Origin of the sequence: Streptomyces sp. NPDC050743 (assembly GCF_044456925.1) — a bacterium.
Classification (GTDB): Bacteria; Actinomycetota; Actinomycetes; order Streptomycetales; family Streptomycetaceae; genus Streptomyces.
The window spans coordinates 1-55,076 of the sequence record NZ_JBITGJ010000054.1 but is presented as its reverse complement, the minus strand read 5'-3'; the positions used below and the strand labels follow the sequence as shown (position 1 = coordinate 55,076).

At 71.6% G+C, this 55,076-nt stretch carries 56 protein-coding genes, 2 pseudogenes and 1 riboswitch (1 of these 59 running past the window's edge); of the genes and pseudogenes, 40 read left to right on the top strand and 18 right to left on the bottom strand.

What is annotated here, in order from left to right; genetic code table 11:
* The 8 genes from ACIBJF_RS35410 to ACIBJF_RS35375 form a co-directional block, all read left to right on the top strand.
* A protein-coding gene (locus ACIBJF_RS35410; protein WP_399180021.1) for an NAD(P)/FAD-dependent oxidoreductase crosses the window boundary here: on the top strand, nucleotides 1-115 show its final stretch. It extends 827 nt beyond the left edge of the window; 115 of the gene's 942 nt are visible here — the last part of the coding sequence; the start codon falls outside the window, past its left edge; its stop codon occupies nucleotides 113-115.
* Between the two features lie 29 nt (nucleotides 116-144).
* On the top strand, nucleotides 145-1,683 hold the full coding sequence (locus ACIBJF_RS35405) for an ATP-dependent DNA ligase (protein ID WP_399180019.1): 1,539 nt from the start codon (nucleotides 145-147) through the stop codon (nucleotides 1,681-1,683).
* Nucleotides 1,680-2,153 carry an NUDIX domain-containing protein gene (locus tag ACIBJF_RS35400; protein WP_399180017.1) on the top strand — a complete coding sequence of 158 codons (474 nt, stop codon included), beginning with the start codon at nucleotides 1,680-1,682 and terminating at the stop codon, nucleotides 2,151-2,153. Before ACIBJF_RS35405 ends, ACIBJF_RS35400 begins: the two co-directional genes overlap by 4 nt.
* Before the next feature lie 74 nt (nucleotides 2,154-2,227).
* Nucleotides 2,228-3,613: an NADP-dependent succinic semialdehyde dehydrogenase gene (locus tag ACIBJF_RS35395; protein ID WP_399180015.1), complete on the top strand. Its 1,386-nt coding sequence runs from the start codon at nucleotides 2,228-2,230 to the stop codon at nucleotides 3,611-3,613.
* A gap of 26 nt (nucleotides 3,614-3,639) precedes the next feature.
* Nucleotides 3,640-3,873: a DUF6213 family protein gene (locus ACIBJF_RS35390; protein ID WP_351811608.1), complete on the top strand. Its 234-nt coding sequence runs from the start codon at nucleotides 3,640-3,642 to the stop codon at nucleotides 3,871-3,873.
* 482 nt (nucleotides 3,874-4,355) lie between these two features.
* Complete coding sequence (locus ACIBJF_RS35385) at nucleotides 4,356-5,417, top strand: type III polyketide synthase (RefSeq protein ID WP_399180013.1); 1,062 nt, start codon at nucleotides 4,356-4,358, stop codon at nucleotides 5,415-5,417.
* Nucleotides 5,418-5,424: 7 nt separating this feature from the next.
* Complete coding sequence (locus ACIBJF_RS35380; protein ID WP_399180012.1) at nucleotides 5,425-6,639, top strand: cytochrome P450; 1,215 nt, start codon at nucleotides 5,425-5,427, stop codon at nucleotides 6,637-6,639.
* Between the two features lie 7 nt (nucleotides 6,640-6,646).
* The gene (locus ACIBJF_RS35375) at nucleotides 6,647-7,168 is read left to right on the top strand and encodes a cupin domain-containing protein (protein ID WP_399180010.1); all 522 of its coding nucleotides are present in this window, start codon (nucleotides 6,647-6,649) and stop codon (nucleotides 7,166-7,168) included.
* On the opposite strand, the gene ACIBJF_RS35370 is transcribed toward ACIBJF_RS35375, so the two are convergent.
* Entirely contained in the window at nucleotides 7,165-8,391 is a 1,227-nt protein-coding gene (locus tag ACIBJF_RS35370; protein WP_399180008.1) for an acyl-CoA dehydrogenase family protein, read from the bottom strand. The two genes, ACIBJF_RS35375 and ACIBJF_RS35370, sit on opposite strands and share 4 nt — an antisense overlap.
* 169 nt (nucleotides 8,392-8,560) lie before the next feature.
* Between ACIBJF_RS35370 and ACIBJF_RS35365 the strand changes: the two genes are divergently transcribed.
* Nucleotides 8,561-9,205, top strand: coding sequence for a TetR family transcriptional regulator (locus tag ACIBJF_RS35365; protein WP_351811593.1), 645 nt, complete (start codon nucleotides 8,561-8,563; stop codon nucleotides 9,203-9,205).
* A 50-nt stretch (nucleotides 9,206-9,255) separates the two neighbouring features.
* Here ACIBJF_RS35365 and def read toward each other — a convergent pair whose 3' ends face one another.
* A complete protein-coding gene (gene def / locus ACIBJF_RS35360) occupies nucleotides 9,256-9,795 on the bottom strand; it encodes a peptide deformylase (protein WP_399180006.1) in 540 nt (179 codons plus the stop codon).
* Between the two features lie 151 nt (nucleotides 9,796-9,946).
* Here def and ACIBJF_RS35355 point away from each other — a divergent pair, with 151 nt between their 5' ends.
* From ACIBJF_RS35355 to ACIBJF_RS35310, 10 genes and pseudogenes are all read left to right on the top strand, one after another.
* Nucleotides 9,947-11,185 (top strand): MurT ligase domain-containing protein, encoded by a 1,239-nt coding sequence (locus tag ACIBJF_RS35355; RefSeq protein WP_362122277.1) that lies wholly within the window; start codon nucleotides 9,947-9,949, stop codon nucleotides 11,183-11,185.
* Between the two features lie 29 nt (nucleotides 11,186-11,214).
* On the top strand, nucleotides 11,215-11,943 hold the full coding sequence (locus ACIBJF_RS35350) for a type 1 glutamine amidotransferase (protein WP_399180004.1): 729 nt from the start codon (nucleotides 11,215-11,217) through the stop codon (nucleotides 11,941-11,943).
* Nucleotides 11,944-12,155: 212 nt separating this feature from the next.
* A complete protein-coding gene (locus ACIBJF_RS35345; RefSeq protein WP_351811582.1) occupies nucleotides 12,156-13,181 on the top strand; it encodes a 6-phosphofructokinase in 1,026 nt (341 codons plus the stop codon).
* A gap of 102 nt (nucleotides 13,182-13,283) precedes the next feature.
* A complete protein-coding gene (locus ACIBJF_RS35340; RefSeq protein WP_399180002.1) occupies nucleotides 13,284-14,234 on the top strand; it encodes a cytochrome c oxidase assembly protein in 951 nt (316 codons plus the stop codon).
* A gap of 70 nt (nucleotides 14,235-14,304) precedes the next feature.
* Nucleotides 14,305-14,472 (top strand): hypothetical protein, encoded by a 168-nt coding sequence (locus tag ACIBJF_RS35335; protein ID WP_107093214.1) that lies wholly within the window; start codon nucleotides 14,305-14,307, stop codon nucleotides 14,470-14,472.
* Between the two features lie 36 nt (nucleotides 14,473-14,508).
* Nucleotides 14,509-14,994, top strand: coding sequence for an Lrp/AsnC family transcriptional regulator (locus ACIBJF_RS35330; RefSeq protein ID WP_399180000.1), 486 nt, complete (start codon nucleotides 14,509-14,511; stop codon nucleotides 14,992-14,994).
* A gap of 153 nt (nucleotides 14,995-15,147) precedes the next feature.
* Nucleotides 15,148-15,957, top strand: coding sequence for a dimethylargininase (ddaH, locus tag ACIBJF_RS35325; protein WP_399179998.1), 810 nt, complete (start codon nucleotides 15,148-15,150; stop codon nucleotides 15,955-15,957).
* Complete coding sequence (gene rocD, locus ACIBJF_RS35320) at nucleotides 15,957-17,177, top strand: ornithine--oxo-acid transaminase (RefSeq protein WP_399179996.1); 1,221 nt, start codon at nucleotides 15,957-15,959, stop codon at nucleotides 17,175-17,177. The genes ddaH and rocD overlap by 1 nt, the downstream gene beginning before the upstream one ends.
* Nucleotides 17,178-17,286: 109 nt before the next feature.
* Nucleotides 17,287-19,755 (top strand): SpoIIE family protein phosphatase, encoded by a 2,469-nt coding sequence (locus tag ACIBJF_RS35315; protein WP_399179995.1) that lies wholly within the window; start codon nucleotides 17,287-17,289, stop codon nucleotides 19,753-19,755.
* A 69-nt stretch (nucleotides 19,756-19,824) separates the two neighbouring features.
* A pseudogene (locus ACIBJF_RS35310) lies at nucleotides 19,825-20,298 on the top strand (PAS domain-containing protein); the annotation flags it as partial.
* Nucleotides 20,299-20,380: 82 nt separating this feature from the next.
* On the opposite strand, the gene ACIBJF_RS35305 reads toward ACIBJF_RS35310, so the two are convergent.
* Nucleotides 20,381-21,607, bottom strand: coding sequence for an RNA-guided endonuclease InsQ/TnpB family protein (locus tag ACIBJF_RS35305; RefSeq protein WP_399179993.1), 1,227 nt, complete (start codon nucleotides 21,605-21,607; stop codon nucleotides 20,381-20,383).
* 178 nt (nucleotides 21,608-21,785) lie between these two features.
* Here ACIBJF_RS35305 and ACIBJF_RS35300 point away from each other — a divergent pair.
* A pseudogene (locus tag ACIBJF_RS35300) lies at nucleotides 21,786-22,529 on the top strand (PP2C family protein-serine/threonine phosphatase); the annotation flags it as partial.
* A gap of 21 nt (nucleotides 22,530-22,550) precedes the next feature.
* On the opposite strand, the gene ACIBJF_RS35295 reads toward ACIBJF_RS35300, so the two are convergent.
* Entirely contained in the window at nucleotides 22,551-23,333 is a 783-nt protein-coding gene (locus ACIBJF_RS35295; protein WP_399179991.1) for a methyltransferase domain-containing protein, read from the bottom strand.
* 28 nt (nucleotides 23,334-23,361) lie between these two features.
* Here ACIBJF_RS35295 and ACIBJF_RS35290 point away from each other — a divergent pair, with 28 nt between their 5' ends.
* From ACIBJF_RS35290 to ACIBJF_RS35280, 3 genes are all read left to right on the top strand, one after another.
* Nucleotides 23,362-23,850, top strand: a complete 489-nt coding sequence (locus ACIBJF_RS35290) for a MerR family transcriptional regulator (protein ID WP_399179989.1) — start codon at nucleotides 23,362-23,364, stop codon at nucleotides 23,848-23,850.
* Between the two features lie 10 nt (nucleotides 23,851-23,860).
* Nucleotides 23,861-24,586, top strand: a complete 726-nt coding sequence (locus ACIBJF_RS35285) for a lysophospholipid acyltransferase family protein (RefSeq protein WP_399179987.1) — start codon at nucleotides 23,861-23,863, stop codon at nucleotides 24,584-24,586.
* 61 nt (nucleotides 24,587-24,647) lie between these two features.
* Nucleotides 24,648-25,670 (top strand): NAD-dependent epimerase/dehydratase family protein, encoded by a 1,023-nt coding sequence (locus ACIBJF_RS35280; protein WP_399179985.1) that lies wholly within the window; start codon nucleotides 24,648-24,650, stop codon nucleotides 25,668-25,670.
* A gap of 74 nt (nucleotides 25,671-25,744) precedes the next feature.
* On the opposite strand, the gene ACIBJF_RS35275 is transcribed toward ACIBJF_RS35280, so the two are convergent.
* The gene (locus ACIBJF_RS35275; RefSeq protein ID WP_399179983.1) at nucleotides 25,745-27,343 is read right to left on the bottom strand and encodes an alpha/beta hydrolase; all 1,599 of its coding nucleotides are present in this window, start codon (nucleotides 27,341-27,343) and stop codon (nucleotides 25,745-25,747) included.
* Nucleotides 27,344-27,874: 531 nt separating this feature from the next.
* Between ACIBJF_RS35275 and ACIBJF_RS35270 the strand changes: the two genes are divergently transcribed.
* Nucleotides 27,875-28,405: a hypothetical protein gene (locus ACIBJF_RS35270; protein ID WP_399179981.1), complete on the top strand. Its 531-nt coding sequence runs from the start codon at nucleotides 27,875-27,877 to the stop codon at nucleotides 28,403-28,405.
* A 308-nt stretch (nucleotides 28,406-28,713) separates the two neighbouring features.
* Here ACIBJF_RS35270 and ACIBJF_RS35265 read toward each other — a convergent pair whose 3' ends face one another.
* From ACIBJF_RS35265 to ACIBJF_RS35230, 8 genes are all read right to left on the bottom strand, one after another.
* Entirely contained in the window at nucleotides 28,714-29,475 is a 762-nt protein-coding gene (locus tag ACIBJF_RS35265; RefSeq protein ID WP_399179979.1) for a hypothetical protein, read from the bottom strand.
* Nucleotides 29,476-29,728: 253 nt separating this feature from the next.
* Complete coding sequence (locus ACIBJF_RS35260) at nucleotides 29,729-30,487, bottom strand: urease accessory protein UreD (protein WP_399180030.1); 759 nt, start codon at nucleotides 30,485-30,487, stop codon at nucleotides 29,729-29,731.
* Nucleotides 30,484-31,161, bottom strand: coding sequence for an urease accessory protein UreG (ureG, locus tag ACIBJF_RS35255; RefSeq protein ID WP_399179977.1), 678 nt, complete (start codon nucleotides 31,159-31,161; stop codon nucleotides 30,484-30,486). Before ureG ends, ACIBJF_RS35260 begins: the two co-directional genes overlap by 4 nt.
* 46 nt (nucleotides 31,162-31,207) lie before the next feature.
* Nucleotides 31,208-31,882: an urease accessory protein UreF gene (locus ACIBJF_RS35250; RefSeq protein WP_399179976.1), complete on the bottom strand. Its 675-nt coding sequence runs from the start codon at nucleotides 31,880-31,882 to the stop codon at nucleotides 31,208-31,210.
* Nucleotides 31,882-33,603: an urease subunit alpha gene (locus ACIBJF_RS35245; protein WP_399179975.1), complete on the bottom strand. Its 1,722-nt coding sequence runs from the start codon at nucleotides 33,601-33,603 to the stop codon at nucleotides 31,882-31,884. Before ACIBJF_RS35245 ends, ACIBJF_RS35250 begins: the two co-directional genes overlap by 1 nt.
* Nucleotides 33,596-33,907, bottom strand: coding sequence for an urease subunit beta (locus ACIBJF_RS35240; protein ID WP_399179973.1), 312 nt, complete (start codon nucleotides 33,905-33,907; stop codon nucleotides 33,596-33,598). Before ACIBJF_RS35240 ends, ACIBJF_RS35245 begins: the two co-directional genes overlap by 8 nt.
* Before the next feature lie 10 nt (nucleotides 33,908-33,917).
* Nucleotides 33,918-34,220, bottom strand: coding sequence for an urease subunit gamma (locus ACIBJF_RS35235; protein ID WP_055709742.1), 303 nt, complete (start codon nucleotides 34,218-34,220; stop codon nucleotides 33,918-33,920).
* Between the two features lie 226 nt (nucleotides 34,221-34,446).
* Complete coding sequence (locus tag ACIBJF_RS35230; protein ID WP_399179970.1) at nucleotides 34,447-34,725, bottom strand: type II toxin-antitoxin system Phd/YefM family antitoxin; 279 nt, start codon at nucleotides 34,723-34,725, stop codon at nucleotides 34,447-34,449.
* Between the two features lie 85 nt (nucleotides 34,726-34,810).
* On the opposite strand from ACIBJF_RS35230, the gene ACIBJF_RS35225 reads away from it, so the two are divergent.
* The 3 genes from ACIBJF_RS35225 to ACIBJF_RS35215 all read left to right on the top strand — a co-directional run bounded on the left by ACIBJF_RS35225 (nucleotide 34,811) and on the right by ACIBJF_RS35215 (nucleotide 36,808).
* Nucleotides 34,811-35,446 (top strand): ATP-dependent Clp protease proteolytic subunit, encoded by a 636-nt coding sequence (locus ACIBJF_RS35225; RefSeq protein WP_399179969.1) that lies wholly within the window; start codon nucleotides 34,811-34,813, stop codon nucleotides 35,444-35,446.
* A gap of 7 nt (nucleotides 35,447-35,453) precedes the next feature.
* Nucleotides 35,454-35,759 carry a hypothetical protein gene (locus tag ACIBJF_RS35220; RefSeq protein WP_399179967.1) on the top strand — a complete coding sequence of 102 codons (306 nt, stop codon included), beginning with the start codon at nucleotides 35,454-35,456 and terminating at the stop codon, nucleotides 35,757-35,759.
* 350 nt (nucleotides 35,760-36,109) lie between these two features.
* A riboswitch (cyclic di-AMP (ydaO/yuaA leader) is annotated at nucleotides 36,110-36,331 on the top strand.
* A gap of 3 nt (nucleotides 36,332-36,334) precedes the next feature.
* Nucleotides 36,335-36,808, top strand: a complete 474-nt coding sequence (locus ACIBJF_RS35215) for a C40 family peptidase (protein ID WP_399179965.1) — start codon at nucleotides 36,335-36,337, stop codon at nucleotides 36,806-36,808.
* 786 nt (nucleotides 36,809-37,594) lie between these two features.
* On the opposite strand, the gene ACIBJF_RS35210 is transcribed toward ACIBJF_RS35215, so the two are convergent.
* Nucleotides 37,595-38,053 (bottom strand): ATP-binding protein, encoded by a 459-nt coding sequence (locus ACIBJF_RS35210; protein ID WP_399179963.1) that lies wholly within the window; start codon nucleotides 38,051-38,053, stop codon nucleotides 37,595-37,597.
* 214 nt (nucleotides 38,054-38,267) lie between these two features.
* Between ACIBJF_RS35210 and ACIBJF_RS35205 the strand changes: the two genes are divergently transcribed.
* Both ACIBJF_RS35205 and ACIBJF_RS35200 read left to right on the top strand, forming a co-directional pair.
* Nucleotides 38,268-39,128: a helix-turn-helix domain-containing protein gene (locus ACIBJF_RS35205; RefSeq protein WP_399179961.1), complete on the top strand. Its 861-nt coding sequence runs from the start codon at nucleotides 38,268-38,270 to the stop codon at nucleotides 39,126-39,128.
* Between the two features lie 9 nt (nucleotides 39,129-39,137).
* The gene (locus tag ACIBJF_RS35200) at nucleotides 39,138-39,359 is read left to right on the top strand and encodes a DUF397 domain-containing protein (RefSeq protein WP_399179959.1); all 222 of its coding nucleotides are present in this window, start codon (nucleotides 39,138-39,140) and stop codon (nucleotides 39,357-39,359) included.
* A 60-nt stretch (nucleotides 39,360-39,419) separates the two neighbouring features.
* On the opposite strand, the gene ACIBJF_RS35195 is transcribed toward ACIBJF_RS35200, so the two are convergent.
* Entirely contained in the window at nucleotides 39,420-40,547 is a 1,128-nt protein-coding gene (locus ACIBJF_RS35195; protein ID WP_399179957.1) for an 8-amino-7-oxononanoate synthase, read from the bottom strand.
* Nucleotides 40,548-40,694: 147 nt separating this feature from the next.
* Between ACIBJF_RS35195 and bioB the strand changes: the two genes are divergently transcribed.
* From bioB to ACIBJF_RS35175, 4 genes are all read left to right on the top strand, one after another.
* Entirely contained in the window at nucleotides 40,695-41,894 is a 1,200-nt protein-coding gene (gene bioB, locus ACIBJF_RS35190) for a biotin synthase BioB (RefSeq protein ID WP_399179955.1), read from the top strand.
* Nucleotides 41,887-43,176 (top strand): adenosylmethionine--8-amino-7-oxononanoate transaminase, encoded by a 1,290-nt coding sequence (locus ACIBJF_RS35185; RefSeq protein WP_399179953.1) that lies wholly within the window; start codon nucleotides 41,887-41,889, stop codon nucleotides 43,174-43,176. Before bioB ends, ACIBJF_RS35185 begins: the two co-directional genes overlap by 8 nt.
* 1 nt (nucleotide 43,177) lies before the next feature.
* Nucleotides 43,178-43,894 carry a dethiobiotin synthase gene (gene bioD / locus ACIBJF_RS35180; RefSeq protein ID WP_399179951.1) on the top strand — a complete coding sequence of 239 codons (717 nt, stop codon included), beginning with the start codon at nucleotides 43,178-43,180 and terminating at the stop codon, nucleotides 43,892-43,894.
* A gap of 151 nt (nucleotides 43,895-44,045) precedes the next feature.
* Complete coding sequence (locus tag ACIBJF_RS35175) at nucleotides 44,046-44,735, top strand: class I SAM-dependent methyltransferase (RefSeq protein ID WP_399179949.1); 690 nt, start codon at nucleotides 44,046-44,048, stop codon at nucleotides 44,733-44,735.
* Between the two features lie 53 nt (nucleotides 44,736-44,788).
* Here the strand turns inward: ACIBJF_RS35175 and ACIBJF_RS35170 are convergent, their stop codons facing one another.
* A complete protein-coding gene (locus tag ACIBJF_RS35170) occupies nucleotides 44,789-45,163 on the bottom strand; it encodes a fic family toxin-antitoxin system, toxin component (RefSeq protein WP_351807867.1) in 375 nt (124 codons plus the stop codon).
* 4 nt (nucleotides 45,164-45,167) lie between these two features.
* A complete protein-coding gene (locus tag ACIBJF_RS35165; protein WP_351807868.1) occupies nucleotides 45,168-45,413 on the bottom strand; it encodes a toxin-antitoxin system HicB family antitoxin in 246 nt (81 codons plus the stop codon).
* A gap of 116 nt (nucleotides 45,414-45,529) precedes the next feature.
* Here ACIBJF_RS35165 and ACIBJF_RS35160 point away from each other — a divergent pair, with 116 nt between their 5' ends.
* From ACIBJF_RS35160 to ACIBJF_RS35130, 7 genes are all read left to right on the top strand, one after another.
* On the top strand, nucleotides 45,530-46,330 hold the full coding sequence (locus ACIBJF_RS35160) for an ABC transporter ATP-binding protein (RefSeq protein WP_399179947.1): 801 nt from the start codon (nucleotides 45,530-45,532) through the stop codon (nucleotides 46,328-46,330).
* A 4-nt stretch (nucleotides 46,331-46,334) separates the two neighbouring features.
* Complete coding sequence (locus ACIBJF_RS35155; RefSeq protein ID WP_399179945.1) at nucleotides 46,335-48,905, top strand: ABC transporter permease; 2,571 nt, start codon at nucleotides 46,335-46,337, stop codon at nucleotides 48,903-48,905.
* Between the two features lie 46 nt (nucleotides 48,906-48,951).
* Entirely contained in the window at nucleotides 48,952-49,827 is an 876-nt protein-coding gene (locus ACIBJF_RS35150; RefSeq protein WP_399179943.1) for an LLM class F420-dependent oxidoreductase, read from the top strand.
* A gap of 45 nt (nucleotides 49,828-49,872) precedes the next feature.
* Entirely contained in the window at nucleotides 49,873-50,298 is a 426-nt protein-coding gene (locus tag ACIBJF_RS35145; protein WP_399179942.1) for a GNAT family N-acetyltransferase, read from the top strand.
* Nucleotides 50,299-50,450: 152 nt separating this feature from the next.
* Complete coding sequence (locus tag ACIBJF_RS35140; RefSeq protein ID WP_399179940.1) at nucleotides 50,451-51,794, top strand: hemolysin family protein; 1,344 nt, start codon at nucleotides 50,451-50,453, stop codon at nucleotides 51,792-51,794.
* A complete protein-coding gene (locus ACIBJF_RS35135) occupies nucleotides 51,791-52,804 on the top strand; it encodes a hemolysin family protein (protein ID WP_399179938.1) in 1,014 nt (337 codons plus the stop codon). Before ACIBJF_RS35140 ends, ACIBJF_RS35135 begins: the two co-directional genes overlap by 4 nt.
* 742 nt (nucleotides 52,805-53,546) lie before the next feature.
* Nucleotides 53,547-54,395 (top strand): SGNH/GDSL hydrolase family protein, encoded by an 849-nt coding sequence (locus tag ACIBJF_RS35130; protein WP_399179936.1) that lies wholly within the window; start codon nucleotides 53,547-53,549, stop codon nucleotides 54,393-54,395.
* Here the strand turns inward: ACIBJF_RS35130 and ACIBJF_RS35125 are convergent.
* Complete coding sequence (locus ACIBJF_RS35125; protein ID WP_399179934.1) at nucleotides 54,392-54,886, bottom strand: hypothetical protein; 495 nt, start codon at nucleotides 54,884-54,886, stop codon at nucleotides 54,392-54,394. The genes ACIBJF_RS35130 and ACIBJF_RS35125 overlap by 4 nt on opposite strands.
* Nucleotides 54,887-55,076: the final 190 nt, after the last annotated feature.

Genomic DNA, 55,076 nt, shown 5'->3' with positions numbered 1-55,076 from the left:
CAACGCGAGCGGCTTCGCCGAGCAGGTGATCAACGCGGCGAGCCGGGGGTACCGGGCCGGGGCGGCGATCAACGGGGAGCTGCTGATGGCCGACCTCGACTCCGTCCGGGTGTAACCGCCGCTCCTCCGGTGCACGATGACTGCATGCTGCTGACCCGGCTGGCCCAGGTGTCCCGGGAGGTCGCCGCGACGGCGGCCCGGTCCCGCAAGACGGCGCTGCTCGCCGAGCTGTTCCGGGAGGCGGAGGCGGACGACGTGCCGATCGTCATCCCGTATCTGGCCGGGCGGCTGCCGCGGGGTCGGCTCGGCGTCGGCTGGAAGGTGCTGAGCCGCCCGGTGCCCCCGGCCGGCGAGCCCACGCTCACGGTCCGGGAGGTCGACGCCCTGCTCGGCGAGCTGGGCAAGGTGTCGGGGCCGGGCTCGCAGGCGGAGCGGGTCCGGCTCGTCGGCGAGCTGATGGGCGCGGCCACCGAGGAGGAGCAGCGTTTCCTGCTCGGTCTGCTCACCGGCGAGGTGCGGCAGGGCGCGCTGGACGCGGTCGCCGTGGAGGGGCTCGCGCAGGCGACCGGCGCCGACCCGGCCGCGGTACGCCGGGCGGTGATGCTCGCCGGGTCGCTGCAGACGGTCGCCCAGGCCCTGCTCGGCGAGGGAACCGGCGCGCTCGAGAGGTTCCGGCTCACCGTGGGCCGCCCGGTGCTGCCGATGCTGGCGCACAGCGCGTCCTCGGTGGCGGAGGCGGTGGAGAAGCTGGGCGCCTGCGCGGTGGAGGAGAAGCTGGACGGCATCCGGGTGCAGGTCCACCGGGACGGCGACACGGTCCGGGTGCACACCCGCACCCTGGACGACATCACCGACCGGCTGCCGGAAGTGACCGCCGCCGCACGGGAGTTGCGGGGCGAGCGGTTCATCCTGGACGGCGAGGTGATCTCCTTCGACGAGGCCGGGCGGCCCCGGTCCTTCCAGGAGACCTCCGGCCGGGTCGGCTCGCGGACGGACGTGGCGAAGGCCGCCGAGGAGACCCCCGTCTCCCCCGTCTTCTTCGACGTCCTGTCGGTCGGAGGCACCGAGCTGCTGGACCTGCCGTTCGCCGAGCGGCACGCTCAGCTGGCCCGGCTGGTGCCCGAGCCGATGCGGGTGCGCCGGACGGTCGCCTCCGGGCCGGGGGACATCGCGGAGGCGGAACGCTTCCTCGCCCAGACCCTGGCCCGCGGCCACGAGGGCGTGGTGGTCAAGGCGCTGGACGCGCCGTACAGCGCGGGCCGGCGCGGCGCCGCCTGGCTGAAGGTCAAGCCCGTGCACACCCTGGACCTGGTGGTGCTGGCCGCCGAGTGGGGCCACGGCCGCCGCACGGGCAAGCTGTCCAACCTCCACCTGGGCGCCCGCAACCCCGACGGCGGCTTCGCCATGCTGGGCAAGACCTTCAAGGGCATGACCGACGCGATGCTCGCCTGGCAGACCGAGCGGCTGCGGGAGCTGGCGGTCGAGGACGACGGCTGGGTGGTCCGGGTCCGCCCCGAACTCGTCGTGGAGATCGCCTACGACGGCCTCCAGCGCTCCTCCCGCTACCCGGCCGGCGTCACCCTCCGCTTCGCCCGCGTGGTCCGCTACCGCGAGGACAAACGCCCCGAGGAGGCCGATACCGTGGAGGCCCTGCTGGCGGCCCACCCGGAGGTCAAGCCGTGACGGTGCGTGCGACGAAGCGCAGCGCGGGACTGCTGTTGTTCCGGCATACCGACGAGGGACTTCAGGTATTGCTCGGCCATATGGGTGGTCCGCTGTGGGCGAAGAAGGACGCCGGAGCCTGGACCGTCCCCAAGGGCGAGTACGACCCCGACGAGCCCGCCTGGGAGGCCGCCCGGCGCGAGTTCCGGGAGGAACTGGGACTGGCGCCGCCCGACGGGGAGGCCGTACCGCTGGGCGAGGTGGCGCAGAAGAACGGCAAGGTCGTCACGGCCTGGGCCGTCGAGGCGGACCCGGACCTGAGCGGCTTCAGCCCCGGCACCTTCACCCTGGAGTGGCCGCCGCGGTCCGGGCGGATGCAGGAGTTCCCGGAGCTGGACCGTGTGAAGTGGCTCGGCCTGGACCGGGCCCGTGAGCTGGTCATCGCGGCGCAGACCGCGTTTCTCGACCGGCTGGCGGAGCACTCGGCCTGAAGGGAGCCTACGCGTTGCGGACGGCCGTACCGCGCGCGAAGGTCTAAACAAGCCCGCTCCCAGGGAGGTCAGCCATGCCCATCGCGACGGTGAACCCGGCGAACGGCGAGACGCTCAAGACGTACGAGCCGATGGGTGAGGAAGAGCTGGAACGCCGGCTCCAGCTCGCCGAGGCCACGTTCCGCACCTACCGGACGATGTCGTTCGTCGACCGGGGCCGGCTGCTGCTGAGGGCTGCCGATCTGCTGGACGAGGATCAGCAGGAGGTCGCCAGGGTCATGACCACCGAGATGGGCAAGCCGATCAAGCAGGCCCGCGCGGAGGCCGCGAAGTGCGCCAAGGCGATGCGCTGGTACGCCGAACGCGCCGAGGGGCTGCTGGCCGACGAGGAGCCCGCCGAGTCCGATGTGAAGGACTCCGGCGCCTCCCGGGTCCGGGTGCGGTACCGGCCGCTGGGGCCCGTCCTCGCGGTGATGCCCTGGAACTTCCCGCTCTGGCAGGTGATCCGGTTCGCCGCGCCCGCGCTGATGGCGGGCAACGTGGGCCTGCTCAAGCACGCCTCCAACGTCCCCCAGACGGCCCTGTACCTGGAGGACCTCTTCCACCGGGCGGGCTACACGGAGGGCTGTTTCCAGACCCTGCTGGTCGGCTCGGGCGCGGTGGACGACATCCTGCGGGACGAGCGGGTGAAGGCCGCGACGCTCACCGGCAGCGAGCCCGCGGGCCGGGCGGTGGCCTCCACCTGCGGGGAGATGATCAAGAAGACGGTGCTGGAGCTGGGCGGCAGCGACCCGTACGTCGTGCTGCCCTCCGCCGACCTGGACCGGGCCGCCGCGGTGGCGGTCACCGCGCGCGTGCAGAACAACGGGCAGTCCTGCATCGCCGCCAAGCGGTTCATCGTGCACACCGACGTCTACGACGCCTTCGCCGAGAAGTTCGTCGCGGGCATGAAGGCACTCAAGGTCGGCGACCCGCTGGAGGAGGACACCGAGGTCGGGCCGCTCTCCAGCGAGCAGGGGCGGAAGGATCTGGAGGAGCTGGTCGACGACGCCCGGCGCGGCGGCGCCGAGGTGCTGTGCGGCGGCGAACGGCCGGACGGGCCCGGCTGGTACTACCCGCCGACCGTGCTGGCCGGGATCACCCGGGAGATGCGCATCCACCGGGAGGAGGCGTTCGGGCCGGTCGCCACGCTGTACCGGGCCGGCGACCTGGACGAGGCGCTGCTCATCGCCAACGACTCGCTGTTCGGACTGAGTTCCAATGTGTGGACGCGGGACGAGAGGGAGGTGGAGCGGTTCGCGCGCGACCTGGAGGCCGGATCCGTCTTCGTCAACGGGATGACCGCCTCCCATCCGGCGTTCCCGTTCGGCGGGGTCAAGCGGTCCGGATACGGGCGTGAGCTGTCCGGGCACGGAATCCGCGAGTTCTGCAACATCACCACGGTTTGGCAGGGTGCGTGAGCGCTGCGCGGCTACCATCCACTTTTGTGAACCGCGAAGTGACCCTGCCTCTGATCGTCGACGACCGCGGTACCTTGCAGGTGGCAGCGGCCGACGTGAGTAAGTTGCTGCGGACCGTTGGCGGGCGGTGGCTGCGGCTGGTCGAGGCCGGGGAGCCGGGGTTGGACGAGGACACGGTCGCCGCGTTGACCATCGAACTGGCCAAGCTCGCGGATCGCATCGACGTCGCGTGCATCGCGCACAGCAGTGGGGCGCCGTAGCCCGACGAAGTCCACGACACTGCCTCGGATGCCTGAAGAAGGCTTCCGTAGGTGTGTGCGCTGTCTGTGTTCGGCGGGCCGGTGTCCGGGGCCGTCGGTACCGCTGCCGTCGCCTGGTCGTCCGGGGACGACGTCCGCCGGGGAGGCGTTGAGGTCCGAAGACAGGGCCGGACGGCCGAGCGCCCGAGGACGTGCCTCGCCGCGTTCCACAGGGGGGACGAAGGGGTTGGCGACCGGGGCCGGGACGAGTGTGCCCTGGTGGTCGTTTCCAGCAGATTCCCGGGCCGATCGGGCCATGGTGTTCTGCCTCCCGCGGACGTGCGGTTTCCTGTCCGGCCCCGAGTCCGGTGTCCCCGGTCTGGAGTAGTCCGGCGCGAGATCGTCGCCAGGTCGAGTGATCGTGGGTGAACCACCTCCTGAGGTGAACGATCCTCTGACCGGCGGGCGCAGGCCTTCCGGAAGGCTGAAAGCAGGCACGGTTCATGGCGACTTTGTGCAGACCCACGGTGTCGGTGCCGGAGCACGTGATCACGATGGAGGAGACGCTGGAACTCGCACGGTCCCGGCACGCCGACCACCCCCAACTGCCGCTCGCACTGCGGCTGATCGAGAACACGGGTGTCAAGACCCGGCACATAGTGCAGCCCATCGAGGAGACCCTCAAGCATCCCGGCTTCGAGGAGCGCAACAAGCTCTACGAAGCCGAGGCCAAGGCCCGGGTCCCCGCGGTGATCCAGCGGGCGCTCGACGACGCCGAGCTCCTCACCTCCGACATCGACGTGATCGTCTACGTCTCGTGCACGGGCTTCATGATGCCCTCGCTCACGGCGTGGCTGATCAACGAGATGGACTTCGACCCCACCACCCGACAGCTTCCCATCGCCCAGCTGGGCTGTGCGGCAGGCGGCGCCGCGATCAACCGCGCGCACGACTTCTGCACGGCCTACCCCGACGCCAATGCGCTGATAGTGGCCTGCGAGTTCTGCTCGCTGTGCTACCAGCCCACCGACCTGGGCGTCGGCTCGCTGCTCTCCAACGGCCTGTTCGGTGACGGCATAGCCGCCGCCGTGGTCCGCGGCAAGGGCGGCACCGGCATCGAGCTGGAGCGCAACGGCTCGTACCTGATCCCCAAGACGGAGGAGTGGATCATGTACGACGTCCGGGCGACCGGATTCCACTTCCTGCTCGACAAGCGGGTGCCGACCACCATGGAGCCGCTGGCCCCGGCGCTGCAGGACCTCGCCGGGATGCATGGCTGGGACGCGTCCGACCTGGACTTCTACATCGTCCACGCCGGCGGGCCCCGCATCCTCGACGACCTCAGCAAGTTCCTCCAGGTCGACCCGCACGCGTTCCGGTTCAGCCGGGCCACCCTCACCGAGTACGGCAACATCGCCTCCGGCGTCGTGCTGGACGCGCTGCGCCGGATGTTCGACGAGGGCGGCGCCGAGCCCCGGGCGCGCGGGCTCCTCGCCGGGTTCGGGCCCGGCATCACCGCGGAAATGGCGCTGGGCCGCTGGCGCACCGACCGAGAGACGGCATGAGTACGGCATGACCGAAGAGACGCTCACCGAGACCCTGCCCCCGATCCGGCACTGGCCGGCGCTCGACCTGACCGGGACGGACTTCGACCCGGTGCTGGAAGAGCTCATGCGCGAAGGTCCGGTCACCCGCATCCAGCTGCCCAACGGCGAGGGCTGGGCCTGGCTGGTGACCCGGATGGACGACGTGCGCATGGTGACCAACGACCCCCGCTTCAGCCGCGAGGAGGTCATGAAGAAGCCGGTGACCCGGCTGGCCCCGCACTTCATCCCCGACCCGGGCGCGGTCGGCTTCCTCGACCCGCCCGACCACACCCGGCTGCGCCGCTCGGTGGCGGCCGCGTTCACCGCGAAGGGCGTGGAGCGGGTACGGGAGAAGGCGCGCGCCATGCTGGAGGAACTGGTCGACGAACTCCTCCAGGACGGCCCGCCCGCCGATCTCACGGCGACGATCCTCAGCCCGTTCCCGATCGCGGTGATCTGCGAAATGATGGGCGTCCCGGCCGCTGACCGGCACACCATGCACACCTGGACCCAGCTCATCCTGTCCTCCTCCAACGGCAAGGAGGTCAGCGAGAAGGCCAAGCGGGAGATGGCCGCCTACTTCTCCGACCTGATCGGGCTGCGCGAGAACAGCACGGGCGAGGACGTCACCTCACTGCTCGGCGCCGCGGTGGGCCGGGGCGAGGTGACGCTCGAGGAGGCCGTCGGGCTCGCCGGCCTGCTGCAGATCGGCGGCGAGGCAGTCACCAACAACAGCGGGCAGATGTTCTACCTGCTGCTGACCCGCCCCGACCTGATGGAGCGGCTGCGTGCGGAACCGGCGATCCGTCCCCGGGCGATCGACGAGCTCCTGCGCTGGATCCCGCACCGCAACGCGGTCGGCCTGTCCCGGATCGCCCTGGAGGACGTGGAGATCCGGGGTGTGCGGATCCGCGCGGGCGACGCGGTGTACAACTCCTACCTGGCCGCCAACCGCGATCCGGAGGTCTTCCCCGATCCGGAGACCATCGACTTCTCCCGCAGCCCGAACCCGCACGTCTCGTTCGGCTTCGGCCCGCACTTCTGCCCCGGCAACATGCTGGCCCGGCTGGAGGAGGAACTCATGGTGGACGCCCTGCTGGACCGGATTCCGGGCCTGCGACTGGCTGTGGCCCCGGAGAAGGTGCCCTTCAAGAAGGGCGCGCTGATCCGGGGTCCCGAGGCCCTTCCGGTGACCTGGTGAGTGACCGATGACGGAGACCGAGGGACTGTACGTACCGCCGGGCCACGGCCGTGTCGTCGAGACACCGGCCCAGCGGGTGACGTTCAAGGTCACCGGCACCCACTCGCGGATGGCCTCCACCTTCGAGGTGGAGGTCCCGCCGGGCTTCGACGTGGGCGCGCATGTGCACACGCGCAGCGAGGAGCTGTTCTACGTCCTGGAAGGTGAACTGGACGTCCTCGCCTTCGAGCCGCGCATCCGCACTCCCGACAACTGGCAGAGGTGGGAGTCGGGTTCGGGCAGCCGGGTGGTGCGGGCGACGCCGGGCACGGTCATCGTCGTACCCCCGGGGTGCCCGCACGCGTTCGCCAATCCGACGGACACGCCCGCGAAGATGTTCTTCCAGGCGAGTCCGCCACCGGATCACGAACGCTACTTCGAGGAACTGCTGGAGATCCTGGGGAGCGGGGGCCCGCCGGACCAGGAGGCGATCGAGGCCTTGCGGGCCAAGTACGACATCGAGCAGCTGACGCCGCTCAGGCATCGTTAACGGATGGGCATGCCCGAGAGGGTGCGGGCGATCACCAGGCGCTGGATCTCGCTCGTGCCCTCGAAGATCGTGTAGATGGCGCTGTCCCGGTGCATCCGCTCCACCGGGTACTCACGGGTGTAGCCGTTGCCGCCGAGGATCTGGACGGCCTGGGCGGTCACCTTCTTCGCGGTCTCACTCGCGAACAGCTTGGACATCGACCCCTCGGCCGCGGTGAACGGCTTGCCGTTGACCGCCATCCAGGACGCACGCCAGACCAGCAGCCGCGCCGCGTCGATCTGCGTCCGCATGTCCGCGAGCTGGAAGGCCACGCCCTGGTTGTCGATGATCGGCCGGCCGAACTGCTCCCGGGTCTTCGCGTAGTCGAGGGCGACCTCGTACGCGGCCCGGGCGGTGCCGACCGCCATGGCGCCGACGGCCGGGCGGGACGCCTCGAACGTGGCCATCGCCGCGTTCTTCACACGCTCACCGCCCTTGGCGGCCCTCTCGCGGGCCCGGGCCAGCCGCTCGTCGAGCTTCTCCTTGCCGCCGAGCAGGCAGGCGCCGGGGACGCGGACGTTGTCGAGGACGACCTCGGCGGTGTGCGAGGCGCGGATGCCGTGCTTCTTGAACTTCTGGCCCTGGGTCAGGCCCGGCGTGCCCGGCGGGACGATGAAGGAGGCGTGGCCCTTGGAGCCCAGCTCCGGGTCGACGCTGGCGACGACGACGTGGACGTTGGCTATGCCGCCGTTGGTCGCCCAGGTCTTCGTGCCGTTGATCACCCACTCGTCCTTGGCCTCGTCGTACACGGCGCGCGTGCGCATGGAGGCGACGTCGGAGCCGGCGTCGGGCTCGGAGGAGCAGAACGCGGCGACCTTGACGTCATGGACGTCGCCGTACATCTGCGGGATCCAGGTGCCGATCTGTTCCTCGGTTCCGTTCGCGAGAACGCCCACGGCGGCGAGGCCGGTGCCCACAATGGACAGGGCGATGCCCGCATCGCCCCAGAACAGCTCCTCCATGGCCATCGGGATGCCGAGGCCGGTGGGGTCGAAGTACTGCTGCGCGTAGAAGTCGAGGGAGTAGATGCCGACCTTCGCGGCCTCCTGGATGACCGGCCAGGGAGTCTCCTCGCGTTCGTCCCACTCGGCGGCCGCGGGGCGGATCACGTCGGCGGCGAAGCCATGGAGCCAGTCCCGGACTTCCTTCTGTTCGTCGTTCAGCTCCATGGTGAACTCGGCCATGTCCCCTCCAGCGGCGGTGGTGCGATGTTACTAGCGGTAACCCGAGTCTGTTACCGACGGGTAGGAAAAGTCAACCGGTGATGACGCCCGGCATCCCGTTCGATGTCAGGGGCACGGTCAGTGTTAGTTTGCGCAGGCGTCACCGAATCACCACGGGTGGGGAGAGCACATGGACACCACACAGCGGACCGATCAGCAGCGATCCGCCGACCGCCGACGGCGCGAGCTGCTCGAGGCCGCGGACCGGGTGGTGCTGCGCGACGGCCCGCAGGCGTCGATGAACGCGATCGCCGCGGAAGCCGGCATCACGAAGCCGATCCTCTACCGGCACTTCGGCGACAAGGGTGGCCTTTACGCCGCTTTGGCCAAGCGGCACACGGACGCGCTGCTCGATTCGCTGCGGGCGGCGCTGGACGCTCCGGCCGATCGGCGGGAGCGGGTCGAGTCGACGCTGGACACGTATCTCGCCGCAATCGAGGCACGGCCTCAGGTGTACCGGTTCCTGATGCATCCGGCGGAGGCGAGCGCGGGGGGCGACCAGGGGTTCGACGTCGGCAAGCACTCCGCGCCGTTGCTCCGCAGGATGGGCGAGGAGTTGGCTCAGGTCATCGAGGAGCGGGTGGATCTCGGGCCGGAGAGCCAGCAGCTGGCTCGGGTGTGGGGGCATGGGATCGTCGGGATGATGCATGCCGCGGGTGACTGGTGGCTGGGTGAACGGCCTTGTTCCCGGGCGGAGTTGGTGCGGTCTTTGGCTGATCTGCTGTGGGGTCGTCTTGCGGCCGCCGGGGACAAAATGGGAGGTCCGGGGTTCTGACGGGCGGTTTCCCCGTGCGGGTGCGCGGGGGCTGCCCCCGCAGACCCCCCTCACCGGTGCCATGCGGCTCGCGTGATCTGCCTCGCCAGTCTGCGCTTGCGCCACCCCGTCAGGTGATCCGCGTACACCCGGCCCTCCAAGTGGTCGCACTCATGCTGCAGACACCGCGCGAAGAACCCCGTGCCGTGCACGGTGACCGGCTCCCCGGTCACCGTGAAGCCCTCGACCACCGCATGGTCGTAGCGCTCGGTCCCCGCCTCCAGACCCGGCAGGGACAGGCAGCCCTCCGGCCCCTGGATCACCACCCCGTCCGTCTCCACCAGACGCGGGTTCACCACATGTCCCAGATGCCGGACATCGTCGTCGTCCGGGCAGTCGTACACGAACACCCGCAGCGGCACCCCTACCTGATTCGCCGCCAGGCCGACCCCCTGGGCCGCGTACATCGTGGCGAACAGGTCCTCCACGAGGGCCGCCAGCTCGGGTCCGAATTCGGTGACTTCCCGGCATTGTTCGCGCAGCGGCGCGTCGCCGAGCAGGGTGAGGGGCCGGACGCGCCCGTGGGCGCCCGGAATGGAACCGTGTCGCATGGCGGCAAGGGTACGGTTCGTTCAGCCCATGCCCGCCGCTCAAGGCGTGGGCCGGGATTCGGGTGTGGATACGGATCTCGATAGGCTGAGGTCACACCACGCTGCCGGATGGCCCCAGGCGCGGCGCGTACGCAAGGAGGATCGAGAACTGATGGCAGGCAACTCGGACCCGCTCACGCCGCGGGCCAAGCTGGCCGTGACCGCGGGCAAGGCGGTCGCTGCGGCATCGCGCGCCGCGGGACGCGGGAGCGGGTCGGTGATCGGTGGCCGGGTCGCACTGAGACTCGACCCCGACCTGCTCGCCCGGCTCGCGCAGAACCTGGACGTCGTCCTGGTCTCGGCGACCAACGGCAAGACGACGACCACCCGGCTCATCGCCGAGGCGCTGCGCGCCGCGGGCCCGGTCGTGTCGAACGCGCTGGGCGCCAACATGCCGGCCGGCATCACCTCCGCGCTCGCGGGCGGCTCGGACGCGAAGTTCGGTGTCATAGAGGTCGACGAGAAGTACCTGGCCGGTGTGGCCCGGGACACCGACCCGAAGTGCATCGCCCTGCTCAACCTCTCCCGCGACCAGCTCGACCGTGCCGCCGAGACCCGGATGCTCGCCGAGAACTGGCGCGAGGGTCTGGCCGGGTCCAAGGCCGTGGTCGTCGCCAACTGCGACGATCCGCTGGTGGTGTGGGCCGCCTCCTCGTCCCCGAATGTGATCTGGGTCGCGGCCGGGCAGATGTGGAAGGACGACGCCTGGTCCTGCCCGTCCTGCGGTGGCGTGATGCAGCGCCCGGGTGACGACTGGTTCTGCGGTGAGTGCGGGTTCCGGCGGCCGACGCCGACCTGGGCCCTGTCGGGCGACCACGTGCTGGATCCGCACGGGTCCGCCTGGCCCATTCACCTGCAGCTTCCGGGCCGCGCCAACAAGGCGAACGCCGCCTCCTCCGCGGCCGTCGCCGCCGTCTTCGGGGTGCCGCCGCAGGTCGCCCTGGAGCGGATGTACCAGGTGCAGGCCGTCGCCGGACGCTATGACGTCGTGCAGTTCCAGAACCGCGATCTGCGGCTGCTGCTGGCCAAGAACCCGGCCGGCTGGCTGGAGACCTTCTCCCTGATCGACCCGCCGCCCGCCCCGGTGATCCTGTCCGTGAACGCCCGCGGCGCCGACGGCACCGACACCTCCTGGCTGTGGGACGTCGACTACACCCGGCTGACCGGCCACCCGATCTTCGTCATCGGCGACCGGAAGCTGGACCTCGCGGTCCGTCTGGAGGTCGCGAACCAGCACTTCCAGGTCTGCGAGAACCTCGACCAGGCCGTGCAGATGTGCCCGCCGGGCCGGATCGAGGTCATCGCGAACTACACCGCGTTCCAGGACCTGCGCCGCCGCGTCGGCAACTGATCTTCTGATCCTCGAAGGGCGATCACCTCATGAGCGACAACCAACTGCGGCTGGTGTGGATCTACCCGGACCTGCTGAGCACCTACGGCGACCAGGGCAACGCCCTCGTGGTGGAGCGCCGGGCCCGGCAGCGCGGCCTGGACGTGGCCCGGCTCGACGTGCGCAGCGACCAGCCGATCCCGACCTCCGGCGACATCTACCTGATCGGCGGCGGCGAGGACCGTCCGCAGCGGCTGGCGGCCGAGCGGCTGCGCCGTGACGGGCATCTGCAGCGGGCCGTGGAGAACGGCGCGATCGTCTTCTCCGTGTGCGCCGGCTACCAGATCCTCGGCCACGAGTTCATCAACGACCTCGGCCAGCGCGAGCCGGGCCTCGGCCTGCTCGACGTGGTGTCGGTGCGCGGCGAGGGCGAGCGGTGCGTCGGTGACGTGCTCGCCGACATCGACCCGCAGCTCGGCCTGCCGCAGCTGACCGGCTTCGAGAACCACCAGGGCGTCACCCACCTCGGCCCCACCGCCCGCCCCTTCGCACGGGTGAAGATCGGCAAGGGCAACGGCACCGGGGACGGCACGGAGGGCGCGTACAACGGGACCGTCTTCGGCACGTACATGCACGGCCCTGTCCTCGCCCGCAACCCGCAGATCGCCGACCTGCTGCTGAAGCTGGCGCTCGACGTCAACGCGCTGCCGCCGACCGACGACCGCTGGTACGAGGCGCTGCGCAACGAGCGCATCACGGCGGCGCAGCAGCCCGCGTAAGCGGCGCGACAGCACGGTCTCAGCACCGTCTCAGCGCGTTCCGGCAGCCTCGTGGCGGGCCCGCCTGACGGCCCGTCCGCTCACATGTGCGGGCCCGTCCAGCAGGCGGACGCCCGCTACGGCGCCACCCCCTCACGCCGGTAGGGTGGCCGGGAATCCGCCGGACAACGTGGTCCGGTTACCCGGCCCACGTTGAGAAGGTATTTCGGGCTATGCGCATTGGTGTCCTCACGTCCGGCGGCGACTGCCCCGGCCTGAACGCCGTCATCCGGTCCGTCGTGCACCGTGCCGTCGCCGACCACGGCGACGAGGTCATCGGTTTCCGGGACGGCTGGAAGGGCCTCCTGGAGTGCGACTATCTCAAGCTCGACCTCGATGCCGTGGGCGGCATCCTGGCGCGCGGCGGCACCATCCTCGGCTCCTCCCGGGTCCGTCCCGAGCATCTGCGGGACGGGGTCGAGCGGGCCCGGGGCCATGTCGCGGAACTCGGCCTGGACGCGATCATCCCGATCGGCGGTGAGGGCACGCTGAAGGCGGCCCGGCTGCTGTCGGACAACGGGCTGCCGATCGTGGGCGTGCCCAAGACCATCGACAACGACATCGCCGTCACGGACGTCACCTTCGGCTTCGACACCGCCGTCACCGTGGCGACGGAGGCGCTGGACCGGCTGAAGACCACCGCCGAGTCCCACCAGCGGGTGCTGATCGTGGAGGTCATGGGCCGGCACACCGGCTGGATCGCGCTGCACTCCGGTATGGCGGCCGGCGCCCACGCCATCGTCGTCCCGGAACGGCCCTTCGACATTGAGGAGTTGGCGGCGAGGGTCGGCGAGCGCTTCGACGCGGGCAAGCGGTTCGCCATCGTCGTCGCGGCGGAGGGCGCCAAGCCGAAGCCCGGCACCATGGACTTCGACGAGGGCGGCAAGGACGTCTACGGCCACGAGCGCTTCGCCGGCATCGCCCGGCAGCTGTCGGTCGAGCTGGAGCAGCGGCTCGGCAAGGAGGCGCGGCCGGTGATCCTGGGCCATGTGCAGCGGGGTGGCACGCCGACGGCGTACGACCGCGTGCTGGCGACCCGTTTCGGCTGGCACGCGGTGGAGGCGGTGCACCGGGGCGAGTTCGGGCGGATGACGGCTCTGCGCGGCACCGACATCGTGATGGTCTCGCTGGCGGAGGCCGTCGAGACCCTCAAGACCGTCCCGGTGGAGCGGTACGACGAGGCGGAGTGCGTCCTGTAGTGCGGCCGAGGACAAGCCGCCCCCGGTCACGACCGTGACCGGGGGCGGTTCTACTCTTGGGGCGGACAACTTGCACAACCCCCACGAATCAGGAGCCGCCGGATGGATCACAGCGGGCACGGCATGACGATGGATCTGCCGCCGTTCACGCTGGGACGGGGGCTGGAGTGGTCCGCCGACCCGTTCTTCCTCGTCGCCTGCCTGCTCGGTCTCGCCCTGTACGGCTGGGGTGTCCTGCGGCTGCGGCGGCGCGGGGACGCCTGGCCGGTCGGCCGTACCGTGTCGTACGCCGTCGGTGTGCTGACCGTCGCCCTGGTGATGTGCACCAGGCTGAACGACTACGGCATGGTGATGTTCAGCGTGCACATGGTGCAGCACATGGTGATCAGCATGCTGTCGCCGCTCCTGATCCTGCTCGGCGCCCCGGTCACGCTGGCGCTGCGCGCGCTGCCGACCGCAGGCCGGGGCCGCAAGGGCCCGCGCGAGCTGCTGCTGGCGCTGCTGCACAGCCGCTACATGCGGATCGTCACGCACCCGGCGTTCACGATCCCGATGTTCATCGCGAGCCTGTACGTCCTGTACTTCACCCCGCTGTTCGACTTCCTGATGGGGTCGAAGACCGGGCACATCGCGATGATGGTGCACTTCTTCGCCGTGGGCATGGTGTTCTTCTGGCCGATCATGGGCGTCGACCCGGGTCCGCACCGCCCGGGATACGTGATGCGGATGCTGGAGCTGTTCGCCGGCATGCCGTTCCACGCGTTCTTCGGCATCGCGTTGATGATGGCGTCGGCTCCGATGGTGAGCACCTTCGAGCACCCGCCCGCCTCGCTCGGCATCGACGCCCTGTCCGACCAGAACGCGGCCGGCGGGATCGCGTGGGCGTTCAGCGAGATCCCGTCCGTGCTGGTGCTGATCGCCCTGCTGTTCCAGTGGTACGGCTCCGAGCAGCGGCAGGCCAGGCGCAAGGACCGGGCCGCGGACCGGGACGGCGACAAGGAGCTGGAGGCGTACAACGCCTATCTGGCCTCGCTGAACGCACGCGAGAGCTAGCCGGAGCCGTCCCCTCCGGGCGGGAACCGGGGCACCATGGTCGAGGACGGACCATGAGGAGGGTGTTGCGATGCCCGGTTCCACGAACGGTTCCACCAAGGCGATGGGGGCTCTCACGGTCGGCGGGCTCGTCGTCGTGACCGCCTACACGGTCGCGCTCGGCAGCAACGGCTGGCTGTGGTTCGGATGGGTGGTGCTGGGGCTGCTGACGCTGGCCATGGTCGTCACCCAGTCGTGAGGCCGGCTGCCCGGCGGGGCTGACTACAGTGCTCGCATGAACAGCAGGACGCCCTCGTTCGACGACCTCGACCGCAAGATCATCACCGCGCTGATGGCGAACGCCCGGAGCAGCTTCGCCGAGATCGGCGCGGGCATCGGGCTGTCCGCCACCGCGGTCAAGCGGCGCGTGGACCGGCTCCGGGAGACCGGGGTGATCACCGGCTTCACGGCGACGGTGAAACCTTCGGCGCTCGGCTGGCGCACCGAGGCGTACGTCGAGGTCTACTGCGAGGGCGCGGCCCCGCCCCGGCGGCTGGCGGAGGTCGTGCGCAACCATCCGGAGATCACCGCGGCCATGACGGTCACCGGCGGCGCCGACGCGCTGCTGCACGTGCGGGCGCGGGACGTGGAGCACTTCGAGGAGGTGCTGGAGCGGATCCGGGTCGAGCCGTTCATCCGGAAGACGATCAGCGTGATGGTGCTGTCCCACCTGCTCCCGGAAAGCCCCGAAGCGGGTGCGACCCACGCCGCACCGGAATGAGCCGAGGCATGCGCAGGAGTCGTGCGCCTGCGCCTTGAAAGACGCAGCGATGCTGCGCATCTACGCAGCTTTCGTTTCTTGTCGGCCGTCTGCCTCCTTTTCTACCGTGGTGTACACCCCCAGTGACACACAGCAAAGCGGAGGAAACCCTCTGTGTCCGAAAGCCGTGTACAGCGTCCTCGGCGCTTTCTCGTCTGCGAACCCAGACACTTCGCCGTGCAGTACGCGATCAATCCCTGGATGCACCCCGACAAGCCGGTCGACGTGGACCTCGCCCGGGAGCAGTGGCAGACGCTGATCAGCGCCTACCGCGCCCACGGTCACACCGTCGAGTCGGTGGAGCCGGTCCCCGGGCTGCCCGACATGGTCTTCGCCGCCAACGCGGCGTTCGTGGTCGGCGGCCGGGTCTTCGGCTCCCTGTTCCACGCCCCGGAGCGGCGCCCGGAGTCGCTGCACTACGACACCTGGTTCAAGGCCGCGGGCTACGACGTGTACCGCCCGGAGTCGGTGACCGAGGGCGAGGGCGACCTGGTGTGGACGGGCCGCTACGTGCTCGCCGGCACCGGGTTCCGCACCACCCGTGAGGCGCACTGCGAGGCGCAGGAGTTCCTCGGCCACCCGGTGATCGGCCTGACCCTGGTGGACCCGTACTTCTACCACCTGGACACGGCGCTGTTCGTGCTGGACGACGACAACATCTGCTACTACCCCGAGGCGTTCTCGGCGGGCAGCCGGGAGGTGCTGCGCCGGCTGTACCCGCAGGCGGTGCTCGCCACCCGCGAGGACGCGATGGCCTTCGGCCTCAACTCCGTCTCCGACGGCCACAACGTCTTCATCGCCCCCCAGGCCGAGGCGCTCGCCGAGCGCCTGGCCGGCCACGGTTACGCCCCCGTCCCCGTCGACCTGTCCGAGTTCCACAAGGCCGGCGGCGGCATCAAGTGCTGCACCCAGGAGATCCGCTGATGACCGCACCCGCGCGCACGCGCACGTCCGACGACCTGATCCGCGCGGAGGAGCCGGTCCTCGCGCACAACTACCACCCGCTGCCCGTGGTGGTCGCCCGCGCCGAGGGCACCTGGGTGGAGGACGTCGAGGGCCGCCGCTACCTCGATATGCTCGCCGGCTACTCGGCCCTGAACTTCGGCCATCGGCACCCCGCGCTGATCGAGGCCGCGCACCGCCAGCTCGACCAGCTGACGCTGACCTCCCGTGCCTTCCACAACGACCGGCTCGCCGAGTTCGCCGAGCAGCTCGCGGAGCTGACCGGCCTGGACATGGTGCTGCCGATGAACACCGGCGCCGAGGCGGTGGAGAGCGGCATCAAGGTGGCCCGCAAGTGGGCGTACGACGTGAAGGGCGTCCCCGCCGACCGGGCGACGATCGTGGTCGCGGCGGAGAACTTCCACGGCCGTACGACGACCATCGTCAGCTTCTCCACCGACGAGACGGCCCGGGCCGGCTTCGGCCCGTTCACGCCCGGTTTCAAGATCGTGCCGTACGACGACCTGGCCGCGCTGGAGGAGGCCGTCGACGAGACCACGGCGGCCGTGCTGATCGAGCCCATCCAGGGCGAGGCGGGCGTGATCATCCCGAGCGAGGGCTATCTCGCCGGGGTGCGGGAGCTGACCCGCCGCAAGGGCTGCCTGTTCATCGCGGACGAGATCCAGTCGGGCCTCGGCCGCACCGGCCGCACCCTCGCCGTCGAGCACGAGGACGTCGTCCCGGACGTGCTGCTGCTCGGCAAGGCGCTGGGTGGCGGGATCGTGCCGGTGTCGGCGGTGGTGGCCCGGCGCGAGGTGCTGGGTGTGCTGCGCCCGGGCGAGCACGGCTCCACGTTCGGCGGCAACCCGCTCGCGGCGGCGGTCGGCACGGCCGTGGTCGAGCTGCTCGGGACCGGTGAGTTCCAGCGCCGGGCCGCCGAGCTGGGCACGGTCCTGCGGGACGGGCTGACCGAGCTGGCCGGCCGGGGTGTGCTCGGCTTCCGCTCCCGTGGCCTGTGGGCGGGCGTCGACATCGACCCGGCGATCGGCACCGGCCGGGAGATCAGCGAGCGGCTGATGCGGGAGGGGATCCTGGTGAAGGACACCCACGGCTCCACGATCCGGCTGGCACCGCCGCTGACCATCACGGCGGAGGAGCTGCGGTCCGCGCTGGCGGCCCTGGAGAAGGTGCTCGGTTCGTGACGCCGGTGTGGGGCGGCCGAGGTCGCCCCACACCGATCGCTCGCCTGCCCGAAGGGTGAAGATTGAGCCATGAGGGGGTAGACCACTCTCAGCTACAGAGAGGTCGGCCGTGAGCACTCACGAGGAGCAGGACGTTGCCGGGCGGCGGTTCGACGTGGCCGACGCCGCGCCCCTGCTGCTCGACGCCCAGGGCCTGGTGACGAGCTGGACGCGGGGCGCCCAGCGCCTGCTGCAGTACACGGCCACCGAGGTGGTGGGCACCAAGGTGACCGGCCTGCTGTCCGCCGAGGACGCCGCGCGGGTGCCCGAACTCGCCGAGCGGTGCCGCAGGGACGGCGGCTGGGTGGGGCTGCTGACCGCACGACGCAAGGACGGCCGGCCGATACGGGTGATGGTGCGGATCACCCCGGCGATGGAACCCGGCGGGGCGCCGCACTGGCTGGTTCTCGTCTCCGACGTGGCGGGGGAACGCGGCTGGGACATGAGCCGCGGGGTGCTGGAGCAGATGGTGACCGACTCCGCCGTCGGCATGGCGATCGTGGACGCCGATCTGCGGTGCGTGTGGTCGAACGAGGCCCTGGAGCGGTACGGCGGCGGCTCCCCGATCGAGCGGCTGGGCCGGCGGCTGGCGGAGATCCAGCCGGGCATCGACTCCGCCGACATCGAGACGCAGATGCGGCGTGTGCTGGACAGCGGCCTGCCGGTGGTCGGGTACGAGCATGTCGGCCATGTGCGGTCCGCGCCGCACCGCGAGACGGCGCACATGATGTCGTTCACCCGCCTCGACGACGACCGGGGTCACCCGATGGGCGTGTACTACACGGTCGTCGACATCACCGACCGGCACCGCGCCCGGCAGCGACTGGCCCTGCTCGACCGCGCCGGCGAGCAGATCGGCCGCACCCTGGACATCGTGCGGACGGCACAGGAACTGGCCGACGTGGCCGTGCAGGACTTCGCCGACTTCGTCAGCGTGGACCTGCTGGATTCCGTGCTGCGGGGTGCGGAGCCGGAGCCGCCGAGCGACAGGGACCAGGTGCCGCTGCGACGGGCCGGGCACCAGTCGGTGAACCCCGGGGTCCCGGAGGCCGTCGTCGAGATCGGCGCGGTGGCCACCTACCTCGCCGGTTCGCCCCCGATCCGCAGTCTGACCACGGGCCGGTCCTGGCGTGAGGAACGGCTGGACCCGCTGGCCAAGGAATGGGCGACGGACATCCCCGGCGGCCGGATGGCGACCTTCCTGGAGCTCGGTGTGCACAGCGTGATGATCGTGCCCATCCGCGCGCGGGGCGTCACGATGGGCGTCACCACCTTCTTCCGCCGTCGCCGCCAGGAGCCGTTCGACGAGGACGACCTGAGTCTCGCCGAGGACCTGGTGTCCCGGGCGGCGGTCTGCGTGGACAACGCCCGCCGCTACACCCGCGAGCGGGACGCTGCCCTGGTCCTGCAGCGCAGCCTGCTGCCGCGCCAGCTGCCCGAGCAGGACGCGGTGGAGGTGGCCGCCTGCTACCGGCCGGCCGACGAGCTGACCGGCCTCGGCGGCGACTGGTACGACATCATCCCGCTGTCCGGTGCGCGCGTGGCCCTGATCGTGGGCGAGGTGCCGGGGCACGGGATCGACGCCGCGGCGGCCATGGGGCGGCTGCGCACCGCCGTACACACCCTCGCGGCGCTCGATCTGCCGCCCGAGGAGGTCCTCGCGCACCTCGACGACCTGGTGGGGCGGATGGCCCGGGAAGAGGGCATCCGGCCCGAGGACCCGGAGGCCGCCGGCATCCAGGCGGTGGGGGCGGGGTGCGTGTACGTCATCTACGACCCCGTCAGCGCGCGCAGCGCGATGGCCGCCGCGGGCCATCCCGCACCCGCCGTCGTCCTGCCCGACGGCACCGTCAGCTTCGTCGAGCTGCCGCAGGGGCCGCCGCTCGGGGCCGGCGGTCCGCCCTTCGAGGCGGTCGAGCTGACCCTGGCCGAGGGCAGCACGCTGGCCCTGCACACCGACGGCCTGCTGGTCCACGCAGACGACGCGGACGGCGCCGGGGCCGACGCCGCGGACCACGACCGGCTGCGCCGCGCCCTGGAACGGAGCGCCCCCACGCTGGACATGCGCTGCCGGGCCGTGGTCGACGCGCTGGTCCCGGACCGGCCGCACGACGACGTGGCCCTGCTGATGGCCCGCACCCGGTTGCTCGGCGCCGACCGGGTCGCCGACTGGGACCTGGCCGCCGACCCGGCCGTGGTCGCCGACGCCCGCAAGGAGGTCGCCCGGCAGCTGAGCGAGTGGGGGCTGGAGGAGCTGGTGTTCACCACGGAACTGGTCGTGAGCGAGCTGGTCACCAACGCCATCCGGCACGCGGAGGGCCCCGTCCGGCTCCGGCTGATCAGGGACCGGACCGCCCTGATCTGCGAGGTCTCCGACGGCAGCGCCACCGCACCCCATCTGCGCCATCCGCGCGCCACGGACGAGGGCGGCCGCGGACTGCTGCTGGTCTCCCAGTTCGCCGAGCGGTGGGGAACCCGGTACACCCCCGGCGGGAAGATCATCTGGGCCGAACAGTCCACGACGGACCCGCCCGCCTGACCCATACGGAACGTGCGCATGTCGCACGACGATGGGAAATCGGCGTCACTTCGCGGACGGGCGGCAGCCATGAACGACGAGGCCATCGACTACGCGGGGGTGTTCCAGGCGCTGCCGGGCATGGTGGCGCTGCTGACGCCCGACCTGCTCTTCGCGGACGCCAACGAGGAGTTCCTGCGAGCGGCCGGGCGCACCCGCGAGCAGGTGCTGGGCCGCTACCTCTTCGACGTCTTCCCGGACAACCCGAACGACCCCGGCGCATCGGGCATGCGCAACCTGGCCGCCTCACTGACCCGGGTCGTGGCCACCGGCGAGCGCGACACCATGGCCCTGCAGCGCTACGACGTCGAGCGCCCCGACCGGCCCGGGGAGTGGGAGGAGCGCTACCGGAGCCCGGTCAACGCGCCGGTGTTCGGCCCGGAGGGGAGGGTGGTGCTGGTGGTGCACCGGGTCGAGGAGGTCACCGAGCTGATCCGGGCCCGCGGCCGCCCCGGCGGCAGCCGGGCCCGTGTCCTCGAGGCCGAGCTGTACACGCGCGCGCGCCCGCGAACTGCAGGATTTGAAGGCTCCCCTCCCTGAAGGGAGGGGATGCGTCGCCCTCCAGGGCTGAGCGGGGATTTACGGCTCAGGCCGCCACCGGAGCCGGCGGCCCCGGTGGTCTTACGCCCTCGACACCGTCCGGGTTCCAACCTGCCCGGACCAGCATCACGCGGGCGGAGTTCTTGTCCCTGGGGGACACCGCTCCGCACACGGTGCAGGCATACGTTCTCATCGACAGAGGCAGTGCGTGCTTGGTTCTCGCTCCGCACTGGGCACAGTCCCTCGTGGTGTGCGCCGGGTGCACGAGACGGACCTCCCGTCCGTGCTTGCGGCCCATCTCGACCAGGGCACGCTTCGTCGCGGCGAGGGCGGCATCGGCCGCCTTGCGGGCCATGGTGGTCTTCGCCAGGAACCTCGGCCTGAAGTCCTCCACCGCAACCCCGTCGTGGCCGCGCATCACCCGCTTGGCCCACTTGCGGGCGGTGTCCTCCCGCTGCCTCGCGCTCTTCTTGTGCAGCTTCGCCGCCTGCGCCTGCGCCTGCGCCCTGCGGTAGCCGGCGGATGCGGGCTGCCCCTTCGGACGCCGCCGCCGGGCCATCATCCGCTGATACCTCGCCAGCCGCTGCGCGGCCCGCCTGCCGTGCTCGGCATGCGGCAGGTCGTAGGCGTCGTCCGTGGTGGTGGCGGTCTCCTTCACACCCCAGTCCACCCCGAGCACGCGCCCCGTCGGGGCGAGCGGTTCACTCTGCGCGGCAACGACGAAGGACACGTACCACTGTCCGAGCGTGTCCCGGTACACGCGCACACTCGACGGGCCGGCCGGAAGATCCCGCGACCACACCACCCTCAGCACGATCCCGCCGGCAAGGTGCAGGCGGCCGTCCCTGAGGCGGAAACCGCGCTTGGTGTAGTTGAGGCTGGGCCGCGCCTCCCGCTTCTTCTTGAAGCGGGGCATCTGGGCCCGGCGGTGCTGCGGCAACCGGTCCTTGATGTCCTTCAGCGCTTTCGCCCTCGACCTGGCGAAGTCGCGTATCACCTGCTGCTGCGGCACGCTCGCGCCCTCAGCCAGCCACGGCGTCACCCCGCGGGCCTCGGTCAGCATCCTGTCCAACTGCCCCGGACCACAGGTCAGCTTCTCGCCACTCGCCGGGCCCTGCGCGTGCACCTGCTGGGACTTCGCGACGCACTCATTCCAGAGCCACCGGCAGCGCGCCCACTCCGCTTCCAGTGCGCGCCGCGCGGTAGCCGACAGGCGCACACGGAAGGTGTACCGGGCATGCCCGGTGTCCTTCGCGGTCGCCTCTGTCGTCATACATCCGAACCTACCCGAGAGGACTGACAGTTGAGAGCTCTCGATCATCATGGGCAACAACACCGCCGTGCGGGGTGGACGCCGGATCCCCCGACGGCGATCCGGCTATCCCTACCCTGCCCCGCAGGAGTCCGATTCCTCCCCGGCCCGAAGGCCGGGGCATCCTCGGAGGAACCCGGTGAACGAACGGCTGCGCCAGGCCCGCGCCCGCGAGCGCGAGGTGGCCCTCGTCCTGCAGAAGGCCATGCTTCCGGCCCACCGGCACGTCGGCCACCACCGCGCCGCGGTGCGCTACCGGCCCGCGGTCGGCGCGCTGAACGTGTGCGGGGACTGGTACGACCTCGTCGACCTGGTGGGCGGCAACCGCTTCGGCGTGGCCGTGGGTGACGTGGTCGGGCACGGCCTGGAGGCCGCCGGGGTGATGGGCCAGCTGCGCAGCGCGCTGAGCGCCGCATCCCGGGTCGCCGCGGGGCCGGCGGAGGCCCTGAACGTCCTGGGGCGGTATGCCCACGTCGTCGACGGCGCCGAATCGGCCACCGCCGTCACGACGTTCATCGACTGCGACCGCCGCACGATCACCTACAGCAGCGCCGGCCATCCGCCGCCCGTGCTCGTCCACGCCGACGGCCGCACGGAGTTCCTCGACCAGGCCACCGATCCGCCGCTCGACGCCCGCCCGGACCCGGTCCCGAGGCCCGAGGCGGGCACGACCTACGACGAGGGCGCCACTCTCGTCCTGTACACCGACGGCCTGGTGGAGCGCCGCAGCGAGGACATCGACACCGGTCTGGCCCGCCTCGCCGACTCCCTCGCACGCCATCGCGAGGAGGACCCCGAGAGCCTCGCGGATGCCGTCCTGCTGGAACTGCTGCCTCCCGGGGGCGCGACCGACGACACGGCGCTGGTCATCGTGCGGCTGTGACCCGAGGCGGGGCCGGGAGCGTCATGGACGGCCCGGTGCCGTCGCCGAGGCCACGAAGACCGGCAGGGCCACGAAGAGGCGGTCGGACGCGGCGCGGGCTCGCTGTTCGGCGAGCCATGCCTGCGCGCGCTCCCGGGGCACCGGGCTCTCCCCCGGCGCCCCGGCGCCCTCCACCAGCCCGGCCGGCAGAGCGAGGCCGAGCGCGTCCGTGAAGACGGCGGTGCGGACCTCGACCGCCACCTCGGTGAAGCCGGCGTCCAGCAGGAGGGAGCGGTAGCGGCGGGCGGACCGGGGCGCGGTGACCCGGTCCGCGCGGGCCTGGACGAGGGTGCGGGTCATCGCGGGGTCCTCGGAGTCGATGACGACGGTGTCCCAGTCCTGGCCGAGGAGCACGATCCGGCCGCCCGGGGCGAGCACCCGGCGCGCCTCCCCCAACGCGCGTTCCGGCTCGGCCAGTTCGTGGAACACCTTGTCCGCCCGGTATCCGCGCATCGCACCGTCGGCCAGCGGCAGGGCGCAGGCGTCCGCCTTCCGCAGGTCCGCGTCGGGCCACCGCCGGCGGGCGATCGCGAGCATCGGCTCGGCGGGGTCGATCCCGACCGCCCGCGCACCCCGCGCGGCCAGCTCCGCCACGGCCCGTCCGGTGCCGCAGCCGACGTCCACGACCGGCGCGCCGGGGCGCAGGCGCAGCAGGTCGTAGGAGTGACGGCGGAGTTGCTCGGCGGCGGGGCGCCGTTCCATCGAGTCGAGTACGGCGGCGAGTTCCGCGCCGGAGCGCGGCTGTTGCTCTGTCGGCCTAGTCATGCCGGCCAGAGTGCGACTTAATGTCGGCATGAGGTCAACCGGCGGCTCACCGCCCCTGAGCATCGGCGCGCTGGCGGAGCGTCACCGACTGGCCCCGCATGTGCTGCGGCGCTGGGAGGCCACGGGCCTCCTCACCCCCGCGCGCGACCCGGCGGGATGGCGGCGCTACGGCCCCGCCGACGTCACCCGCGTCGCCGTGATCCTGCTGGCCAAGGAGGCCGGCCTGTCCTTGGACGTCATCCGCTCGCTCACCGCTATGGCGGATCCGGCGGCCAGGCGGGCCGTACTGAAGGGCGAGGCCGCCGAGCTGCGCCGGCGGATCGCGGCGGCGCAGGCTTCACTCGGTCTGCTCGAGTGCGCGCTCGGCTGCGCTCACGAGGACATCACCGCCTGTCCGCACTACCGTCAGGCTGTGGAGAGCCTCATCACCGGCGAGGAACTCGACGAAGGGTATGAGCATGGGCAGTTGCGGTTACAGATGACGACAGGCGCACGTGGTTGGGGCTGGACGAGGTAAGGGGCGAGCCGTGTTCTACTACCTGCTCAAGTACGTGCTGCTGGGCCCCCTGCTCAGACTCGTCTTCCGGCCCCGGATCGAGGGCCTGGAGAACGTGCCGGCCTCCGGCCCCGCGATCGTCGCCGGGAACCATCTGTCCTTCTCCGACCACTTCCTGATGCCGGCGATGCTCAGGCGCCGGATCACCTTCCTCGCCAAGGCGGAGTACTTCACCGGCCCGGGGCTCAAGGGCCGGCTCACCGCGTTCTTCTTCCGCAGCGCCGGGCAGATCCCGGTGGACCGCTCGGGCAAGGACGCGGGGCAGGCGGCGATCCGCGAGGGCCTGAAGGTGCTGGGCAGGGGCGAGCTGCTGGGGATCTATCCGGAGGGCACCCGCTCGCACGACGGCCGGCTCTACAAGGGCAAGGTCGGCGTCGCGGTGATGGCGCTGAAGGCCGGCGTGCCGGTCGTGCCGTGCGCGATGATCGGCACCTTCGAGGCCCAGCCGCCCGGGAAGGTCATCCCGAACGTCCACCCGGTCACCATCCGCTTCGGCAAGCCGCTCGACTTCTCCCGCTACGCCGGCATGGAGCAGGAGAAGGCGATCCTGCGGGCCGTCACCGACGAGATCATGTACGCCATCCTGGTGCTGTCCGAACAGGAGTACGTCGACGAGTACGCGGCCGTCGTCAAGGAACGGTCGGCCTCGCAGCAGGGCACCAGGGAACGCAGGTTCCCGCGGGCGCCGCTGAGCTGAACGCCTCTGCCGACGGCAGAAGGTCCACCGCCCCGGCGACCCGTGTACCTAGGCTCGCCCCATGAGGACAGTTGTGGTGATCGGGGCGAGCGGACAGATCGGCCGTCCGGCGGTGGCGGCGCTGGTACGGGACGGCTGGGAGGTGACGGCGGCCTCGCGGGGCGGCGGCCGGGACCGGACGTGGGACGACGGGGTGCGGACGGTCCGGCTGGACCGCTCCGACGACGCCGCCCTGGCCGCGGTGATCGGCGACGGCTGCGACCTGGTCGTCGACATGGTCGCCTACGACGCCGCGCACGCACGGCAGTTGACGTCCCTGGCGGGCCGTGTCGGTTCGGCGGTCGTGATCTCCAGCGTGTCCGTGTACGACGACGGCAAGGGCCGGAACTTCGACACGGCGCACGAGCCGGACGGCTTTCCCGACTACCCGGTGCCCGTCCCCGAGACCCAGCCGACGGTGGACCCGGGCGAGGCGTCGTACAGCACCCGCAAGGTCGCGCTGGAACGGGAACTCCTCGCGGCCGCCGACCGGTTGCCGGTGACCGTGCTGCGGCCGGGCGCGGTGCACGGGCCGTACAGCCCGCTGCCCCGTGAGCTGTACTTCGTCAAGCGGAATCTGGACGGCAGGCGCAGGCGGGTGCTGTCGTACAAGGGCGAGAGCCGGTTCCATCCGTCGAGTGCCCGGAACATCGCCGAGCTGGTCCGGCTGGCCGCGGCCCGGCCCGGTGCCCGGGTGCTCAACGCCTGTGACGGCGAGGCGCCGACGGTGGCCGAGATCGGCGCGGCGGTCGACGCCGTGATGGGCGTGGAGACGGAGACGACCCTCCTCGACGGCCCTCCCGAGGGCTCCGTCGGCCGGACTCCCTGGTCGGTTCCGCTGCCGGTCGTCTTCGACATGTCCGCCGCCGAGCGGGAGTTGGGCTACCGGCCGGTGGTCCCGTACGCCGAGAGCCTGCCGGAGACGGTCGGGTGGCTGACGGACGCGCTCTCCGGCCGGGACTGGCGGGAGTGCTTCCCGCTCCTCGCCCAGGTGTATCCGGATCTGTTCGACTACGCGGCCGAGGAGACCCGGTTCGCGGCGTGAGCGCGCGCGAGAGCGAGGGCATGAGCGAGGGGCGGCCGGAGAGCCCGGCCGCCCTCGTCGTCGTACGATCCCGGTTACGGCTTGGGCGTGGCGTGCGGGTCGCAGGTCACGTCCGCGCCGTCCAGCTTGCCGTCGATCAGGTAGGACTCGACGCGCTGGTTGATGCAGGGGTTGACCAGGCCGGTCACACCGTGCGAGCCCGCGGCCTTCTCGGTGATCAGACGGGAGCCCTGGAAGCGCTTGTGCAGTTCGACGGCGCCCTCGTACGGAGTGGCCGCGTCCCGGGTGGACTGCACGATCAGGACCTGCGGCAGGCCCTTGTGGGTCCGCACGTCGACCGGGGTCTGCTGCTGGACCGGCCAGGTGGCGCAGGGCAGGTTCATCCAGGCGTTGGCCCAGGTCATGAACGGGTAGCTCTTGTTGAGCTCGGTGTTGTCCTTGTCCCACTTCTTCCAGCTGGTGGGCCACTTGGCGTCGGTGCACTCGACGGCCGTGTAGACGGCGTTGCCGTTCTCGGCCGAGATGTTGCCGGCCGTGTCGGACATGTCGGGTGCGGCGGCGTCGACCAGGGCCTGGGTGTCACCGGCTACGTACTTGGCGAACACCGTGGCGACCGGCACCCACGAGGAGTCGTAGTACGGCGCGCTCTGGAAGAAGGCGATCAGCTCGGCCGGACCGACGACACCGCCGATGGGGCTCTTCTTGGCGGTGGCGCGCAACTGGAGCCACTTGGCCTGGACGGCGTCACGGGTGGTGCCGAGGTGGAAGGTGGCGTCGTTCGCGGCGACCCAGTCCTCCCAGTCCTTCCAGCGGCCCTCGAAGGCGATGTCCTGGCCCAGGTTGGCCTGGTACCAGATGTTCTCGCGGGCCGGGTTGACCACGCTGTCCACGATCATCCGGCGCAGGTGACCCGGGAAGAGGGTGCCGTAGACGGCGCCGAGGTAGGTGCCGTAGGAGACACCGAGGTAGTTGAGCTTCTTCTCGCCCAGGGCGGCGCGGATGACGTCCAGGTCGCGGGCGGTGTTCGGCGTGGTCATCTGCTGGAGCATCGCCTGGCCGGTGCGCTCCAGGCAGCCGTCCGCGTACTCACGGGCCAGCTTGCGCTGGGCCGTCTTGTCCGCCTCGGTGTCCGGCACCGGGTCCATCTTCGGCGCCTTCACGAACTCCTGCGGGTCCGCGCAGGAGATGGGCGCGGAGTGGCCGACGCCGCGCGGGTCGAAGCCGACGAAGTCGTAGGCCTTGGACACGTTCGCCCAGACGGGGTTCTTGGTGGTGACCCGGCGCGGGAAGCGCAGGCCGGAACCACCGGGACCGCCCGGGTTGTAGACGAGGGCGCCCTGGCGCTCCTCCTTGGTACCCGTGTTGCCGATGCGGTCGACGGCGAGCTGGATCTGCTTGCCGTACGGGTGCGCGTAGTCGAGCGGCACGCTCACCCAGCCGCACTGGATGGGCTTCTCCAACCCCCAGTCGGCCGGACAGTCCTTCCAGTCGATGCCGGCCTCGGCGGCGCGGGCGGCGGCGATTTCGGCACCCTTGGCCTCCCGGTCCGGGCCGGGCCGGCCGGCGGCGCTGGCCGCGGGCGCCGAGACGGCACCGGCGATCAGGGTGGCGGTGACGAGCGCTCCGGCCGAACCGAGCGCCAGCAGGCGGCTCTTCGGTCTGTTGTCCCTCAAGTGGGCCCCTCCCCCTACGTCAGGATCACTGCGAGTGGTTCGGGGGATCCTCTCCGCTGTGAGCCGTCTGAGAACAGGGGGTGTTTGCCATCTTTACCAATCCGATAAACGGATGGTCATGTTCGCGCCCGGCATCTCAGTCGCCGTCGGATGCGCTGCGGGTGCGGCGACTGGACGCACACCGGTTTGCACCTCGATCCGCCCTCAGAGGACTACTGCGGTGGAGTGACACGGAGCGCGGTTCCCCGCACGCTCACGATCTGACGAGCTGAATTCTCTTACCTTCTTCCGGGATTGGGATGTGGCCGCCCGGCGGGCGGCCACCTGCCGGGCGACCCCCATGGAGGTCATCGCATGAGTCTGCATGCCTGGGTTGCAGCGCCACTGGCGGCTGCGATCGCCCTCGCGTCCCCGTCGCCATGTGCCGCTGCGCAGGCGTCCGCACGGCACGCGTCCACCTCCCTGCGGCTCCACGAAGACGACGACGGGCCCCACGGCCCCTGGCGTCCCTGCCACAGTCCCCGAGGTGTCGTGCTCATCGACAAGACCCTGAGGGCGATTCTGACCAATGGTCGGCGTGGGCCGGAGGCCGTCGTCCTCGAAGGGGACCCGGGATCGTCCTCGTCACCGGCGGCACCCTGGACCAGCTTTTCCGTCACGACGCATCTGGACGCCACCTTGCCCATCAACACCTCCGGCCAGTACCAGTTCGAGATCCGTGACTTCTTCAGGGTGCACCCGCTCTTCGTGGTGAAGGCTTTCGGCGACCACCGGCGAGTCTTTCCCTTCCCTGCCACCCACTGCGACGGCGGCAAGGACGGCGGGGGCCGCGAGGACCGCGCTCGTCCGCACGGCGGTGCACCTCGGGAAGGGAGCGCCCCGTCCGGCTCTCCACTCCCCCGGACGGGCACCCCTTCCCCTCTTCCGCGTCTCAGCACGGCCGCCGGCCGGAGCGCCAACCTTCTGAGCGGGAAGAACATCGCGATCGCGGCCGGCGGTTTGCTGGTGGTTTCGGGAATGCTGGCTGCTGCCTGGCTTCGCCGACGTCGATCCGCCGGCTGATGCTCGACCGGAAGAGGAACCGGCGGCACTCTTTCCGGCATGTGACGCCAGGTCAGGAACCCGACGCCGCGAAGACTCGGCCTCGACTGTCCGGGCGCGCTTGTCACCCGAGCCAGGTCATGGGAAGGGTGCGCGCTCTGCGCCCCCATCGGCCATTGCCGGTAGCGTGGACACGGCCTGCATGGCGTGGAGGCAGTGAGCCGTCTCCACGCTGCCCCTGGGCGTCGCAGTTGAGTTTCGTGACCGTCTGCCGGCGTGGTGACTGCTACGGCGACCCGGATGCCGACTGCTCGCGAAACCGGCCTGGTTCAGCCGTCCTCGCCCTCCAGCTGGCCGGCAACGACCGGCTCGCGGTCCGGTACCGGCCGGCCGGCCCCGGTGTGGCGCTCGGGACGAGAGCCGAGCACGTCTTCCGCCGACGGCATCACCTGCGGTTCGACCGCCACCGACGGGTGCGCAGCGTCGCCGCCACTGATCGCCGGAGGTCTCTCCGAGGAACCGGTTGGCAGGACAAGCTGTATCGGGTGGTCACTGACGTCACCCAGGTGGCTGGGTGGGGCCGTGACGCTGGGCCGGGCTGTGGGGCTGGGCTTGGCCGAGTAGTGAGGCTTGGCCGAGTGGTGGGGTTTGGCCAAACGGCTGAGCGTGACCGAGGAATCATTGCTTCCCTCGTTGATTCCCGCGTCGCCTCCCGAGGAGGCCGAGGTGCCGGATGGGCTGAGGGAGGCCGAGGGGCTCGGGAGCGGGTCGTGGGGACAGAGCCAGTCGGGGTTCTTGAACCCGAAGCTCAGGCCCCACTCCTCGTCGCAGCCGCCCCAGTATGTTCCCACCCAGCCGCAGTAAGGGCCGCCGTAGCTCCAGCAGGGAAGCGCTGACTGCTGCGGGACCGGTTCCGTAGAGGGTGACTGGGACGATTCGGCTTCGCCCCGCGAGAGGCCGGCGGCGCTGACCATGCGAACCTGCGTGGCATCGGCACTCCGGGGCATCCAGTCCGCGAAGAAGGCCAGGCCGACGGCTGACGTGGAAGCCGCCACCGTTGCAGCGGCGAGAACGCCGCGGATCAGGTGCATGACTGTTCCTCTCCGCTTTGCGGTCTGTGGCGGGGCGGACGAAGGTCTGTGCACGGGTGCCCCCGCCGTGAACGCTGGAGCCGAACGTATGCTTTGAGGATCCTCCCAACAACGAGCGAACCGGCGGTCAGGTCGCCTTGCTCCGGTTTTTCACTCGAAGAGTCCCGTCTACCCCTCACGGTGGCGGGAGGTCCGGCAGCCGCCCGGCCATCGGCTGGATCGGCTTCCGACTCCGCGCCCGTCGTGGGGCGCTTCAGCTGAGCCTTCCCAGTGCCTCGTCCAGGAGTCGTCGTAGCCTGAGCGCGTCCGACGCTACCGCGGTCACCAGTGCTGCCGGGCCGGCCAGCGGCGTCAGGGCGGCGCACTCGTCCAGCATCTGGGGCTCGACCGGTCGGACCGCGTACTCGGGCCGCACCACGAGGAGTTGCCCCACCGCCCGGCGCCCCGCCAACACCGCCGGTCCGTCCCAACCTCCCGGCGCCCCGGGACCGCAGGCCAGCTGCTGGTCCAGTACCGTCCGGCCCGCGACCCGTACGGTCAGTCGGCTGGTGAGCCGTCCGGGTTCCTCCCCCGTCCGCCCGAGCACCTGCTCCTCACGCAGCACGAGCCGGGCTCCGGCCGCGAGTTCGGCCCGGGTGGTGACGCGCAGGTCACTGCCGCGGGCCGAGATCAACTGCTCGGGCAGCCAGTGCAGTTCGGCCTCGTCGGCCACGTCGAGCCGTACGTCGTAATGAGCCTCGCCCTTGGCCTGGCCGGGCAGGGCGAGGGTGGCGGCGGCCGAGCCGACGTGCAGCCGGGCGCCCTCCGCCACGCTCGCCGTGAGCGAGAAACGGTCGCCTCCGAGCGGGCCGCTCATCGCGCCGACGACCATGACCCTCGCCTCGCGGCCGGCGGACCGGGTGCGGCGCAGGGCCAGCGGGCCGTCGCCGTCCAGTACGGGCAGCGCGGTGCCGCCCCGGCCGTCGGCGCGGGCCACGATCCGCGCGTCGGCCCGCACCCCGGTGCCGGTCACGCCGTCCACGCGGCGAGCCGCTCGCGTACCCAGGCGGCCACGTCGGCGACGCCCTTCTCGCCGCGCAAGGACTGGAAGACCACCGGGAGTTCGGCGCGCTGCGCCTTGGCGTCGGCGGCCATCCGGGCGAGGTCGGAGCCGACGTGGGGCGCGAGGTCGGTCTTGTTGACGACGAGCAGGTCGGCCGTGGTGACCCCGGGGCCGCCCTTGCGCGGGATGTCGTCGCCGCCCGCCACGTCGATCACGAAGATCTGCGCGTCCACGAGCCCCTTGGAGAAAGTGGCGGTGAGGTTGTCGCCGCCGGACTCGACGAGGATCAGGTCCAGCGGGCCGACCGCGTCCTCCAGGTCCTCCACGGCTTCGAGGTTGGCGGAGATGTCGTCGCGGATCGCGGTGTGCGGGCAGGCGCCCGTCTCCACGGCCGTGATCCGCTCGGGCGGCAGCACGGCCTCCCGGAGCAGGAACTCGGCGTCCTCACGGGTGTAGATGTCGTTGGTGACGACGGCCAGCGACAGCTCGTCCCGCAGGGCCCGGCACAGCGCGGCGACGGTCGCGGTCTTCCCGGACCCGACGGGCCCGCCGAGCCCGATGCGCAGGGCGCGCCGCGATCCGTCGGGCCGGTGCGCGTCCGCGCTGAGGGCGGCGGGGCCGGAGTGGGTGTGGTCGAGGTGCATGTACGGCTCCAATGTCTGACACGTTGTGTGGGGTCCGGCGCCGGGCTCAGGAGGCGAACAGCCGCACGGGCCAGCCCGCATGCCACTGCGCACCGACCTCCAGCAAGGGCCCCGACGCGGCCGGCAGCGCGTCGACGCCCTCGTCGGGCACCCTCCGCGCCGCCTCCACCGCCGCATCCGCGACGCGGTCCAGCTCAGGCGCGAGCCGGGCCAGCACACCGGTCGCGTCGAACGGGTCGAGGCTCAGGAGTCGTACCGTGGCCGTCGCGGGCCCGCTCACGCTCTCGTACGCCGCGCAGTAGGCCGCGTCGTCCGGCCCCAGCCCGGCCGACCGCGCGGCAAGACCGAGGACCACCGGCTGGTGCGCGCCCTTCGGGAACTGCCGGGCCAGCGCGTCGAGTTCGGCCGCCGGCCAGCTCGCCCGGGCGGCCCGCAGCAGTTGCCGCCCGAGCCTGCGCGCGGCGGTCCGCAGCGCGGGCGACGGCGTGCGGGCGTCCGCCGCCGCGTCCAGCTCTCCTGGATCCACGCCGAGTACGGCGGCGGCCGCGAGCGCACCCGCGACCAGTCCGGCCGTGTGCAGCCGGCCCCGGCAGAAGGCCTCCAGGCTCGCGGCGGAGGTGATCCGGCCCGCCTTGACGGCGGCCTCCGCCCCGCCGGAGTGCGCGTGGCCTCCGGCGGGGAAGCGGCCGTCGGCCAGGACGAGAAGTGCCGCCCTGCCCATCAGAACAGGAAGTAACGCTGGGCCATGGGCAGTTCGGCCGCCGCAGTCGCCTCCACCAGTTCGCCGTCGATGTGCACGGCGAAGCTGTCGGGGTCGATCCGGACGTCGGGCCGGGCGTCGTTCTCGCGCATGTCGGCCTTGGTCACCGCACGCGTGGACGCGATCGCCACGAACCGCTTGCCGAGCCCGAGCCGCTCCGGCAGCCCGTCCTCGATCGCCAACGGGGCCACGAAGTTGACCGAGTTGGCGGCCGGGGCCCGGCCGATCGCGCCGTACATCGGGCGGGGCAGGATCGGCTGCGGGGTCGGGATGGAGGCGTTGGCGTCGCCCATCTGCGCGTAGGCGATCTGCCCGCCCTTGACCACGAGGTGCGGCTTGACCCCGAAGAACGCCGGCTCCCACAGCACGAGGTCGGCGAGCTTGCCGGTTTCCACGGAGCCGATCTCGACGGCGAGGCCCTGGGCGAGCGCCGGGTTGATCGTGTACTTGGCGACATATCGACGTACGCGGTGGTTGTCCGCGCGTCCGTCGCCGGGCAGCGGCCCGCGCCTGCGCTTCATCACATGGGCCGTCTGCCAGGTGCGCAGGATGACCTCGCCGACGCGGCCCATGGCCTGGGAGTCGGAGGAGATGATCGAGATCGCGCCGAGGTCGTGCAGGACGTCCTCCGCGCCGATGGTGGACGGCCGGATCCGGGACTCGGCGAACGCCAGGTCCTCGGGGACCGCCGGATTGAGGTGGTGACACACCATCAGCATGTCGAGGTGTTCCTCGGCGGTGTTGACGGTGTAGGGCCGGGTCGGGTTTGTGGAGCTGGGCAGCACGTTGGGCTGCGAGACCACGGTCATGATGTCCGGCGCGTGCCCGCCGCCGGCGCCCTCGGTGTGGTACGAGTGGATGCCCCGGCCCGCGATGGCGGCGAGCGTGTCGCCGACGAACCCGGCCTCGTTCAGGGTGTCCGTGTGGATGGCGACCTGGATGCCGGTGCGGTCCGCCACGGTCAGCGCGGCGTCGATGACGGCCGGGGTCGAGCCCCAGTCCTCGTGCAGCTTCAGGCCGGCCGCGCCGCCCCGGATCTGGGAGAGCATCGCCTCGCGCGAGACGGTGTTGCCCTTGCCGAGGAAGCCGACGTTGACCGGGTAGGCCTCCATCGCCTCGAACATCCGGGCGAGGTGCCAGGGGCCGGGCGTGACGGTGGTCGCCTTGGAGCCCTCGGCGGGGCCGGTGCCGCCGCCGACCAGGGTGGTGATGCCGGAGGCCAGCGCCTCGTCGGCGATCTGGGGGCAGATGAAGTGGACGTGCGCGTCGATGGCGCCGGCGGTGAGGATCCGCCCGTTGCCCGCGATGACCTCGGTCTCGGGGCCGATGACCAGGTCGGGGTGGACGCCGTCCATGGTGTCGGGGTTGCCGGCCTTGCCGATCGCGGCGATCCGGCCGTCGCGGATGCCGACGTCGGCCTTGACGATCCCCCAGTGGTCGACGATCACGGCACCGGTGATGACGGTGTCGGGGGTGCCGTCGGCGCGGGTGGCGCGGGACTGGCCCATGGACTCGCGGATGACCTTGCCGCCGCCGAACACCGCCTCGTCGCCGGAGATACCGGGTCCGCCGGAGCGGTCCTCCTCGATCTCGATCAGCAGGTCGGTGTCGGCGAGCCGGATGCGGTCACCGGTGGTGGGTCCGAACAGGTCGGCGTAGGCGCCGCGGACGATCTCAGGCATCGAGGGAACCTCCGGTCTCCCCGCGCAGCCCCGGCACGATCCGGGCGCCGGCGAGGGGCACGAGCTCGACCTCGACGGGGATGCCGGGTTCGAAGCGCACGGCGGTGCCGGCGGCGACGTTCAGGCGCTTTCCGCGGGCCGCGGCACGGTCGAACTCCAGGCCGGGGTTGGCCTCGGCGAAGTGGTAGTGGGAGCCGACCTGGACCGGCCGGTCGGCGGCGTTGAGGACGGTGAGACGGGTTACCTCACGGCCCTCGTTGAAGACGACCGGGTCGTCCGCGAACAGGATCTCTCCGGGAATCATCGCGGCCCCCTCAGATGATCGGCTCGTGGACGGTGACGAGCTTGGTGCCGTCCGGGAAGGTGGCCTCGACCTGGACGTCGTGGATCATCTCGGGCACCCCGTCCATGACGTCGTCCCTGGTGAGGAGCTTGCGGCCGGAGGACATGAGTTCCGCGACTGTACGGCCGTCACGCGCGCCCTCGAGGATGTGCGATGTGATGAGGGCGACCGCTTCCGGGTGGTTGAGCTTGAGCCCGCGGGCCCTGCGCTTCTCGGCCACGTCGGCCGCCACGTGGATCAGCAGCCTCTCTTGCTCGTGCGGGGTCAGTTGCACGTCCCACCTCACAGTCCTTGCTCCGGACCGTGCGGGGTCCGGTTGCCGCAGCCATCGCGACGGGGATAGGTGTAACACACAGACAAATCCCCGGATCGTCCTCAATCCGGGCAGAAAAACCCCTGATGGCGTGGATCGGCAGGCTAGAACGCCGGAGTTTCAGCGACGTTAACCAGACCTTGATCCACAGCTGACCGCGCGATGGGACCCCCGATACCCGCGCGGGTCAGGACGCGCCCGGGCCGCGATGCTCGGCGGCGATCCCGAACCGCTGCTGTTCGCGCGCGGCGGAACCGGCCTCGCGGACGCCCGAGACCGAGCTGACGACCTGCTCCTCGGCCGCATCCTCCAGCGCGTCCAGCCGCTCCAGATCGGCGGCCGACACCAGCGCGACCAGCGGCTTGCCGTGCCGCGTCACGATGACGCGCTCACCGCCGTACACCACGCGGTTGATCAGCTCGGCGAGCTCAGCCCTGGCTTGCGTCACCGGAATCTCGTAGGCCATACCCCAACCTTACGTCATGTACGTCCTGTACATTTTTTACAGAGCCGGGTCGCCGGAGGCCCGAGCCATGAGAAGGGGTGTGTCCATGTCCCGAACGTTCGCCCGTCATGTCCTGCCCGAGTTCACCGAGCGCACCAGCAGCGGAGCGCGCACGCTCGACCCCTACGGCAAGCTGTTCGAGGACCGGATCGTCTTCCTCGGGACCGCGCTGGACGACGCGGCCGCGAACGACGTGATGGCGCAGTTCATGTATCTCGAACACGCGGCCCCGGAGCGGGACATCACGCTGTACGTCAACTCCCCCGGCGGCTCGTTCAGCGCGCTGACGGCGGTCTACGACACGATGCGCTACGTCAGTTGCGACGTGGCGACCTACTGCCTGGGCCAGGCCGCCTCGCACGCCGCCCTGCTGCTCGCGGCCGGCACGCCGGGCAAGCGGTTCACCCTCCCCGGCGCACGCGTGGTCCTCTCCCAGCCCCAGCTCGCCGAGCCGGTGGAGGGCCAGCCCAGCGATCTGCTCATCCAGGCCGAGGAGTTGGCCCGGGTCCGCGCGCTGACGGAGGAGATGCTGGTACGGCACACCGGGCGCACGGCCGAACGGGTGCGCCGCGACCTGGAGCGGGACTTGGTCCTGGACGCTCCTGGGGCGGTCGCCTACGGCCTGGTGGACGCCGTCGTGCCCAGCAGGCGGAGCACCCCCGGCGCACCGGACGCGAGGTGAGCCGCCGATGCTGCCGGACCTGCCGCCGCTGCCCGCACTGACGCATGCCGAGGGCGACCTGATCGACCGTTACCTGGAGGCCGCCGACCTGCTGGGCCGCGCCAACCCCGCCCACGGCGGGGACACCTATCGCGGGCTGCGTGCCGCCCAGGCCCTGGTGCGCAAGGCCGCAGAGCTGCGGGACGCCCTCGCGTTGATGCACCAGCGAGGCGAGACGGAGCTGCACGGGCACACGCTGGCACGGGCCTTGCGGGTCCTGGACGGTGAACGCCGTACCGCGCGCGTCGCGCTCCCGCCCGACGGCGTCGGCTGATCCGCACGCCGGACGAGCCGGCCGGGGCCCGGTCGTCGACCGCTACCGCTCGGGCGGGACTTAAAACGGCCCGAATGGCGTACCGCTGTCCGGTGTATATCCGGGTCGTTCTGCGGGCCTTCCGACTTGCGCTCCAGACCGGCGCGTCGTTCGCCGGAGAGCGCGTCGCCCCAGGTCCGGGGCTACGCACGGAATGTGACGATGCCTCGAACAGCACCCGCTCCACCCGAACGGGTGAGTGGTGAGTAACACCACAAATCCCCGAATGCATTGGGATTTTCGCATCGGTGTGGGCGAAGATCCCGTCCGACGACAAGCCCCCGCCGCCGCGGCGGGGCGGTCCGGGCGGACGCCGAGTCCTGCCGCCGCCCGGATGACCGGTCGACAGGAGTGGATCGGCAGGAGTGGAGGACCCAGGCAAGACGGGTCGCGGGAACGGATGTTCGTCTGCTCGTCGCAGACGGCCTGAGGTTCCGCGCAGCCCTTGGGGTGAAGCCGCGGCAACGCGGCCGGGCACCTTCGCCAGCCCGAATCCGACAGGTCATCCTTCACAGGCGGCTGACGAAGGGTTGCGCATGACTGCGCTCAATCGTGTCCCGTCGCTCATGGCCCGGGCCGGTACGGCCTCGGCCCTCACCCTCGCCGCCGTGGGCGGCTCGATCGTGGTCCCCGGCCTCGCCCCCGATGCCTCGGCCGCAACGCTCGCCACAAAGGCACTGAAGGTCGCGGCCGCCAAGAAGGGCGCGCCGTACCGGTGGGGGGCCACCGGGCCGCGCAGTTTCGACTGCTCGGGGCTGACCCTCTACTCGTTCAAGAAGGCGGGCAAGATCCTGCCACGTACCGCCGCTGCGCAGTACAACAGGACGCACCACATCTCCGCCGGCCGTCGCCGGGCCGGTGACCTGGTGTTCTTCCACTATGGCTCCTACGTCTACCACGTCGGCATCTACGCCGGGCACGGGAAGATCTGGCACGCGCCGAGGACCGGGGACGTGGTGCGGCTCCAGAAGATCTGGACGAGGAGCGTCTGGTACGGCCGGGTCAACTGACCCGGTCCTGCGCGGCGGGGTCGGCTGACCGATTCGGGGCCTGTCACGGCAGGTCGGCTGACCCCCTGTCAGAGCGGAGCGGCTCCAGCAGCGGGGCCGCCCCGAGCGCCCTCAGCGCCACCCCGGTGCCCGCCTGGAGCCCACGGGCGGCCCGGGGTCGGTGTAGGGCGCGGCATCGGGCGGCGCTGCGAGGAGCCTGCGCCGGACCGGTGCGGCCCTCGACGGCTGAAGCGCTCCCCAACCTCGTCTAGGCCACGACACGCCGCGCCGGGCGCGCGGACAGACCTGCCGGGTGCCGACGAGCGGCTCCGATGGCGGCGCCTTTCCCGTCGCCTGCCGCGCGGTGGCCCGGCGGCCCGGTCTTTTCGTCCAAGTCCCGACACGCCGCAGATGGGGCCGCGACGTCCGGCGCCCGAAGCGGACGGAACCACACCGGCCGCCCAGGCCGTCCGGGCCGTGCGATCACAGAAGCCCGAGCCCCGCCCAGGCAGACATCCCGGCCCCGCACCGGAGAACGCACACGGCCACCACCTCCCAGCCCGTCGGCCTCGGCCCCTCACTCACCGGCCACTCGCGCCCGCACCGACGTCCCCGAGCCCCTCGTCACCGGGTGCCCGACGTCCCCCACGTTCATCCCCGTACCCGATCTCCCCGCCCGTCGCCCCGTACGCGCGCCCCTTGCCGGCGAGCGCTCATCCCCCGCACCCAACGCCCCGATCGGTCGCCTACGGCCCCGAGGAGTAGTGCCCCGGAGAGAAGTCGTCCCACCAGCCCCACCCCGGAGGGCTACGGTTCCTGTTGGCCCCCCGCCGGGACCGGTTCCGCCGGGACGATCCAGGGGAGTTCGATGGAGACCGTCTTGCCGCCCTCGCGGGTGGGACGGACGCGGAGTTTGCCGCCGCACTCCGCGGTGAGCCAGCGGATGATGACCATGCCGCGGCCGTTGTCCTGCTGGACGGCGGCGGGCAGTCTCTTCGGAAAGCGTGGGTGACTGTCCGTGACGCCGATGCGGAGGTGTTCGTCGCGGTCCAGGACGATGTCAACCGTGAAGGTGGGTGACTGACCGAAGGTGTGCTGTACGGCGTTGGTGGCGAGTTCGGAGACGATGAGCCGCACGGTGTCGGCCACGTCGGTGTCGGACGGCAGGCCCCACTCCGCGAGCGTGCCCACGACATACGTGCGGGCCGCGGAGACCGAGGCGGGATCGCTCGGCAGAGTGACGGATGCTTCCAGATGGTCTGCCATGGCGACGTCGTCCCTTTCCCACGGGACCGCGGTCCGACACGGAGCCGGATGGTTCGAGTACGGTCCCGGACTGGTGCTTGCTCGTCAGCCTGCCATCACGGGGCCGGTCACGGGGAGCGATCCACCAAGATATGCATATATCTGTCGCCCGAAGCGGTGAACTCTACGACGCGAGACCGTTTTGGGGCGGCTCGGAAGGAGTAAGGAGGAGCCCATGCAGAACGGGCCGGCAGTGCGCCGCCGCAAACTGGGCGCCGAACTGCGCACGCTGCGTACCGGTGCTGGGCTCACGAGCGGTGAGGCAGCCCGGCTGGTCGGCTGGCACCAGTCGAAGGTCAGCCGCATCGAGACCGGTGCCAGCGGCGTGAAACCAGCCGATGTGCGGTTACTTCTCGACGCCTACGAGGTGCGGGACGGGCAACTGCGCGAGTTGCTGATGATACTCGCGGGCTCCGAGGACACGAGCGACCGGCACCGCTGGTGGCACGCCTACCGCGGGGTGCTGCCTCCCACGTACCGGGACTTCATCAGCCTGGAGTCACAGGCCAGCACGATGCGCACCCTGGAGACCACGGTCGTACCCGGCCTGCTGCAGACGCCCGAGTACGCCCGCGCGGTGACCCGGGCGGTGGTGGCGGACCTGGACGAGGAAGGCCTGGACGCGCTGGTGGAGGTGCGGCTGGCCAGGCAGGACGTGCTCCGCGCCGACCCGCCGCTGAAGCTGAGCGCGGTGCTGGACGAGTCGGTGCTGCGGCGCGAGGTCGGCGGCCCCGAGGTGATGGCCCGGCAGCTGGAGCGGCTGATGGAGGCGGCCCGCCTGCCCCAAGTCCGGCTCCAGATATTGCCGTTCGGCGCCGGAGCTCATGTCGGCCTCACCGGAGCTTTCGTTATTTTCTCATTTACGAACACTTCTGATCTGGACGTCGTTGTTCTAGACCAGTTGACGAGTAGCCTCTACCTGGAGCGGAAAGAAGACCTCATGGCCTACGCGGAGGCCTTCGACACCCTTCGGATGCACGCCCTTTCACCCGAGGACACGTTGGACTACATCGCCGGGATAGGTGACGGCGCGTAAGGAGGCACCATGTCAGCCCTGCCTCGGAACGTCCCTGCCAGTACCGACCTGCACGACGTGCGCTGGCTGCGCAGCAGCTACAGCACGGGAGCCAACAACTGCGTGGAGACGGCCCGGCCGCGCTCCGGCCCCGGGGCCGGACTGCTCGCCGTGCGCGACTCCAAGAACCCGGCCGGACCCGCGCTGCTCTTCTCAGCAGGGAGCTGGGCCGGTTTCCTCACCGCCCTCTGACCCGAAGACCACCACCGACCACAGACGACCACGCGCGAAGCACGGCCGTGTCACGCCGACTCATGGTCGCGTTTCGCCGATCACCCGTACAGCGCGTTCGATCTCGGTCCCGGACAGGTCCGCGCGGGCGGTCAGCCGCAGCCGTGAGATGCCGTCGGGCACGGAGGGAGGGCGGAAACAGCCCACGGCCAGCCCCGCGGTACGGCAGTCGGCCGCCCAGCGCACCGCCTGTTCCGGGGACGGAGCCCGCACGGAGACCACCGCGGCGTCCGGACGCACCGCTTCCAGACCCGCGGCGGTCAGCCGTGCGTGCAGGTCCGCGGCGACCGCCCGGGCCCGTGCCGCGCGTTCGGGCTCGCGGACCAGCAGCCGCAGCGCGGCGAGCGCCGCGCCGGCCGCCGCCGGGGCCAGGCCCGTGTCGAAGATGAAGGTCCGGGCCGCGTTGACCAGATGGTCGATCACCCTGGCCGGGCCGAGCACCACACCGCCCTGGCTGCCGAGCGACTTGGACAGGGTGGCCGTGACCACCACGTCCGAGGCGCCCGCGAGGCCGGCCGCGTACGGCGCGCCCCGGCCGCCGTCGCCCAGCACCCCGAGCCCGTGCGCGTCGTCCACGACCAGCCCCGCGCCGTGCTCCCGGCACGCCTCGGCGAGCCCGGCCAGCGGCGCCCGGTCGCCGTCCACCGAGAACACGGTGTCGGACACGACGATCGCCGGCCCCTGACGGGTGGCCAGCACCTTGCGCACCGCCTCGGGGTCGGCGTGTCCCACGACCTGCCTCTCGCCCCGGGCGAGCCGGCAGCCGTCGATGAGGGAGGCGTGGTTGCCCGCGTCGGAGACGATCAGCGAGCCGTGCGGCCCGAGCGCGGTGACCGCGGCCAGGTTGGCGGCGTAACCGGAGGAGAAGACCAGCGCCGCCTCGAAGCCGCAGAAGGCGGCCAGCTCGCGCTCCAGCTCGGTGTGCAGTTCGGTGGTGCCGGTGACGAGCCGGGAGCCGGTGGACCCGCCGCCCCAGGTCCGCGCGGCCCGGGCGGCCCCCTCGGTGACCTCGGGGTGGTGGGCGAGTCCCAGGTAGTCATTGCTCGCCAGGTCCAGCAGGGCTGAGTCGGCGGGGCGCGGGCGCAGGGTGCGTACGAGTCCGGCGCGGCGGCGCGCCTCGGCCTGCTCGTCGATCCAGCCGAACGCCATGGGTCCTCCGGGGCTTTTGTAGGTAGCGGACAGACCCTAGCGGCACGACCAGCCGCCCAGGGTGTGGCAATACCCACACGGTGAACCGTCTCCGTTGTGCAAACTCTCCTTGGCCCGGGGCGGTCCCGTAGGACAGGATCAGGCCTCATGGACCTGCTGAACACGCTGGTGGACAAGGGGCTTCGGCGCGAGCTGCCGACCCGCGAGGAAGCGCTCGCCGTTCTGGCCACCTCCGACGACGACGTACTCGATGTGGTGGCCGCGGCCGGGAAGGTGCGCCGGCACTGGTTCGGGCGACGGGTGAAACTCAACTATCTGGTGAACCTCAAGTCGGGCCTGTGCCCGGAGGACTGCTCCTACTGTTCCCAGCGGCTCGGCTCCAAGGCCGACATCCTGAAGTACACCTGGCTCAAGCCCGACGAGGCCTCCGAGGCGGCCGCCGCGGGCCTCGCGGGAGGCGCCAAGCGGGTCTGTCTGGTGGCCAGCGGACGCGGCCCGACGGACCGGGACGTGGACCGGGTCTCGGAGACCATCAGGACCATCAAGGAGCAGAACGAGCAGGTCGAGGTGTGCGCCTGCCTCGGTCTGCTCTCCGACGGCCAGGCCGAGCGGCTGCGCGAGGCGGGCGCGGACGCCTACAACCACAACCTCAACACGTCCGAGGGGACGTACGCGGACATCACGACCACGCACACGTACGCCGACCGGGTGGACACGGTGCAGAAGGCGCACGCGGCCGGCCTGTCCGCCTGCTCCGGTCTGATCGCGGGCATGGGCGAGAGCGACGAGGACCTGGTCGACGTGGTCTTCAGCTTGCGCGAACTCGACCCGGACTCGGTGCCGGTGAACTTCCTCATCCCGTTCGAGGGCACCCCGCTGGCCAAGGAGTGGAACCTCACCCCGCAGCGCTGTCTGCGGATCCTCGCGATGGTCCGGTTCGTCTGTCCGGACGTGGAGGTCCGCATCGCCGGCGGCCGCGAGGTCCATCTGCGCACGATGCAGCCGCTCGCGCTGCACCTGGCCAACTCCATCTTCCTCGGCGACTACCTGACCAGCGAGGGCCAGGCCGGCAAGGCCGACCTGGAGATGATCGCGGACGCCGGGTTCGAGGTGGAGGGCGCCGGCGAGGTGACGCTCCCTGAGCACCGGGTCGAGGCCGCGGCCGGCTGCGGCTCGGTCTGCGGCTCGCACGAGGGCTGCGGCTCGCACGAGGGCGCGGACGCGTGCGGTCACGAAGGCCGGGACGTGTGCGGTACGACGGCCACGCCGACCGCGCAAGAGGCGCGCACCGATCTCGTCGCCGTACGCCGCCGGGGCGCCGGAACGGACCTCGCGCCCAATGCCTGATCTGCCCGGCCTGACCGTGCCCGAGCTGCTGGAGCTGGACCGACGGCACGTGTGGCACCCGTACGGCCCCATGCCCGGACGTACCCAACCGCTCGTCGTGGAGTCGGCGAGCGGGGTCCGGCTGCGCCTCGCCGACGGCTCGGGCGAGCTGGTGGACGGCATGTCCTCGTGGTGGTCGGCGATCCACGGCTACAACCACCCGGTCCTCAACGAGGCGGCGCACGCGCAGCTCGGGCGGATGAGCCATGTGATGTTCGGCGGGCTCACGCACGAGCCCGCCGTCCGGCTCGCCAAGCACCTTGTCGACATGTCACCAAAGGGCCTGGAGCACGTCTTCCTGGCCGACTCCGGTTCGGTGTCGGTCGAGGTCGCGGTGAAGATGTGCCTGCAGTACTGGCGCTCGCTCGGCCGGCCCGGCAAGCAGCGGCTGCTGACCTGGCGGGGCGGCTACCACGGCGACACCTGGAACCCGATGTCGGTGTGCGACCCCGAAGGCGGGATGCACGCGCTGTGGTCCGGCGTACTCCCGCGCCAGGTGTTCGCGGACGCGCCGCCGACGGAGTACGAGGAGTCGTACGCCGGCCATCTGCGCAAACTGATCGCCCGTCACGCCGACGAGCTGGCCGCAGTGATCGTGGAACCGGTCGTGCAGGGCGCGGGCGGGATGCGCTTCCACTCCCCCGCGTATCTCCGGGTGTTGCGCGAGGCCTGCGACGCGCACGACGTGCTGCTCGTCTTCGACGAGATCGCCACCGGCTTCGGCCGCACCGGAGCGCTGTTCGCGGCGGAGCACGCGGGCGTCACCCCGGATGTGATGTGCGTGGGCAAGGCGCTGACCGGCGGCTATCTGACGCTGGCGGCCACGCTGTGCACCGCGCGGGTCGCCGAGGGCATCTCGCGGGGCGAGGTTCCGGTGCTCGCGCACGGACCGACGTTCATGGGCAACCCGCTGGCCGCGGCCGTGGCCTGCGCCTCCCTCGAACTGCTGCTGGGACAGGACTGGCGGGCGGAGGTCAAACGGATCGAGGCCGGCCTCTCGGAGGGCCTGTCGCCGGCCCGCGAGCTGCCCGGTGTGCGGGACGTCCGCGTGCTCGGGGCGATCGGCGTCGTCCAGCTCGACCACGACGTGGACATGGCGGCGGCCACCGCGGCGGCCGTGCGGGAGGGCGTGTGGCTGCGCCCCTTCCGCGACCTGATCTACACGATGCCGCCGTACATCACCTCGGACGAGGACCTGGCGAGGATCGCGCGCGCGGTGTGCGCCGCGGCGCGGGAGGGATGACATGCCGGTACTGGTGATCACGGGCACGGGCACGGAGGTCGGCAAGACCGTCACCACCGCCGCCGTCGCCGCCGCGGCGCTCGCGGCCGGGCGCTCGGTGGCCGTGCTGAAGGCCGCGCAGACCGGCGTACGGCCGGACGAGCGCGGGGACGCCGACGAGGTCGCGCGGCTGGCGGGCCCGGTCACGGCCACCGAACTGGCCCGCTACCCCGAGCCGTTGGCGCCGGGCACGGCGGCCCGGCGGGCGGGCATGGCTCCGGTCCACCCGCACGAGGTGGCCGACCGGGCGGCCAAGCTGGCCGTCGAACACGATCTGGTGCTGGTCGAGGGGGCGGGCGGGCTGCTCGTCCGGTTCGACGCGGCCGGCGGCACCCTGGCCGACGCGGCCGGGCTGCTCGGCGCACCGGTGCTGGTCGTCGCCCAGGCAGGCCTGGGCACCCTCAACACCACCGAGCTGACGGCGCTCGAACTACGGCGTCGGGGGCTGGAGTTGGCTGGCGTGGTGATCGGCAGCTGGCCCGACTCCCCCGACCTCGCCACCCGCTGCAACGTGACGGACCTGCCGGTGGTCGCGGGAGCCCCGCTGCTCGGCGCGATCCCCTGCGGGGCGGGAGCCCTGCCACCGGCCGACTTCCGCAAGGCGGCCCCGGAATGGCTGGCACCCCGCCTGGACGGCACCTGGGACGCGGAGGCGTTCCGGGTACGGATGGCACGGTAGACCGGTGAACACCACGGGGTCCGGCCCCCCGACCCGGTCCTGCTCGGCGCCGCGCTGTGGACGTCTCGTACGCGGGCGACCCCGGCTTCGAGGGTGTGACGGCCTCGTGCGGGGGAGACTCTCCTAGTCCGTCCTGTTCCGGGAGGTTCCCATGCGGCTGCTGTCCGGCCCCGGCAAGGTGCCGCCGAGTCCCGTCCACCACCCGTTGTTCGCCCGCTACTACGCCCGCTTCAGCGTGAGCGCCGAGACCCGGATGGGCATGGCCGGGATACGGGAGCGGCTGCTCGCCGGGCTGTCCGGGCGGGTGATCGAGATCGGCGCGGGCAACGGGCTGAACTTCGCGCACTATCCGGGCACCGTCGCGGAGGTCGTCGCGATCGAACCGGAGCCGCTGCTCAGGCAGTTGGCGCTGGAGTCGGCCCTGCGGTCGCAGGTCCCGGTCGACGTGGTGCCCGGCGCGGCGGAGGCGCTGCCGGTCAAGAGCGAGGCCTTCGACGCGGTCGTGCTCTGCCTGGTGCTGTGCAGCGTGCGGGACGTGCAACGGGCGCTGGGCGAGGTCCGGCGGGTGCTCAAACCGGGCGGGCAGGTGCGGTTCTTCGAGCACGGCCAGGGCGGCGGCCCGGCGATGCGGCTGACCCAGCGCACGCTGGACCGAACCCTGTGGCCCACCCTGACCGGCGGCTGCCATCTGGCCCGGCAGCCGGTGGCCGCACTGCGCGAGGCCGGGTTCACGCTCGGCCCGCAGCGTGAGGTGATGATGCCGGAGAAGGGTCCGGCACTGCCGTCCTCGTACTGCGCGCTCGGGGTCGCCTGGCGGCCGGACGAACCGGACGCGCGCTGATCACGGCCCCGGCGCGGCGGCTCCGGTGACGGGTCCCGGCGCGACGACCGGCCTCACAGACTCCAGCGGCGCAGCTCGCGCGCGATGTCGTCGACGCCGGCCGCGCCCTCCTTCACCAGCCGGGCGAGGTCCCGCACCTGCTCGGGTGAGGTGACCACCTTCACACCGCTGGTGACCAGATAGGCATAGGCGACCGCCGAGGCGAACAGCGCGTTGGAGCGCTCCAGCGCCGGCAGGTGGATGAGCAGCTGGAGCAGGGAGGCGGCGCGGGTGTGCGGGTCGTCGTAGACGGGCACGCCGAATATCTCGGCGCGGTGCCGGGCGACGGCGGCGATGAGCGCGCCCCAGTCGGTGACCTGGGGGTCCCCCGGGGTTCTCTGTTCGGCGAGCATGAGGAGCCAGGCGAGGTCGATGCTGAGCTCGTTCAAGGGATCAGCGGCCGCCCTCGACGCCGGTGCCGGTGCCGCGGGTCTCGGTGAACTCCTCGGCGAACACGGACTCGTACTGCTTCATGAAGTCGGCGGCGGCCTCGACGAACGTACGGCCGGCCTCACCGGTGTCCTGTCTGACCAGCTCTTCGATATAGCGGTTGACGCTGATACCGCGGGCCAGGGCGCGTTCGCGGGCCGCGCGGGCGGTGCCCTCGTCCACGCGCACGTTCAGCTGGGTCTTCGCCATGCTTCGAAGCTAGCGCCGAGGTGCTAGCAAAGCAAGGGCGCGCGGCACCGGTGCGCCCAGGCGGCTTGTCGCCTACGCTCGCCCGGTACGGGCGGTTCGGCGACCGGGAGGCGGTCTTGTCCACACCTGCTGCGCAGCACGTGCCGGGCGGCGCCGTCGCGGCCCGCGCCCGCGGACTGACCAAGGCGTACGGCTCCGGCGAGACGGCCGTCATCGCCTTGGACTCGGTGGACGTGGACATCGCGCGCGGCCGTTTCACCGCCGTGATGGGGCCCTCGGGGTCCGGGAAGTCCACGCTGATGCACTGTCTGGCGGGGCTCGACACCGTGTCGGCGGGCCAGGTATGGCTGGGCGACACCGAGATCACCGGCCTGCGGGAACGGGACCTGACCCGGCTCAGGCGGGACCGGATCGGGTTCATGTTCCAGTCGTTCAACCTCATCCCGACGCTGACCGCCGCCGAGAACATCACCCTGCCCATGGACATCGCGGGCCGGAAGCCCGACCCGCTGTGGCTGGACCAGGTCCTCGACACGCTCGGCCTGCGCGACCGCCTCACGCACCGGCCCGCCCAGCTCTCCGGCGGGCAGCAGCAGCGGGTCGCGTGTGCGCGGGCGCTGGCCTCCCGGCCGGAGCTGATCTTCGCCGACGAGCCGACCGGCAACCTCGACTCGCGGGCCGGCCTGGAGGTGCTGGGCATTCTGCGCGGCGCGGTGGACGATCTCGGGCAGACGGTCGTCATGGTCACCCACGACCCCGGCGCCGCCGCCCATTCCGACCTGGTGCTCTTCCTGGCCGACGGGCGCATCGTGGACGGCATGGAACGGCCGACGGCGGACGCCGTACTGGAACGGATGAAGCGGTTCGACGTGGTCCGCGGCCGGCTCGGCGACGACGACACCGTCCGAGAGGACTGACCGGGTGCTCAAGGCGACCCTGAGGAGTTTCCTCGCGCACAAGGGGCGGCTCGCGCTGTCCGCGCTGGCCGTGATCCTGTCCGTGGCGTTCGTCGCGGGCAGCCTGATCTTCTCCGACACCGTCACGCGCACCTTCGACCGGCTGTTCGCCTCCACCGCCGCCGATGTGACGGTCCAGCCGAAACAGCTGGACCTGAGGTCGGCCCGGGTGAGCGGCTCGGTGCAGACGCTGCCGGCCGCGCTGCGGGACCGTGTGGCGAGGGTCGACGGCGTCGCGGCGGCCCGCGCCGAGGTGTCGGTGCAGAACGCCGTCGTGGTCGACGGCCACAACAGGTCCGTCGGCCCGACCACCGGCGCCCCGACCATCGCGATGGCCTGGTACGTCACCCACCGCAGCCCGGTGAAGCTCACCTCCGGCCATGCCCCGCACGGCGCCGGCGAGGCGCTGCTGGACGCCGACACGGCCGGCAAGAAGCACGTACGGATCGGTGACACGCTGACCGTGCAGGCGCAGCCGGGCACGTTCCGGGTGCGGGTCGTCGGCATCGCCACGTTCACCACCACCAACCCCGGCGCGGCCCTGGTCTTCCTGGACCCGGCGGTGGCGGGCCGCGAACTGCTCGGTTCCGCCGCCCAGGCGACCAGCATCGCGGTGGACGCGGCCAAGGGAGTGTCCGACGCGGAGCTCAAACAGCGCGTCGGCCGGGCGATCGGCACCGGCACCTACGACCTGAAGACCGCGAACGAGCAGGCCAAGTCGGCGGCCGCCAGCCTCGGCACGTTCCTGGACGTGATCAAGTACGTGATGCTGGGCTTCGCCGGTGTCGCCCTCCTCGTCGGCGTGTTCCTCATCGTCAACACCTTCTCCATGCTGATCGCCCAGCGCACCCGCGAGCTGGGCCTGCTGCGGGCCCTCGGCGCGGACCGGCGGCAGGTGCGGCGCTCGGTGCTCGCCGAGGCGCTGCTGCTCGGGCTGGTCGGTTCCACGCTCGGCCTCGCGGCCGGGATCGGGCTGGCGCTGGGGCTGATCCGGCTGATGGGCGCCTTCGGGATGAACCTGAAGGCCACGGAGATGGTCATCGGCTGGGGCACGCCCGTCGCGGCGTACGTCGTCGGTCTCGGCGTCACGTTCGTGGCCGCCTATCTGCCCGCCCGGCGCGCGGCGGCCGTCTCGCCGATGGCGGCGCTGGTGGACGCCGAAGTCGCCGGTGTGGGCAAGCCGTTGCGGACGCGGGCGATCGTCGGTGCGGTGATCGGGGCGGTCGGCGCGGCGGCGCTGGCCGGGTGCGCGGCGGCCGCGAAGACCGCCCAGGCGGCCTCGCTGCTCGGTCTCGGCGTGGCCCTGACCCTGATCGCGACCGTCGTCGCCGGTCCGCTGCTGGTGCGGCCGGTGATCCGGGTGCTGGGCGCGGCCTTCCCCGCGCTGTTCGGCCCGGTCGGCCTGATGAGCCAGCGCAACGCCCTGCGCAACCCGCGCCGTACCGGCGCCACCGCCGCCGCGCTCATGGTGGGCCTGGCCCTGGTCGGCGGGATGTCGGTGGCGAGCGCCTCGATGTCCGCGTCGTTCGACCGGCAGATCGACAAGACGCTCGGCGCCGACTTCATCGTCCAGAACACCAACTTCACCCCGTTCACCAGACAGGTGCGGGACACCGTGGGCCGCACCCGCGGCGTCGGGCTCGTCGTGCAGCAGCGGCTCACCCAGGTCGCCGTACGGCTGCCGAACGGCGACCGGGTCACGACGGCCGCCGCCGCGTACGGCCCCCGGCTCGACGACGTCGTGCACATCACCTACGCGCAGGGCGGTTCACGGGCCGCCCTGGCGGACGGGCACCTCGCCATGGACGCCGACTACGCCAGGGACCACGGCGTGCGTGTCGGCAGCGTCCTCCCGGTCGACTTCCCGGGCGGGGGGCACACCGAGCTGACGGTCGCCGCGCTCACCAAGCAGGAGGCGGCCGAGGGCTTCGGCGCGCAGGGCGGCCTCTTCCTCGGCCTCGGCACGCTCGAGAAGCACGCGCCGGCCGCCCAGGACTCCGCGCTGTACGTCAACGCGGCCACCGGCACGAAACCGCAGGACCTGCGGCCCCGCCTGGAGCGGTCGCTCAGGCCGTTCCCGCAGGTCCAGGTGCGCAACCAGACCGACTACAAGCAGCTCGTCCACGACCAGATCGCCGTCCTGCTCTACCTGGTGTACGCGCTGCTCGCACTGGCGATCGTGATCGCCGTGCTCGGGGTGGTCAACACGCTCGCCCTGTCGGTGGTGGAGCGCACCCGGGAGATCGGGCTGCTGCGCGCGATCGGGCTCGGGCGCCGCCAGTTGCGCCGGATGATCCGTCTGGAGTCGGTGGTGATCGCGGTGTTCGGCGCGGTCCTCGGGCTGGCCCTGGGGCTCGTGTGGGGCGTGTGCATGCAGCAGGTGCTGGCCCTGCGCGGGCTGACGGCGCTGGCGTTCCCCTGGAGCACGATCGTCGCCGTGGTGATCGGCTCGGCGGTGGTGGGCGTGGTGGCGGCCCTGCTGCCTGCGCTGCGGGCGTCGCGGCTGAACGTGCTGGCGGCGATCGCGCACGAGTGATGGAATCGCAGCGGTGGTCCAAGCCGCTTGTTCACGGGGAGAGTTGATGTCACGTCCGTTCCGCTTCGGGGTCAATCTGCTCACGCCCGCGCCCGCGCAGGAATGGCGCGCGAAGTGCCGGCGCGCCGAGGAACTGGGCTACGACGTCATCCTCGTCCCCGACCACCTCGGGATGCCCGCTCCGTTCCCGGCACTGGTCGCGGCGGCCGAGGCGACCCGCAGGCCCCGGCTCGGCACGTTCGTGCTCAACGCGGGGTTCTACAACCCGGCCCTGCTGGCCCGTGAGGTGGCGACCACGGACGCGCTCACCGGCGGGCGCCTCGAACTCGGACTGGGCACCGGGTACGTGCCGGCCGAGCACGAGAGCGCGGGCCTGCCGTACGGCTCGCCGGGCGAGCGCGTGGACCACCTCCGGCACACGGTGGCGGAACTCGGCCGGCTGCTCGGCTCCGGCGAACTCCCCCGGTCCCGGGTGCCGCTGCTGATCGGCGCCAACGGCGACCGGATGCTGCGGCTGACCGCCGAGCACGCGGACATCGCGGCCTTCACCGGAGCCCGGCCGGGCTCCGCCCCGGGATCGCTGGAGCCGCTCACCGCCGAGGAGCTGGACGAGCGGGTGGCACGCTACCGGGGACTGGCGGCGGGCCGGGCGGAACCGGCGGAGCTGAACCTGCTCATCCAGCTCGTGGCGGTCACCGACGATCCGGAGCCCGTGCTGAAGCCACTGCTGGAACGGCAGCCCCAGCTGACCCTGGACGCCGCACTGGCCCTGCCCATCGTGCTGGCCGGTCCGCTGGAGGAGCTCGTGGCGCGGGTGCGGGCGCAGCGCGAGCGGTTCGGTTTCTCCTATCTGACCGTGCTGGAGCCGTACATGGAGGCCTTCGCGCCGGTGATGGAGCGGCTGCGCGAGGAGTCCGCATGATGGAAATCCCCGCCCCGGCCCCGGCTCCCGTGATGCGATCCTCACATGACCGACCTGCGGATACGCCCCGCTCTTCATGACGACCTCGACGCCGTGCTCGCCTTCTGGAAGACGGCCGCCGAGGGCACCAGCATCAGCGACGACCGGGACGGAGTGGAGCGGCTGGTCGCCCGCGACCCCGAGGCGCTGATTCTCGCCGAGCAAGATGGCGGACCGGTGGGCACGGTGATCGCCGGCTTCGACGGCTGGCGCTGCCATCTGTACCGGCTCGCGGTGCATCCGGAGCGGCGCCGGCAGGGCATCGCCTCGGCGCTGCTGGCCGCCGCCGAGGAGCGGTTCGTACGGCTGGGCGGGCGGCGCGTGGACGCGATGGTGCTGGTCCGCAACGAGACCGCGCACCACGCCTGGGGCGCGGCCGGTTACCGCCCGCAGGAGCACTGGCGGCGCTGGGTGAAGCCGCTCACCGACTGAGAAACCGAGCCCTCTTTGCCCATCCTTTACCATAGAGGGAGCACTCGGCCCTCTATGAAAGGTTGTGAGCGTCCGCCGATGGGCGAGCCTCCCAGTCCGCGCCGCCGCGCGTCCCGTCGCGCCCCGTCCGATCATGGGATGGGGGTGACCCGATGACCGAAGTGCTGCTCCTTCTGGTGGCCATCCTGCTGTGCCTGGCCTGCGGCGCCTTCGTGGCGGCGGAGTTCTCGCTGACCACGGTGGAGCGCGGCGAGCTGGAGCGGGCCGCCGCACGCGGCGAGCGCGGCGCCCCGGGAGCCCTGAAGGCCGTACGGAACCTGACCTTCCAGCTCTCCGGCGCCCAGCTCGGCATCACCGTGACCAACCTGGTCGTCGGTATGCTCGCCGAACCGTCGATCGCCAAGCTGCTCGCCGGCCCGTTCCGGGCGATGGGACTGTCCGGCCCGACTGCGAGCTCGGCCGCCCTGGTGCTCGGTACGGCCCTGTCGACGGTGTTCCTGATGGTCGTCGGCGAGCTGGTGCCGAAGAACTGGGCGATCTCCGCGCCGCTGGCGATGGCCAAGCGGGTCGGCAATCCGCTGCGCTGGTTCAGCGCGGTCTTCCGGCCCTTCATCACGCACCTGAACAACATGGCCAACCGTGTCGTGCGCCGGTTCGGCATCGAGCCCGCCGAGGAGCTGGCCTCGGCGCGCGGGCCGCAGGAGCTGGCGGCGCTCGCCCGGCACTCCGCCAAGGAGGGCGCACTGGAGGCGGACACCGCCGAACTGTTCGTGCGGACGCTGAACCTGGCCGACCTGACGGCGGAGAACGTGATGACCCCGCGCGTCCAGGTCATCGCCCTCGAAGCCCAGGCGACCTGCGAGGACGTGGCGAACGCGACCCGGGCCACCGGTCTGTCCCGGTTCCCGGTCTACCAGGGCAGCCTGGACTCGGTCGTCGGCATCGCCCACATCAAGGACGTCCTGGCCGTGCCGGCCGAGCAGCGCCGCCACCGCCGCGTCTCCCAGGTGATGCGCGAGCCGCTGCTGGTCCCCGAGTCCCTGACCGTCGACCGGCTGCTGGACCAGCTCGGCGGCAAGCGCACCATGGCCGTCGTCATCGACGAGTACGGCGGTACGGCCGGGGTGGCGACCCTGGAGGACATCGTCGAGGAGGTCGTCGGCGAGGTGCGGGACGAGCACGACCCGCACGAGACGCCCGACCTCGCTCCCGCCGGGACGGACGAGCAGGGCCGGGCCCTGTACTCGGCCGACGGCTACGCCCGCACCGACCAGCTCGCGCGCGTGGGACTGCGGATGCCCGAGGGGCCGTACGAGACCCTGGCGGGCCTGGTCGCGACCCTGCTGGGCCGGATACCGGTGACCGGGGACACGGTCGAGGTCGCGGGCTGGCGGCTGGACGTCGTGGACGCCACGGGCCGCCGGGCGGCTCGGGTGCTGCTGCACGCACCTCTGGACGACGAGCAGGCCCACGAGACCCCGAAGGGGGCGCGATGACCGCCGTACAACTGCTGATCGGTCTGGCGACCCTCGTCGTCAACGCCTTCTTCGTCGGCGCCGAGTTCGCGCTGATCTCCGTACGCCGCTCACAGGTCGAGCCGCTGGCCCAGGAGGGCGACCGGCGCGCGAAGAGCGTGCTGTGGGGCCTGCAGCACGTCTCCGCGCTGCTGGCCGCCGCCCAGCTCGGCATCACGCTGTGCACGCTGGTCCTGGGTGTCGTGGCCGAGCCGGCGATCGCGCATCTGCTGGAGCCGGCGTTCCACGCCCTGGGTGTGCCCATGAGCGCGGGTCACGCCGTGTCCTTCGTGATCGCGCTGACCCTGGCGACCTATCTGCACATGCTGCTGGGCGAGATGGTCCCCAAGAACATCGCGCTGGCGGAGCCGGTGCGCAGCGTGTTGCTGCTCGGCCCGCCCCTGGTCGCGCTGTCCCGGACTCTGCGCCCGGTGATCTTCACGATCAACACCTTCGCGAACGGTCTGCTGAAACTGCTCAGGGTCGAGGCGAAGGACGAGGTCGCGGCCACCTTCACGGACGCCGAACTCGCCGAGATCGTCAAGGACGCCAGCCAGGCGGGTCTGATCGACGACCGGGCGCAGGAACGGCTGCACGACGCCCTGGAGCTGGGCAGCCGGCCGGTGCGGGATGTCGTGGTGCCCCTGAGGCGGGTGGTGTACGCGCACATGGGCGTCACCCCGGAGCAGCTGGAGCGGTTGTCGGCCGACTCGGGCTTCTCGCGGTTCCCGGTGGTCGACGTGGGCCGCCGGATCGTGGGCTATCTGCACGTCAAGGACGCGCTGGACGCCTCGCCCCGGGACGTGCCGTTCCGGCTGCGGGACATGCGGCCCATCGCGCGCGTACGGGAGCGGACCCCGCTGGACGACGTGCTCACCGCGATGCGCGGCAGCCGTACGCATCTCGCGGCGGTCCTCGGCGACGACGGCCGGCTGGCCGGCCTGGTGACCATGGAGGACGTGCTGCGGGAGCTGTTCGGCCAGCCCGCATGAGCCTCCGGCGGATCCGACGGGGCTGCCCGGCCGGGCTCCGGTCGGGCCCAGGCCCGCGGTGAGGCCGGGCGTTCCCGGGGAACGACTGCGAGCCGGGTCCGGGTTTTGGTGATTCGGGGGCGCCCAGCCGGGACCCGGGGCTGGTCCCGGGCTTCTCCCGGGCGACCACCCGGACCCGGGACCCGTTTTGGCGATTCCCCGGCGACCAACCGGACCCGGGGGCGGCCCGGAGTGATTCCCCGGGCGACCAGCCAGGCCTGGGGGTTGCCTTGGTGATTCCGGAGCGCCCAGCCAGGCCCGGGGGGCCGGTCGCTGTGATTCCCGGGCGACCAGCCAAACCCGGCGGCCGATCCCGGCCGATTCCCGGGCAACCAGCCAAACCCGGGAACTGTCCTCGCGATGCCCGGGCGACCAGCCAAACCCGGGTACCGATCCCGGCCGATTCCCGGCCAACCAGCCAGACCCGGGAACTGTCCTCGCGATGCCCGGGCGACCAGCCGGACCCGGGGCCGATTCCGAGTGATTTCCCGGCGACCAGCCAAGACCCGGAGCCCGACCCGGCTGAGTCCCCGGCAACCAGCCAGACCCGAGACCCGACCCCGATGAGACGCCACGGCGACCAACCAGACCGGAAGCCCGTCCCGGTGATTCCCCGGCGACCAACCGGCCCCCAGAGCCGGTTCCGGGCGTTTCCGGGGTGACCGACCGGCGGGTATGGAGCCGGGATACCATCGCTCACGCCATGCAGACGAATCCCACACCTCCCCCTTACAGCAGCCTGGTCGCGGTCGGTGACTCCTTCACCGAGGGCATGTCGGACCTGCTGCCCGACGGCTCCTACCGGGGCTGGGCCGACCTGCTCGCCGCGCGGATGGCCGCCCGTACGCCGGGCTTCCGGTACGCCAACCTGGCCGTGCGCGGGAAGCTGATCGGACAGATCGTCGACGAGCAGGTCGACGTGGCGGCGGCCATGAACGCCGATGTCATCACACTGGTCGGCGGACTCAACGACACCCTGCGGCCCAAGTGCGACATGGGCCGGGTGAAGGGCCTGCTGACCGAGGCCGTGGAGCGGCTGGCCCCCGCCTGCAAGCAGCTGGTGCTGATGCGCAGTCCCGGCCGCCAAGGCCCGGTGCTGGAGCGGTTCCGGCCGCGCATGGAGGAGCTGTTCGTCTGCATTGAGGAGCTGGCCGGCCGGCACGGCGCGGTCGTCGTCGACCTGTACGGGGCGCCCGCGCTCGGCGACCCCCGGCTGTGGGACGTGGACCGGCTGCATCTGACGGCCGAGGGGCACCGCAGGGTCGCCGAGGCCGTGTGGCAGACGCTCGGGTACGAGCCGGAGGACACCGATTGGCATGTGCCGATGCCGGCCACGGTGCCGCCGAACTGGGTCACGCGCCGGGTGGAGGACGCGCGGTTCACCCGTGAGCACCTGCTCCCCTGGATAGGCCGGCGCCTGACCGGCCGCTCATCCGGGGACGGCCGGACAGGCGCCCACTTTAGCGCTGAGCTGGGCAAAGCCTTCTGGGTCACCCCTGCGGACCACACAAACGCCGGGCCTGTGACGGACTGGCGACGGGTGGGGCCCTAACTCGGGACCCCGCCAGGCTGCCATGCACCGATTAAGCGCTGGGCACCGCCTCCCTTGCGTCGCCGCGCCACCGAAGCCGACCGCGAGGACGACCGCGGAGAACTTCGCGGTGTCGTTGTCGTAGTTGCAAGGTCCCGCCCATCCCGCAACCGCCAACGCCTCGGCACCGGACGCTCGGTGAGGCCGGCAGCCACTTCCGGGTGCATCGGCGGGTACACCTGCCCGTCGTGCTCGCGGAGCATGAAGACGCGGTCGACGTAGTCGACGAAATCCCCCTTCGGTTGCTCTGCATCCAGCCAGGCCAGGGCGTCACTGCGGCTCCCGGGACCCCACAGGTACTCCGCGGGGAACTGCGTCGTCTCGAACCGGGCGTCGAACGCCGACCAGTACGCGTCCTCGTACCGGCTTCCGGGGCCGGAAACACTGCGAATCAGGAGGTAGAGGTACCCGTCGGCATCGGTGTCGTCGCGCAGGGCATCGGCCTGGCCCATGCAGACGCTTCCCTCGTCGGGGCGTCCTGCTGGGCGCGCTGCTTGGCAGCGGCCCGCTCCGCCCTCGCCAGCCGGCCCACTCCCTGCAGGTGGAAAGCGTCTCTAATCAGCTAAGCGATCCCATGTGAACCGTGAGGTCCAGTGTGGGTTCTGCCCACTTTGGTGGGGAAGCATGAGCGTGCAGGTGGAA

Coding starts and splice junctions, on each gene's coding strand:
- ACIBJF_RS35405 (WP_399180019.1), top strand. CDS start 145: ATGCTGCTGACCCGGCTGGCCCAGGTGTCCCGGGAGGTCGCCGCGACG.
- ACIBJF_RS35395 (WP_399180015.1), top strand. CDS start 2,228: ATGCCCATCGCGACGGTGAACCCGGCGAACGGCGAGACGCTCAAGACG.
- ACIBJF_RS35385 (WP_399180013.1), top strand. CDS start 4,356: ATGGCGACTTTGTGCAGACCCACGGTGTCGGTGCCGGAGCACGTGATC.
- ACIBJF_RS35380 (WP_399180012.1), top strand. CDS start 5,425: ATGACCGAAGAGACGCTCACCGAGACCCTGCCCCCGATCCGGCACTGG.
- ACIBJF_RS35375 (WP_399180010.1), top strand. CDS start 6,647: ATGACGGAGACCGAGGGACTGTACGTACCGCCGGGCCACGGCCGTGTC.
- ACIBJF_RS35370 (WP_399180008.1), bottom strand. CDS start 8,391: ATGGCCGAGTTCACCATGGAGCTGAACGACGAACAGAAGGAAGTCCGG.
- ACIBJF_RS35365 (WP_351811593.1), top strand. CDS start 8,561: ATGGACACCACACAGCGGACCGATCAGCAGCGATCCGCCGACCGCCGA.
- def (WP_399180006.1), bottom strand. CDS start 9,795: ATGCGACACGGTTCCATTCCGGGCGCCCACGGGCGCGTCCGGCCCCTC.
- ACIBJF_RS35355 (WP_362122277.1), top strand. CDS start 9,947: ATGGCAGGCAACTCGGACCCGCTCACGCCGCGGGCCAAGCTGGCCGTG.
- ACIBJF_RS35350 (WP_399180004.1), top strand. CDS start 11,215: ATGAGCGACAACCAACTGCGGCTGGTGTGGATCTACCCGGACCTGCTG.
- ACIBJF_RS35345 (WP_351811582.1), top strand. CDS start 12,156: ATGCGCATTGGTGTCCTCACGTCCGGCGGCGACTGCCCCGGCCTGAAC.
- ACIBJF_RS35340 (WP_399180002.1), top strand. CDS start 13,284: ATGGATCACAGCGGGCACGGCATGACGATGGATCTGCCGCCGTTCACG.
- ACIBJF_RS35335 (WP_107093214.1), top strand. CDS start 14,305: ATGCCCGGTTCCACGAACGGTTCCACCAAGGCGATGGGGGCTCTCACG.
- ACIBJF_RS35330 (WP_399180000.1), top strand. CDS start 14,509: ATGAACAGCAGGACGCCCTCGTTCGACGACCTCGACCGCAAGATCATC.
- rocD (WP_399179996.1), top strand. CDS start 15,957: ATGACCGCACCCGCGCGCACGCGCACGTCCGACGACCTGATCCGCGCG.
- ACIBJF_RS35305 (WP_399179993.1), bottom strand. CDS start 21,607: ATGACGACAGAGGCGACCGCGAAGGACACCGGGCATGCCCGGTACACC.
- ACIBJF_RS35295 (WP_399179991.1), bottom strand. CDS start 23,333: ATGACTAGGCCGACAGAGCAACAGCCGCGCTCCGGCGCGGAACTCGCC.
- ACIBJF_RS35290 (WP_399179989.1), top strand. CDS start 23,362: ATGAGGTCAACCGGCGGCTCACCGCCCCTGAGCATCGGCGCGCTGGCG.
- ACIBJF_RS35280 (WP_399179985.1), top strand. CDS start 24,648: ATGAGGACAGTTGTGGTGATCGGGGCGAGCGGACAGATCGGCCGTCCG.
- ACIBJF_RS35265 (WP_399179979.1), bottom strand. CDS start 29,475: ATGCACCTGATCCGCGGCGTTCTCGCCGCTGCAACGGTGGCGGCTTCC.
- ureG (WP_399179977.1), bottom strand. CDS start 31,161: ATGCACCTCGACCACACCCACTCCGGCCCCGCCGCCCTCAGCGCGGAC.
- ACIBJF_RS35250 (WP_399179976.1), bottom strand. CDS start 31,882: ATGGGCAGGGCGGCACTTCTCGTCCTGGCCGACGGCCGCTTCCCCGCC.
- ACIBJF_RS35245 (WP_399179975.1), bottom strand. CDS start 33,603: ATGCCTGAGATCGTCCGCGGCGCCTACGCCGACCTGTTCGGACCCACC.
- ACIBJF_RS35240 (WP_399179973.1), bottom strand. CDS start 33,907: ATGATTCCCGGAGAGATCCTGTTCGCGGACGACCCGGTCGTCTTCAAC.
- ACIBJF_RS35230 (WP_399179970.1), bottom strand. CDS start 34,725: ATGGCCTACGAGATTCCGGTGACGCAAGCCAGGGCTGAGCTCGCCGAG.
- ACIBJF_RS35225 (WP_399179969.1), top strand. CDS start 34,811: ATGTCCCGAACGTTCGCCCGTCATGTCCTGCCCGAGTTCACCGAGCGC.
- ACIBJF_RS35220 (WP_399179967.1), top strand. CDS start 35,454: ATGCTGCCGGACCTGCCGCCGCTGCCCGCACTGACGCATGCCGAGGGC.
- ACIBJF_RS35215 (WP_399179965.1), top strand. CDS start 36,335: ATGACTGCGCTCAATCGTGTCCCGTCGCTCATGGCCCGGGCCGGTACG.
- ACIBJF_RS35210 (WP_399179963.1), bottom strand. CDS start 38,053: ATGGCAGACCATCTGGAAGCATCCGTCACTCTGCCGAGCGATCCCGCC.
- ACIBJF_RS35205 (WP_399179961.1), top strand. CDS start 38,268: ATGCAGAACGGGCCGGCAGTGCGCCGCCGCAAACTGGGCGCCGAACTG.
- ACIBJF_RS35200 (WP_399179959.1), top strand. CDS start 39,138: ATGTCAGCCCTGCCTCGGAACGTCCCTGCCAGTACCGACCTGCACGAC.
- ACIBJF_RS35195 (WP_399179957.1), bottom strand. CDS start 40,547: ATGGCGTTCGGCTGGATCGACGAGCAGGCCGAGGCGCGCCGCCGCGCC.
- bioB (WP_399179955.1), top strand. CDS start 40,695: ATGGACCTGCTGAACACGCTGGTGGACAAGGGGCTTCGGCGCGAGCTG.
- ACIBJF_RS35185 (WP_399179953.1), top strand. CDS start 41,887: ATGCCTGATCTGCCCGGCCTGACCGTGCCCGAGCTGCTGGAGCTGGAC.
- bioD (WP_399179951.1), top strand. CDS start 43,178: ATGCCGGTACTGGTGATCACGGGCACGGGCACGGAGGTCGGCAAGACC.
- ACIBJF_RS35175 (WP_399179949.1), top strand. CDS start 44,046: ATGCGGCTGCTGTCCGGCCCCGGCAAGGTGCCGCCGAGTCCCGTCCAC.
- ACIBJF_RS35165 (WP_351807868.1), bottom strand. CDS start 45,413: ATGGCGAAGACCCAGCTGAACGTGCGCGTGGACGAGGGCACCGCCCGC.
- ACIBJF_RS35150 (WP_399179943.1), top strand. CDS start 48,952: ATGTCACGTCCGTTCCGCTTCGGGGTCAATCTGCTCACGCCCGCGCCC.
- ACIBJF_RS35145 (WP_399179942.1), top strand. CDS start 49,873: ATGACCGACCTGCGGATACGCCCCGCTCTTCATGACGACCTCGACGCC.
- ACIBJF_RS35140 (WP_399179940.1), top strand. CDS start 50,451: ATGACCGAAGTGCTGCTCCTTCTGGTGGCCATCCTGCTGTGCCTGGCC.
- ACIBJF_RS35135 (WP_399179938.1), top strand. CDS start 51,791: ATGACCGCCGTACAACTGCTGATCGGTCTGGCGACCCTCGTCGTCAAC.
- ACIBJF_RS35130 (WP_399179936.1), top strand. CDS start 53,547: ATGCAGACGAATCCCACACCTCCCCCTTACAGCAGCCTGGTCGCGGTC.
- ACIBJF_RS35125 (WP_399179934.1), bottom strand. CDS start 54,886: ATGGGCCAGGCCGATGCCCTGCGCGACGACACCGATGCCGACGGGTAC.